The 44,258-nt window shown below is 39.7% G+C and carries 36 protein-coding genes (1 of these 36 only partly in view); 26 read left to right on the top strand and 10 right to left on the bottom strand.

Features of this window, described 5'->3' with window-relative positions; genetic code table 11:
• Positions 1-111: 111 nt before the first annotated feature.
• Positions 112-402 (bottom strand): DUF5677 domain-containing protein, encoded by a 291-nt coding sequence (locus tag J4E06_RS11195; protein WP_349523997.1) that lies wholly within the window; start codon positions 400-402, stop codon positions 112-114.
• 252 nt (positions 403-654) lie between these two features.
• Here J4E06_RS11195 and J4E06_RS11190 point away from each other — a divergent pair, with 252 nt between their 5' ends.
• From J4E06_RS11190 to J4E06_RS11145, 10 genes are all read left to right on the top strand, one after another.
• Positions 655-1,470 carry a hypothetical protein gene (locus tag J4E06_RS11190; RefSeq protein ID WP_349523996.1) on the top strand — a complete coding sequence of 272 codons (816 nt, stop codon included), beginning with the start codon at positions 655-657 and terminating at the stop codon, positions 1,468-1,470.
• The gene (locus J4E06_RS11185; RefSeq protein ID WP_349523995.1) at positions 1,458-1,943 is read left to right on the top strand and encodes a hypothetical protein; all 486 of its coding nucleotides are present in this window, start codon (positions 1,458-1,460) and stop codon (positions 1,941-1,943) included. Before J4E06_RS11190 ends, J4E06_RS11185 begins: the two co-directional genes overlap by 13 nt.
• Before the next feature lie 245 nt (positions 1,944-2,188).
• The gene (locus tag J4E06_RS11180; protein WP_349523994.1) at positions 2,189-5,665 is read left to right on the top strand and encodes an FIDD domain-containing protein; all 3,477 of its coding nucleotides are present in this window, start codon (positions 2,189-2,191) and stop codon (positions 5,663-5,665) included.
• Positions 5,666-5,736: 71 nt separating this feature from the next.
• A complete protein-coding gene (locus J4E06_RS11175) occupies positions 5,737-6,462 on the top strand; it encodes a hypothetical protein (RefSeq protein WP_349523993.1) in 726 nt (241 codons plus the stop codon).
• Positions 6,459-7,154: a fibronectin type III domain-containing protein gene (locus J4E06_RS11170; protein ID WP_349523992.1), complete on the top strand. Its 696-nt coding sequence runs from the start codon at positions 6,459-6,461 to the stop codon at positions 7,152-7,154. Before J4E06_RS11175 ends, J4E06_RS11170 begins: the two co-directional genes overlap by 4 nt.
• The gene (locus J4E06_RS11165; protein WP_349523991.1) at positions 7,151-7,606 is read left to right on the top strand and encodes a hypothetical protein; all 456 of its coding nucleotides are present in this window, start codon (positions 7,151-7,153) and stop codon (positions 7,604-7,606) included. Before J4E06_RS11170 ends, J4E06_RS11165 begins: the two co-directional genes overlap by 4 nt.
• Complete coding sequence (locus J4E06_RS11160) at positions 7,603-8,868, top strand: hypothetical protein (protein WP_349523990.1); 1,266 nt, start codon at positions 7,603-7,605, stop codon at positions 8,866-8,868. Before J4E06_RS11165 ends, J4E06_RS11160 begins: the two co-directional genes overlap by 4 nt.
• Entirely contained in the window at positions 8,856-9,182 is a 327-nt protein-coding gene (locus J4E06_RS11155; RefSeq protein ID WP_349523989.1) for a hypothetical protein, read from the top strand. Before J4E06_RS11160 ends, J4E06_RS11155 begins: the two co-directional genes overlap by 13 nt.
• Positions 9,179-9,646 carry a prepilin-type N-terminal cleavage/methylation domain-containing protein gene (locus J4E06_RS11150; RefSeq protein ID WP_349523988.1) on the top strand — a complete coding sequence of 156 codons (468 nt, stop codon included), beginning with the start codon at positions 9,179-9,181 and terminating at the stop codon, positions 9,644-9,646. Before J4E06_RS11155 ends, J4E06_RS11150 begins: the two co-directional genes overlap by 4 nt.
• A gap of 1 nt (position 9,647) precedes the next feature.
• Positions 9,648-10,787, top strand: a complete 1,140-nt coding sequence (locus J4E06_RS11145; RefSeq protein WP_349523987.1) for a type II secretion system F family protein — start codon at positions 9,648-9,650, stop codon at positions 10,785-10,787.
• A gap of 512 nt (positions 10,788-11,299) precedes the next feature.
• Here the strand turns inward: J4E06_RS11145 and J4E06_RS11140 are convergent.
• A complete protein-coding gene (locus J4E06_RS11140) occupies positions 11,300-12,046 on the bottom strand; it encodes a LytR/AlgR family response regulator transcription factor (RefSeq protein ID WP_349523986.1) in 747 nt (248 codons plus the stop codon).
• Positions 12,043-13,086 carry a sensor histidine kinase gene (locus tag J4E06_RS11135; protein WP_349523985.1) on the bottom strand — a complete coding sequence of 348 codons (1,044 nt, stop codon included), beginning with the start codon at positions 13,084-13,086 and terminating at the stop codon, positions 12,043-12,045. The genes J4E06_RS11140 and J4E06_RS11135 overlap by 4 nt, the downstream gene beginning before the upstream one ends.
• 223 nt (positions 13,087-13,309) lie before the next feature.
• On the opposite strand from J4E06_RS11135, the gene J4E06_RS11130 reads away from it, so the two are divergent.
• The 11 genes from J4E06_RS11130 (at position 13,310) to J4E06_RS11080 (ending at position 30,915) form a co-directional block, all read left to right on the top strand.
• Positions 13,310-15,106: a serine hydrolase domain-containing protein gene (locus tag J4E06_RS11130; protein WP_349523984.1), complete on the top strand. Its 1,797-nt coding sequence runs from the start codon at positions 13,310-13,312 to the stop codon at positions 15,104-15,106.
• A gap of 69 nt (positions 15,107-15,175) precedes the next feature.
• Positions 15,176-16,063 carry a hypothetical protein gene (locus J4E06_RS11125; RefSeq protein ID WP_349523983.1) on the top strand — a complete coding sequence of 296 codons (888 nt, stop codon included), beginning with the start codon at positions 15,176-15,178 and terminating at the stop codon, positions 16,061-16,063.
• A 530-nt stretch (positions 16,064-16,593) separates the two neighbouring features.
• Positions 16,594-17,148 (top strand): RNA polymerase sigma factor, encoded by a 555-nt coding sequence (locus J4E06_RS11120; RefSeq protein ID WP_349523982.1) that lies wholly within the window; start codon positions 16,594-16,596, stop codon positions 17,146-17,148.
• A 160-nt stretch (positions 17,149-17,308) separates the two neighbouring features.
• Complete coding sequence (locus J4E06_RS11115; protein WP_349523981.1) at positions 17,309-18,487, top strand: FecR family protein; 1,179 nt, start codon at positions 17,309-17,311, stop codon at positions 18,485-18,487.
• A 65-nt stretch (positions 18,488-18,552) separates the two neighbouring features.
• Entirely contained in the window at positions 18,553-22,077 is a 3,525-nt protein-coding gene (locus tag J4E06_RS11110) for a TonB-dependent receptor (protein WP_349523980.1), read from the top strand.
• Positions 22,078-22,095: 18 nt separating this feature from the next.
• Positions 22,096-23,475, top strand: a complete 1,380-nt coding sequence (locus J4E06_RS11105) for a RagB/SusD family nutrient uptake outer membrane protein (protein WP_349523979.1) — start codon at positions 22,096-22,098, stop codon at positions 23,473-23,475.
• 209 nt (positions 23,476-23,684) lie between these two features.
• Positions 23,685-24,572 carry a PIG-L deacetylase family protein gene (locus J4E06_RS11100; protein ID WP_349523978.1) on the top strand — a complete coding sequence of 296 codons (888 nt, stop codon included), beginning with the start codon at positions 23,685-23,687 and terminating at the stop codon, positions 24,570-24,572.
• A 49-nt stretch (positions 24,573-24,621) separates the two neighbouring features.
• Positions 24,622-25,878 (top strand): MFS transporter, encoded by a 1,257-nt coding sequence (locus J4E06_RS11095; protein WP_349523977.1) that lies wholly within the window; start codon positions 24,622-24,624, stop codon positions 25,876-25,878.
• The gene (locus J4E06_RS11090) at positions 25,827-26,723 is read left to right on the top strand and encodes an ROK family protein (protein WP_349523976.1); all 897 of its coding nucleotides are present in this window, start codon (positions 25,827-25,829) and stop codon (positions 26,721-26,723) included. Before J4E06_RS11095 ends, J4E06_RS11090 begins: the two co-directional genes overlap by 52 nt.
• 22 nt (positions 26,724-26,745) lie before the next feature.
• A complete protein-coding gene (locus J4E06_RS11085) occupies positions 26,746-29,400 on the top strand; it encodes an exo-rhamnogalacturonan lyase family protein (RefSeq protein WP_349523975.1) in 2,655 nt (884 codons plus the stop codon).
• A 78-nt stretch (positions 29,401-29,478) separates the two neighbouring features.
• The gene (locus J4E06_RS11080) at positions 29,479-30,915 is read left to right on the top strand and encodes an SLC13 family permease (protein ID WP_349523974.1); all 1,437 of its coding nucleotides are present in this window, start codon (positions 29,479-29,481) and stop codon (positions 30,913-30,915) included.
• Positions 30,916-31,084: 169 nt separating this feature from the next.
• Here J4E06_RS11080 and J4E06_RS11075 read toward each other — a convergent pair whose 3' ends face one another.
• From J4E06_RS11075 to J4E06_RS11045, 7 genes are all read right to left on the bottom strand, one after another.
• Entirely contained in the window at positions 31,085-34,246 is a 3,162-nt protein-coding gene (locus J4E06_RS11075; RefSeq protein WP_349523973.1) for an ABC transporter permease/M1 family aminopeptidase, read from the bottom strand.
• Entirely contained in the window at positions 34,243-35,118 is an 876-nt protein-coding gene (locus J4E06_RS11070; RefSeq protein WP_349523972.1) for an ABC transporter ATP-binding protein, read from the bottom strand. The genes J4E06_RS11075 and J4E06_RS11070 overlap by 4 nt, the downstream gene beginning before the upstream one ends.
• Before the next feature lie 21 nt (positions 35,119-35,139).
• The gene (locus J4E06_RS11065; RefSeq protein WP_014034008.1) at positions 35,140-35,343 is read right to left on the bottom strand and encodes a helix-turn-helix domain-containing protein; all 204 of its coding nucleotides are present in this window, start codon (positions 35,341-35,343) and stop codon (positions 35,140-35,142) included.
• Positions 35,344-35,346: 3 nt separating this feature from the next.
• A complete protein-coding gene (locus J4E06_RS11060) occupies positions 35,347-35,856 on the bottom strand; it encodes a DUF2975 domain-containing protein (protein WP_349523971.1) in 510 nt (169 codons plus the stop codon).
• 126 nt (positions 35,857-35,982) lie between these two features.
• Positions 35,983-37,461 (bottom strand): serine hydrolase domain-containing protein, encoded by a 1,479-nt coding sequence (locus J4E06_RS11055; protein WP_349523970.1) that lies wholly within the window; start codon positions 37,459-37,461, stop codon positions 35,983-35,985.
• Positions 37,462-37,562: 101 nt separating this feature from the next.
• Positions 37,563-38,192 (bottom strand): NAD(P)H-dependent oxidoreductase, encoded by a 630-nt coding sequence (locus tag J4E06_RS11050; RefSeq protein WP_349523969.1) that lies wholly within the window; start codon positions 38,190-38,192, stop codon positions 37,563-37,565.
• Between the two features lie 39 nt (positions 38,193-38,231).
• Entirely contained in the window at positions 38,232-38,681 is a 450-nt protein-coding gene (locus J4E06_RS11045; protein WP_349523968.1) for a DMT family transporter, read from the bottom strand.
• 176 nt (positions 38,682-38,857) lie between these two features.
• On the opposite strand from J4E06_RS11045, the gene J4E06_RS11040 reads away from it, so the two are divergent.
• From J4E06_RS11040 to J4E06_RS11020, 5 genes are all read left to right on the top strand, one after another.
• Complete coding sequence (locus tag J4E06_RS11040; protein ID WP_349523967.1) at positions 38,858-40,315, top strand: serine hydrolase domain-containing protein; 1,458 nt, start codon at positions 38,858-38,860, stop codon at positions 40,313-40,315.
• Between the two features lie 4 nt (positions 40,316-40,319).
• On the top strand, positions 40,320-41,651 hold the full coding sequence (locus J4E06_RS11035) for an amidohydrolase family protein (protein ID WP_349523966.1): 1,332 nt from the start codon (positions 40,320-40,322) through the stop codon (positions 41,649-41,651).
• Positions 41,652-41,668: 17 nt separating this feature from the next.
• Positions 41,669-42,013: a 5-carboxymethyl-2-hydroxymuconate Delta-isomerase gene (locus J4E06_RS11030; protein ID WP_349523965.1), complete on the top strand. Its 345-nt coding sequence runs from the start codon at positions 41,669-41,671 to the stop codon at positions 42,011-42,013.
• A 9-nt stretch (positions 42,014-42,022) separates the two neighbouring features.
• Positions 42,023-43,156, top strand: a complete 1,134-nt coding sequence (locus J4E06_RS11025) for an alpha/beta hydrolase (protein WP_349523964.1) — start codon at positions 42,023-42,025, stop codon at positions 43,154-43,156.
• A gap of 130 nt (positions 43,157-43,286) precedes the next feature.
• Positions 43,287-44,258: the 5' portion of an alpha/beta hydrolase-fold protein gene (locus J4E06_RS11020; RefSeq protein WP_349523963.1), read on the top strand. The gene runs 624 nt beyond the window's last position; 972 of the gene's 1,596 nt are visible here — the first part of the coding sequence; it begins with the start codon at positions 43,287-43,289; its stop codon lies beyond the right edge, outside the window.

Here is a 44,258-nt window from a genome sequence, read left to right as displayed (position 1 = left end):
CCGTTGTCGAACTCCTTTAAAATCTTTGCGATCTGTGTTGGTGAAAATTTGCTCTTCCTCATAATGCTGTTTAAAATTAAGATTATTATTCTACTTTTAAACAGTTCGGTTTTAAGGGGAGCTTACACACTCAATCATGCTTCTGATTAATGGTTTACATGAATCGATGCATGAGTTTCTCACTAACACAGAAATTGAATCTGCCAAATCAAGTATTTTTCTTAAGAACAATAACGGAGGTATATTCTCGTCTCCGTTAAGCTTTTTGTCAACATCCCATTTAATAAGGTTCGTTCCAAAATCAACCGCATTGTCAATTTTATTTGAGAGTCGTTCCAATTCTTTTGATAATTCTGGATTCAACTCCCGGGGTAACAAATCTTCAACAACTTCAAAATCCATTTTGCAGATATTATGATTTTATAATAGTCAAATAGATTTGATCTTTTCAATCAAATATGTTAAAGGAACATCCTTCGTTTCATTGTATTTATCAAAATCACTTTGTGAAATTCCTTCAAGTCGTCTTATGATGTAATTTTTCCATGCGTCAAAGAGAAAAGGATTGGGATAACTTCCTGGGTTAATGTAAATAGGGGAGTTTGTTCTTCCAATTGGGCTGATCCAAGTGGAACCGATTCGACCCAAGATATTGTGAATGCTGCTTATAATAACAGTGGCAGTGGATGGACCCAATACACCAATAATGGAGATGGGTCATTTAGTCGGACAGGAAGGGGGTCAGAATGTGAGAAATGTCCTAAAGAAGGACAACAAAAAAAGACTGAGGTCCCCATAGGTAATGGTTTGGACGGGGAACAAGGTACATATTCAATTACAGAGTTTTATCATGCAGGAGGAGTTTACGGATCTGAACCGGGTTGGTATGATGCAGAAAGATATGCTCAAATAATTGAACCGATTGCTGAAACCATTTCAAGATGGATTGGAGGCTGGGACAATGGAATGATGGAAATTCAAGGAAGTTATGATATGTACCTCAGTTTTATGGCTTCTAGGTCAACTGTAGACGGATATTACGATTTTTTATTGTCCTTTGGAAATGGCTTAAAGTTTGGTAATAACAGCCGTAAAGCATTTGCGAGGTCTGGATTTACAGAACCAATGTATGCGAGTTCTCCTATTTTTATGGGAGCACTTTCAATGAGTAGATTTGCTTTAGGTTCTGCTTTAACTCAACCTTCAAATTATTCAACTAACTTAGAATTACTTACACAAGGTTTTAGTCGTAGCAGAGGAGGTAATCTAACTTTTCAATTGGGTGTAAGACATAAGTCAAGCAATTTCATTTTGAGGCTTGAAAGAGGAGCACGCTCTCCTATCTATAATACAGGAGTAGGAAAATCTATTTTTGGCACACATTTGAATATTCAAAAAGTGGGAAGTTTTAATTATCACTTATATTTAAATCCCGGGAAATGGAAATATTTTTATAAATGGGCCCAATAAGAGAACAATTAATTGAAGAAACTTCAATATTAATCAAGGAAGATGCATTATCAACTAAATTTGATATTGCTCTGAAATGTTTGTGTAAAGAATATAGAAATCTGTCTATTGAAGTTGAGATTTTGGATTATCTAGTTTCTGAACAAAAACATGGTGTTAGTCTTAAGAAAGAAACAATTATTAATCTTTGGTTAGATTCAGAAAAATTTGAGTTTAACATTTATGGTTTTAGTTTTATTGTATTCCTCCAAGATTTGCGAAAGATAGAAATTCATAATATTCTAAGGAATCTTTTTTTGGGTGAATATAAAATTGTTAACTATAAATCCTTAAAGGGAACTACAATTTATAATGAAATCATTTGGAATGATGTCTTATTGGATAAGTTTAACATTAAAGAGAAAGTTGCTTTTTTTAAAAGAAAAATCAACGAGCATGAGGTTAATAATGGAATGAAACTGACGGTAATGTAGTAAAATAGTTGTTTTTTCAATTATTGAATTTAAACAATTAAAAGCCAGTATTTTGGATGATTTCCAGATACTGGTTTTTGGTTTTAGGTATTCCATTGTCTTTGCAGATTTAGTGGAATTCTTTGTTGGGAGTAATGAAAATAACCAATTTAGAGCCCTAACCTTAAAAACAAGTAATACGTAGAAAAACTTTGGGGTTATGAAAGAAAAATCTTATTTTCAATGCAAATACTAACCATCTAAACTTGAACCTACATCCCGCATCTTTTATCGTGCTCATATTATTGAGTATTCCTTTCTCTTCCCATGCTCAGTTGGAAGCTGCCAACTGGTATTTTGGTGGAAAAGCTGGTGTTGATTTTACAACTGGCAACCCAGTAGCGTTGATGGATGGAGAATTGGATACCGCAGAAGGCTCTGCTTCCATATCTGATGCATTGGGCAACCTACAGCTATATACCGACGGTATTACGGTTTGGAACCGGAATCATGAGATGATGCTCAATGGGACTGGGCTCAAGGGACACTCCAATAGCACTCAGACAGCCCTTATCGTTCCGAGACCAGAAGATTCCGATATCTATTACATTTTCACTACTGATTGGCAAGCCTATGACAATGGCATGAATTATTCCATTGTCGATATGTCCTTGGACGGAGGGCTTGGAGGAATAACTTCGGTAAAAAACGTTAACCTGATTCCAAGAAGTACGGAAAGGCTTACCGCTGTGGTCCACGCCAATGGAGAGGATATTTGGGTGCTTTCACAGCCATGGGACAGTAATAAATTCCATGCATATTTGGTAACGGCCGGTGGTCTGAATACCATCCCAGTGGAAAGTACCACACCATACGAAATGACATGGTTTCCACCAGGGTCAAATGGCACCAACCCTGCTGTTGGCCAAATGAAAGTATCCCCTAGAGGCGATAAATTAGCTGTGGCCAGTGATGTTTTGGGAGTGCACATCTTTGATTTTGATAATGCTACCGGTATGGTCAGCAATATGGTTGAAATTACAAACACGGATAGAATGTACGGCGTGGAATTTTCTCCTTCGGGAAAAATTCTGTATGTGTCACACCAACCTGCTTGGGTCACACATAAATTATATCAATATAATTTGGACGCCCCAGATATTGGAGCTTCTCAAGTCATATTGGCCGATCAAATAGGTGTAGGATATTCCCTTCAGTTAGCCATTGATGGTAAAATTTATGGTATTGATAGCAATCAACCCAATTTGTACCGCATCGAGAATCCGGATATCTTGGGTCCCGGATGTAACTATGTGCATGATGCAGTTGACTTGGGTCCTGGCCGTGGAATGGCTGGATTGCCACCGTTTATCCAGTCTTTTTTTACAGTAGAGCTCGATATCAGAGACCTTTGTTTTGGTGATATCACAGAGTTTTATACCGATAGCTCCGAGCCCGTCACAAGTGCTTATTGGGATTTTGGTGATGGTACTACATCCACTCAGGAAAATCCTACCCATGTATATTCAATGCCCGGTGAATATGAAGTGTCCCTTACGGTAACAACAGCATCGGGGTCGAACACCAAAGAAAGTGAAATTACCATTTCCGAAGTTCCGATAGCCCATGAGATAAATGATATAGAGACCTGTCAAACCAACTCTGCCTATAGTCTGGATCTTTCAACTTTGAATCCCGAGATACTGGGAACCCAAAATTCCAATCACTTTGATATTACATATTTTTCCACACAGGATGATGCAGATACCAACACTGTCCCCTTGGAATCGGTCGTTGATTTTGAATATGGGACCACTTCAATATATGCACGTATTTCCAATATAGGTGCTACGGACTGTTACGATATTACCGAATTTAAAGTAACCGTGATACAAGCTCCGGAATTATCAGAACCAGCAGACTGGATTGTCTGTGATAACGATTTGGATGGAACGCATTTTTTTGACTTGACATTAAAGGATGCAGAGGTTTTAAATGGACAGGATGGCAATGTTTTTGGTATTTCCTATTACGGGTCACAATTGGATGCAGAAAATAAAACCAATCCATTGGCAACCAATCATGGTGTTTCCATTATGAGCGAGAATGTATTTTATCACATTGAAAACAAGGCCTATCCCGAGTGTTTTGAAACTGGTAGTTTTGTGGTAGGGGTAATCGATAAAGTCGTGGCCAACCAACCCGATGATCTAGAAATATGTGATATGGACAATGATGGGTCAGCACAATTTGACCTATCTCTAAGGGAAGCCCAGATATTGGGAACACAAAGTGCAAGCAGCGTGGTAATAACTTATCATGAATCCCAAGCAGATGCCGATGGCAATACCAATCCATTACCTAACGTAATTACAAGCAATCAATATCAAAAAACGATATATGTCCGCGTGTCCAATGCTCAGGATATTTCTTGCTACGACACCAATTCGTTCCAACTGAACATTTATGATGTGCCAGAAGTGCCCGAGGTTTCCGATTGGCAGGTATGTGATGATGACAACGATGGCCGGTACACTTTTGATCTGGACGAAAAGGTTGATGAGATCATTGCAGATGTCAGTGGTGTATCTCTTGCTTTTTATGAATCCGAAGCCGATGCCACCTTGGAGCAAAACCCCATCTATGGCAATTACCAAAATGCGTCCAACCCACAAACCGTTTATTTTCGATTGAACAATTCCAACAACACTGCTTGTTATGCAGTGGGCAGTTTTGATCTAGAAGTGTTTGATGCACCCTTGGCATACGCGCCAACCGATTTTGTGGTATGTGATGAGGAAGGAACCGATAGCTACCCATTCAATTTGTCCCAAAAGGATGAAGAAGTGCTCAACGGACAGGACTCATCTTCCTACGAAGTCACTTACTATTCTACTGAACAGGATGCAATAATTGGGCAAGAAAAGCTTTCCGAGGAGGAATATTTCAACGTGGCCATGACGGAAACGATTTACGCAAGGGTGGAACATAAAAGTTTGTCCTCTTGTTATGACATTACCAATTTAAATCTTATTGTAAATCCCTTGCCCGGCCCTGATTTGCAGGAAGTGTACGTGATATGCCCCGATAGTCCCGATTTAGTATTGGATGCGGGAACATTTGAGAGTTATCGTTGGGAAGATGTAGATGGAAATATGATCGGAAATGACCAATTGCTCAATGTCACTGGATTGGGAACGTATTCCCTTACGGTGACCGAAGTGCAAAATGGAATCAGTTGTTCGAACACGGTTTCCTTTGAGGTCTTGTCATCTGGCGCTCCAGATAGTTTTGAAGTGACCACCGATGGATTGTCGGATAGAATCACACTTACAGTGGATGCTGTTGGTACAGGTGATTTCGAATATTCCATAGATGGTATGGTTTACCAAAGCTCCAACCAATTTGAGGTGTTCCCCGGGGAATATACGGTCTATGTGCGCGACCCCTTGGGATGTCGAACAATCAGCCAAGATGTCATTGCCATTGGCTATCAGAAGTTTTTTACTCCTAATGGCGATGGCATCAACGAGCATTGGAACATCATCGGTGGTGAGCTGTATTCGGATGCCCAATTGTTTTTGTACGATAGGTATGGCAAATTGCTTGTACAACTATCACCTAAAGGTTCGGGTTGGGATGGAACCATCTTGGGAAGGCCCATGCCTTCCACGGATTATTGGTTCAAATACGTCTACGATAATGGGAAGACTTATTCCGGTCATTTTTCTTTGCGTAGATAAGGGTGAATCCTAAACCTTTTCGTACAACAATCTAAGGAATACTACGTTTAGTTTATACCAGAATCTTATTTATGAGACCTACACTGACCATTATCCTATTGGTATTGATGCTACAGGCCTGCGGCCCCTTGCGCCAAATGCAAAAGGTACAATCACAAGTCCCGATACTGGGCTCCGTTGGGCATTACCAAACAACCCTTTTTGAGAAAGGTTTTCAAAAAGTGGGTGAACCGAAATTTGGGAGGCCCATAAGCGTATCCATAGAGTCCATTCCCTTTTCCGGTAATATAAGGACGAAATATGAAAAGTATCGCGAACATATTGGCAAAGCACCTTTGGCGAAAACCATAGACAGTGTTCAGCTGAAAACCCTTTCCTATTACCATGTGGAAATTACGGATGTGGTTGATTTGGTAAGCGAACTCAACCAAGAAAAAAATTCAAACCTTAAAACATACCTGCAAGAGGATATGGGGGTGGTGCTGTTGTCCGCTATGTCCTTTGTGGCCGACAAAGCACTGTCCCAAAAATTGGATGCCGCCGAGCGACTGTTCTTGACCACCGATATGTCCGGAGCATTGGTTCTTCGGATAGGAGGTGGGATGCATGATGGATTTGTCATAAAACAATCGACCTTGGAAGTTTTTGATTTTCAACGGGCCAATTTCTGTTGGGACAAGGATAAAAGAGGACGGATCAACATTGCCCAAATTGTATTGGATGGCGGTACCTGCCCAGGAAACACCAAGGCCAATCCAGAGAAGTTGAACAAAACACCGGATTACTTGAAGCTATGAAGACAAGAATCATCGTAATCGCCCTAATCGTTTCCTTTGGTCTATTGTCCTGTGAGGATATTTTGGAAGTTCCGGATATTTCAGAGCAGACAGTGAACCTGTTGGCTCCCTCCAATGGAACCGTTTTAGAGGATAATGCCGTCAATCTCAATTGGGAAGGAGTGGAGGAAGCCACAGGATACAATGTCCAAGTGGCATCGCCCAGTTTTGACAATGCCGCCCAGATATTATTGGACAGTATTATTGAAGTTGATACGTTGGGATATTTGCCCACACAAGTGCGGCAAAGTCTTTTCAACGGGACTTATGAGTGGCGTGTCCGAGCCTTCAACAGCGGTTTTGAGACATTATATTCAAGTAATTCCTTCCAAGTCAACGGAGATGAGGATTTGGATCTGACCCCTCCCAATACACCACAATTGTTATCCCCCGACAATGGGAGTGATAGTTCGAATACCGAAGTGGAATTTACTTGGAACAGGGAAGATGTTTCAGGAACTACGGAACGTGACAGCATATTCATTTATTCCGATGAAAGTCTACAGGACCTGGACACAAAGGCATTGGGAGCCAATAAAACACATTCTGCGAGTTTATCGGCCGGGACGTACTATTGGTTTGTGCAGGCTTTTGATACAGCTGGTAATGAAAGTGAAACCAGCAACACCTTTAATTTCACCATCAACAATTGAACAAGAATCTAAAAACATATCTGCTTTTGGGCGTGGTACTTTTAATTTGGAGCATCATTGGTTTTAAGTTAATCAACACTTTATCAAAGGAACCAGAGGTGCCAACAATCCAGCAACCGATATCCGCAGTACCAAAAAGCATCAAAACGAGGGATACTTTCGAGTTGATTGCCAATTACCGAGACCCTTTTTTGGGAACGCTTCCCGCAACGAAGAAGAAACCAAAGAAAAAAGTTGTGAGGAAAGAAAAGGTCGAGAAAAGAAACATTGTATATGCCGGCCTGGTCTCTCAATCGGAATCAGGTAGATCTATGTTTTTTGTTTCCATAGAAGGGCGACAACATATGATGTCAGAACGCCAAAAAATTGAAGGGGTCACGCTGGTCAAGGGGAACGGAAAAAGCATTACCGTGCGTTATGACGGGCACACTGAAACCATTTTGTTGCAATGATATTTCGTTCCAAAATAAAGGCAGGTGCATTGCAGTTTGTACTTTTTATAGGAACGATCATTGTCCTGTTGCTCATGGCTTTTGTCCTGATGCACCAAGGGCAATTGCTCTTTGACAAAAAAACTGACCTGCTGGTTGATCTTGTGCAAAAGGCTGACCACAGATTGATGGAGACCTTTGATGAACCTATGAAAATAGGGGAGGGACAACACAAACTGGACGATGCATCCGGGATCAACACCCGAGTCAACAAAGAGTATTGGGGCCTTTTGGAGAAACGAACAGTTACTTCAAAAAAAGGAAAATTACAGTTTGAAAAGACTGCCTTTGTGGGCTATGAAAACCCAAATCGTCCAGCCTTGTATTTAAGGGATGATAATCGTCCAATGGTCATCGTAGGGGATGCAAAAATATCAGGAGATGCCTATTTACCGGAGCGGGGCATAAAAATGGGCAACATCAAGGGATTTGGATATAACCGTTCTCAATTGATTTATGGAAGGGTATTTCGAAGTGCCGGACAATTGCCCAAGCTAAGTCCAGAGGTTGTCCAAAAGTTGGAATCGCTGACGTCTCAGCGCTATATGCCTGAGGGAAAAAAGACTTTATTGAAAAACGGAATGAGCTTGAAGAACAGTTTTGAAGAGGAGACCTTGATTGTTAAGGGCACTTTTATTGAACTTGACAACCAAGATTTGATAGGCAACATTGTGGTTTGGGCAACTGATAAAATTACGGTTGGTCCTACGGCTCGTTTGAGGGATGTGGTTCTGTTGGCACCGACCATTGAAATACAGCAAGGCACAAAAGGTGCTTTTCAGGCCATAGCGAGTAAAAAATTGGTCGTGGGCTCCCAATGTGAATTGACCTATCCCACCGTTTTGGCGGTTCAAAAGAAACGAGTATATCAAGGGCAGGAAAATCAATCTGTGGAGCCTGGAATATATATTGGTGCCGATACAAGCATATCAGGCGCCATTATCTATTGTGATAAAAATGAATCCAAGGGACGTCCCCATTTTCTTTCGGTGGATACTGGTGCCATAATTCATGGCGAGGTCTATTGTGAACAGTATCTTGAACTCAAAGGACAGGTCTTCGGCAGTGTGAGTACAAATGCTTTTGTTTCGTTTGAAAACGGAAATACCTATTTGAACCATTTATTCAATGGCCAGATCAGTGCCGAAATGCTGCCCAATGAATATGTAGGGCTTGCAAACAAAAACACAACCGCAAATGGTATCGTGAAATGGCTGTACTGAAAAAAATAAAGGCATCTACCCTGATGGAGACCTTGGTGGCCACGGTATTGATCGTGGTGGTGTTCATGATGGCAAGTATGACCTTGAACTCCTTGTTTGCCACTACCGTAAAAACCAATGATGATGGAATAAGACAAGAATTATTGTTTTTACAGTACCAGTATGGACACGGAAAATTATCCCTGCCCCATTACACCGAATTCGAAGGTTGGGATATCAGTGTGGAACAAACTAATTGGGAGGGCAAGCAACAATTGTTGTTCATGGCAACGAATAGATCCACCGGAAAGGAATTGAAATTAGAGGGTTTATGAGTACAAACATCAAAAAAATAAAGGGGTTCACCTTACAGGAGATGCTTGTGGTGCTATTGTTGACGGCCTTGGTCGTTGGGATGGCCTTCAGTGTTTTGCGATTGGTACAAGTGCAGATGAACGGTATTTCATCCAATTATACCAAAAGCACCGAGATGAGGTTGTTGAAACAAAGTCTCTGGGTTGATTTCAACCAACATGATCGAGTGTGGTACGATCAAGGTAACAAGGAACTACTGTTGGCCAACGAAATGGATGAGGCCAGATATCAATTCCAAAAGGATATGGTGGTAAAGGAGCGGGACACCTTTTTTGTGGAAATCAAGGAACTGCGTCCATATTTCAACGGCAATGGAATTCTGGGCGGGGAAATGGATGCTTTGGACCTTTATACAGGAGCAAGTCAATCTGGGCGCCTATTTGTTTTTAAAAGGAACTCGGCAACAAGCTATATCAATCGATAATATGGGATTCAAACTCGACCAAACTCTGGACAAAACGACCACGGAACAAACCCGAAAGGAGGGGGTGGACCATTGGTTAAAAAAAGAGATTACCATTCTTGGCTCGTTTTTCAATTCCAAAAAGAAGGAAGGGTACTACAGTGAATTGGCCATTTTGATCAAGGCCGGTTTGCAATTACGGGAAGCGTTGGAGTTATTGGCCGGCAATCAAAAAAAAGAAAAGCTCAAAGATTTCTACACACAAATGGTGATGGAATTGGACAAGGGCCTAGGTTTTTCGGAGGTGCTCAAAAAAAGAAAGGAATTTACGGAGTATGAATATTATTCGGTGGAAATTGGGGAGGAAAGCGGCAACTTGAGTGAAGTCCTCCAAGAGTTGGCAACCTTCTTTGCACAAAAGAACGATCAGCGTAGAAACCTTGTCAATGCACTGACTTATCCCTTGATCATTCTTTGTACGGCCATTTTGGTGGTTGTCTTTATGCTCCGTATGGTAGTGCCCATGTTCAAGGATATTTTTGAGCAGAACGGTGTGGAACTACCAGCCATTACACAATTGGTAATTGCCATTTCCAATATCATTGAGCGTTATGGTGTGCTCTTGCTCTTGGTGATTGCTATTTTGATTGTGTTAAGGAAATCATTGGTGCGAATGGAATCTTTTAAAAGAAAATGGGACTACCTGATTTTAAGGGTTCCCTATCTGGGCAATTTTATGCGATTGGTCTATATGGCCCAATTTACACAGGCCGTATCCCTTTTGACCATATCCAAAGTGCCGATGCTGAACAGCGTTCAGATGGCAAAGAAAATGTTGAGGTTCCATCCCATCCAAGATGCTCTTGAAACCATGGAGGGTAGAATTCTGAAAGGTGTCAGTCTGCACCAAAGTTTAATGGGCAACCATATTTTTGACCATAAAATGATCTCATTGGTAAAAGTGGCCGAGGAGACCAATCAGACCGAGTATATTTTTAGAAAATTGAACGAGCAATATGTCATCGAACTGCAGCAAAAGTCCAAAATGTTGTCCACTATAATGGAACCTGTGATCATTGTGGTCATCGGTTTTTTTGTGGGGGTCATATTGGTATCCATGTATTTGCCGATGTTCAGGTTGAGCAGTGTTCTTGGAGGTTAATTAATTCCTATTGATTCTTTTTATAATTTTATATTATGAAATGAGCGCAAATCTTATTTCAAAAGCTCTTTTTTGGTATTGTTGTGCAATCAGGTGTGCAAGATTTGAGAAATGAATATAAATAATTGAATAGCAGTGAGTTGTGGGTGGTTAGCTAAGTCTGCCACCCCGACTTTTAGATATATTAATCGATATTAAAACCCTGTAAATCATTTAATTTACAGGGTTTTTATTTGTCAAATTACTGAAAATTGCATCAAATCAGGGGTAGTTCCGGCAATGAACTTGTCCCACCTTGTGCTAGCGTTTTAAAAATATTTTAAATAAATAGCTTTAACATTTAGTCGTCGGTGAACGTAGATTCGAACAATTCACTTTAGTCTTTTAATTAATTACTTATCAAAAGTTTACTACTGTTAAAAAACTAATTAGCAATATTTTAAAAGAAATAGTTGATATTTTTTAGCTTATTTATCTATTTTTTTTGTAGCCACATAGTTCAGTAAAAGTCATTATTCACCCTTCGATTTTGCCCCTCCTTTTTTACTAATTTCATGGATTATGGCAAGAAATCCCTCTCTGTAATTGCTGCTAATAGGTATTTCTTTAGCGTCAATGACCACACAGTGTTTTTTGACCGTTTCTATATGTTTTAATGCTACGATATAGGATCGATGTATTCTAATAAAAAGCTCTTTTGGAAGTATCTCTAACACTTCGGATATTTTATAACGCGCCAAAACAGGCCCTTTACCGGTATGGAAAGTGACATAATTACCATCGCTTTCCACGTATTTTATATCCTGAACATACAATTGATGAAATTCAGCCCCGCTTTTTATAAAAATTGTTTGTTGTCCAACATCATTTGAAATTTCAGCACTTGAAGTTTTTATGCTGCTATTTTTTTCTAATAGCTGTTGTACCTTCATAACCGCTTGGAGCAGTCTATTGAATTCAATGGGTTTTAAAAGATAGTCCACTGCTTTCAATTCATAACTCTCCAAGGCATATTCGGAATAGGAGGTAGTAAATATAATAAGTGGCGGATTTTGCAAAAATTTGGGGAAGCTGATCCCCGATAATTTTGGCATGTTTATATCCAAGAAAATAACATCGACAGTATGCTTTTGAAGGTGTTCAAGCGCATCTAACGGATCTCTGAACGTTTTCTCCAAATCGATAAAAGGAATGCTGCTTAAATGGAATTTAAGTACATCAATAGCAGCTGGTTCGTCATCAATAATTATACAGATCATAAGGGTCGTTCATCGAGTTGCAGCATAAGTAAAGATATAAAATACCCCTTTTCTTCATTTGCTTCCAACGTATAGGTATTTGGATACAGAATGGAGAGTCTCTTTTTCAAATTATCAAGTCCAAAACCCGAAGACTCATCCTTTAAGCCAGAGATTCCTTGATGTATTGTATTGGTTACTTTAAAACATAATTTATTTTCTTCTACCTCGAGCGAAATATTGATCAGGGATTTTGTTTTGGGATCAATACCATGTTTGATTGCATTTTCAACAAAAGGGATGAGCAGCATGGGACTTATGTTTACATCTTTGACATCACCTTTGATCTTAAAATTAATATATACCTCGTCTTCGTCGGCGATACGTAGTTGATATACCTGAATAAAATTTTTAAGGTGATGAATTTCTTTTTCTAGTGGTACTTTATCTTCATTCGTTTCATAAACCATATAACGCATCAATTCTGCGAGTTTAGCAATTCCATCCGCTAATTCTGGTACATTATGCTTGAGTGATTTGGCATAAAAGCTATTTAAAACATTGAACAAAAAATGAGGGTTGATCTTAGATTTTAAAAAAGCCATTTCTGTGGAAAGCTTTTCTTCCAGTAATACGCGTTTAAGTTTTTCATTTTGTATCCAATATTTAATCAGGGCATAAGACAAGGCGACTAGTAAGATAAAAAAACTGACCACTGAATTATAAAGCAAATACACTAGAAAAGACTCATTTGCCGAAGAAAAGAAAACAGCTAAATACCTATAATCCACGATACTCTCAAATAGGTTGATGGCTATGAAACCACTTGACAAAGAAATTACCAAGGCCCTTATTTTTTTAAGGCGTAAAAATTTTGGAACCAAGAAAAATGCGGTAGTGTAAAAAACAGCAGTGTTCATAAGCATCCCGAAAAGTAAAGCAACCCAATAAGGTCCTTTGTCTTTCCTGAAGTCACCAATGGTAGATGTATAGTTTAGAATTAGAACATACCCTATTCCCCAAACTAAAACGTGAATTATGGGCTCTATATATTTTCTCATTATGAATAGCTTCGTACCAAAAGTAGCGTTTAAAGTAAATCAGATTCATAAAAGGGGCAAAAGGTATTATTGTAGGGACGAAATTGCCCTTTGCTGTGAAGTTCATCCTTTTTCACATATTTATAAGTTTCCACCACAGGAAAATAGGTGCCAATCACATTCTTTTTTTGGTATCATCCCGGCATTCTAATATTGCTTAACAATACTTAAAAATCAAAAGGAAATGAAACAAGTTACAGCAATTTTAATCGCCTTGTTCTTAGGGATCAATTCTTTTGGACAAAAACGTTCCAATAAAGAATTAAAAAAGGATATCGATGCACTATTTGAAAGTTATGCGCACTACAATCGCTTTGTAGGAAGCGTTTTAATAAGTGAGAACAATACCATCATCTATCAAAAAAGTTTTGGTTATGCCGACATAGCTGGTAAAAAAAAGAATACCAAAAACTCGATATTTAGTATTGCCTCGCTTACCAAATCATTAACGGCGGTTGGTATCATGAGATTGGTGGAAGATGGTAAATTGACATTGGAAACTCCTATTTCAATCTACTTCCCAGATTTTATGCCTAACAATTCAAAAGATATTACAATTCAACATTTACTCAATAACAGTTCTGGTATGGAGGCCAATATTGGTAGAAAAGATGATAGTGGAAACGGCCTTATGCCCGAAGTATCTTCAATTACTTTGGATGAACTTTTGGAAAAATTTAAGGCTTCAAAATTAAAATTTGAGCCAGGAACGGGGTATGAATACAATAATTTTGGCTACTTGCTCTTGGCACATATTATCAAAAAAGTGAGCGGTCAACCTTATGCCGACTATATGGAACAAGCTGTTTTTAAACCTGCAAATATGAAAAATACAGCGGTCGCAACATTTAAACCAAACCACCAGAAAGCAAAGCCGTATTTAGGTTTGGGAATGAATGAATTTCAAAACTTCAATTCCCCCTTCCATCCTTCTTGGCTTCAAGGAGCGGCCGATATAAATTCGACCACACTTGATTTATTCAAATTTATGCAAGCGCTGGAGAACGGTACCTTATTAAAGGTAGCATCAAAGAATATGCTATACAGCGCTACTCAAGCAATGGGCGTAAATAATATGTTATCTGGCCTAGGTTGGGTAATTGATGAAAAAGAAGGGGAGAAATGGATATATAACAACGGGTTGCTTCCCGGCTATGCTTCAGTGATGGGTTCATTGCCGGAAAAAAACATTAAAATAATCGTTTTATCCAATGCCACTTCTGTAAACCCAGTATTAGAGGAGTTTCAAGGTGAAGTTACTTTTGTGCCAGAAATTACCGATAAAATCATTTCACTGTTTCAAGGTAAACGTGTAGAAAACCTACCGTTACCAATTAAAAATAAAAGTATTACTGATTTTACCAATACTTATCAATTGGATGATAAACACGTACTTGTCTTAAAAAAGAAAGAAGGTACATATTCATTAGAAACGGCCGGTAAAGAGCCTTGGTCGGTTTTCACCTATACATTCTCGAGAGATTCAAATGAAAATGATGCTTATAGTAAAACAGCTCTGTTTTTTGCGAATGCAATGAGTACACAAAATTTTGAAGGACTTTCAGATTACAGTAACGAACAAATGAAAGGATTCTTGGGTACCCAACAAGGACAGGATCAATTAAAAGGAATGTGGGCAAATTTCATAAACCATGCCGGTGAATTTAAGGCGTACAATATCTACAAAATTGAGGGCAAAGAAGTTAAAAATATTCACATCAGGTTTCATTTCGAAACAGTTGATGTTGGAATGGTACTAAGTGTAAACGCTGTACATAAAATACAAGGAATGTTTATGGATGATGCTATTAAAACAAGTCATGTCACAACAGTTGCGCTTGTTCCTGTGGCTGAAAACAAATTCTTTATTGATGGACACAGAAATGGTGGTATGCAGGATTTAAAAATAACGTTGTCCAATAAGGGGTTAATTTTAACAGATGGTCCCATAAATTTTCCAGCGGGGATTATAAACCCTTAGCGGAATAATAAACGCCAACCGCTAAAAATGGATGATTAAACAGCAAATAACATATTTTAAATTTAACTAATGAAAACACCGATTTTCATATTGTCAATGTTTGTGATAGGAATGGTTACAAATGGGTGTAATTCCAAGAAAGAGAACTTTAAACAAGGTAAGTCAGTGTCACAAGAAGAGTTGTTTCTTGGTCAAAAACCACCAGGATTGATTCCTGAATTGTTTGCCCCAGGTATGGTTTCGACCAATCATTTAGAAATCGAAGCGGCCGTTTCACCAAACATGAAAGAGTTCTATTTTATCAGACAAAAAAAAGGGGAACGTACTAAATCTCATTTAACTCAATATAAAAATGGAAAGTGGGAAGACTCAGAAGATGGACGTCATTCATCTGGTGAAGTGTTTATTTCTACCGATAACAACAGAATGTATCTCGGGAATACATATAAAGAACGAACAAAAGATGGATGGACGGCCGAGAAAAGTGTAGGGGAAATGTTTGATAAATTTCCAATTATGCGTCTTACCGCATCATCGTCCAACACTTTCTTCTTTGATGAACGAGATTCAATCGGGACAATTAGATACGCTAAACTAGTTGATGGCAAACGTGAAACTCCGAAAGCTCTGGGCAAGCAAATTAACTCAGGCATATATACAGCGCATCCTTTCATTGCACCAGATGAAAGCTATTTGATTTGGGATAGCGAACGAGAAGGTGGGTACGGGGGCTCAGACTTATATATCAGTTTCCGGCTAGACGATGGTTCGTGGGGGCCTGCAATCAATATGGGTAAAGCGATAAACACCGAGGTAGACGATATTTATGGCAGCATCACATCAAATGGAAAATTCTTCTTCTTTAACAGCGTGTTTTTAGGAGATAGCTTTGAAGAAAGCAACGCTAATATTTATTGGGTAGATGCTAAGGTTATTGAAACTCTTAGACCGAAATAAAAAAATAACTACCGCCAATAATGGCTAAAACAGGCAAAGTTAAGTTGCTTTACCTTTGACCTCCTCCCAAAATTAGGTATCGGTCATAACTAGAGAACCCGGGCTGTCGATGTCACCCCTGATTTGAAACAAGTCAATACTTGAATTGAACTTTTGAGGATAATTGTAGGAATTCAGTGCAAATACAATTTAGCTACCCGTGTTGAATTGATTTATAAAAAAAAATCTCTTAAACGTTCTATTTAAAGATTTTTTTATAATTTGTTAACGTTTTTTGGTGTTATTTCAATTGGTTTTTTACTAAATCTAGGAATTGATAACAACTTTCCATCTTTTAGAGCTATTACTTTTAAGGAGTAGTTCAGCTCATTGGGCACTTTTTCGTTTAGCATGAAAGCAGTTTCGCAGGTCATCGTTGAAACGGCAATATGTTGAGAAATGAAGAGGTATATGGCTAAATTGACATAAAGCAGACTAATAATATGTTGATACCTTGTTATTTGCCACATACCTAAAAGAAAGGCGAAAAAATGGACCAGAAAAGTTTTACTAATGAACCTTACCTCATTCAGCAGTTAAAAAAGGGCTGTAAAGACGCTTATGGCTACCTTTTTAAGTTGTACCATAAAGAGCTTTGCAATTATATGACTGCGATTACCGGAAACCCAAAGTTGGCAGAGGATATTGCCCAACAAACTTTTATCAAGATTTGGGATAAGAGGGAAAAGCTTTTCGTTGCTAAGAACAAGTTAAAAGGGTATCTTTTCAAAGTCGCTTACAATCTATTTATTGACACCCAAAGAAAAAAGAAGAAGGAATTTGAATTGCTCGAAAAACTTAAACATGAGGCTTATTTGGACATGGCCGATACGGACACCTCCTTTTTTGAAGAAAGACTCAAGAAAGTTGAAAAGGAAATCGATAATCTGCCCGAACAATGCAAAAAGGTCTTTATCATGAGTAAAAGAGAAGGGCTCAAATACAAGGAGATTTCAGAACAACTTCATATTTCAATAAAAACGGTAGAGGTGCATATGTCCAAAGCCATGAAGCGTTTAAGAGCTCAATTGTCCATTTTTTTATAATACTTCCATCTAAATTAAAAACAACCTTTTGTAAGTATATCTACTTCAGTAATTCTTGGTTAAAGCAGCGTATTCCATATTTTAAATGTTAAAAAATTAGGACTATGTAAGGGTTTTTTGGAAAACCTACGTCTCTTCTAAAAGTGACAATATTTTTCAAATGACCAAAATTGATATTAGAAGGATAATTACCAGGTATATCAACCAAGAAGCTTCACAAGAAGAACTGGCCATATTATACGAGTGGGTGAAGAAGGGTAACAACAAAGATGTGTTCAAAAAATTGGTGCAAGCGGATTTTTTGGTCAATTATGAAGATAAATCCTGGGAAACCGAAGAAGCTTTTGAAAGTTTCTTACATACCATAAAAGAAAAGGAAACCAAAAGAGTAAGGCCGTTGTTTGCCGGAGATCATATCTGGAAGTATGCTGCGGTGATAGCGGTAACCCTTTGTTCGTCCCTCTACTTTTTACTCAACCAAAGTCCGTTTGTTGATGTTCCCATGGAGGTTGACAGAAATCAAATTACACTTCAATTGGAAAATGGGGAAATTTTGACCATTGACCCTAAATCTGATGCTACCGTACAAAGTAAAAATGGAAGTACGGTAGTTTCACTTGTCCAAGGGGTTTTGACCCAAAAGGAAGAGCAATTAAAAAGGGGAGAGGTGAGGAACAATACCATTAGAGTGCCTTATGGCAAAAACTTGACCATTACCCTACAGGATGGTACGGTTGTTATGCTGAACTCTGGATCCAGTATGACCTACCCGTCAAGCTTCGTTGACATGAATACCCGAGAGGTGCAATTAAAAGGTGAGGCATTTTTTGAAGTAACCAAGAATCCAGAAAAACCATTTATTGTTAAAACAGAAACCATGTACACCCAAGTTTTTGGTACTGTTTTTAATGTTTCTGCCTATGCAGAGGACGGTGCCAGTGAAGTGGTGTTGGTAGAGGGGTCTGTAGGTGTTGGCAAGCCGGACAACAAAAGAGGCGAAGATCTGCAAATGCTCAGGCCATCCCAAAAAGCAATTGATGCTTTGGACGGTGGTGAAGGTTTTGTGGTAGAAGACGTAGACGTTTCTTCGTACATCTCTTGGACACAAGGGATTTTGTCCTTTGAAAATGATTCCATGGGGCAAATTGTAAAAAGGTTACAGCGTCAGTACAATATAAAAATTGTTAACCAATACAAAGAATTGGACGAACGTAGGTTCACGGGAATGTTCGATGAAGAAAGCATTGACCATGTCCTAAGAACCATTCAGGCCCATACCCATTTTAGTTATGACAAAGAAGAAGACCTAATAATTATTAAAAAACCTGCTAAACAATAGTGCCTATGATGTAAAAAACCAATAACACCAAAAACCATTTATTAACTAACTAGACTTATTCAATTATGAAAAAAACCAAAACTATACGTGCTGTGGCACCAAGGCTGGGCAAAAGATTACTGTATGGATTTTTCCTGCTGTTTATGCTTGGTCAGGTAAATGCTGCATCTTGTGCGCAATATGATAAGGTTGAGAAGCGCTTCAACCAAACCAAGTTGGGTGATGTATTTGAAACCATTACCAAGTCGACCGGCTACAAATTTTTTTATGAAGCCACTGAGGTCGATATTGAAAGAAAGGTTACCGTTAACAGAGAAAATTTATGTATCCAAGATTTCTTAAAAGAGGTTTTTAAGGGTACCGATTTATCCTTTGAAATAATCGCACGACAAATAGTGGTCAAAAAGCGGCATGAATCTTTGCCAAGTTTGGTTCCACAAAAGAAAATCAATGCAGAGAACCCTCAATCCAATTTAACCGGGATTGTTTTGGATCAGGCGGGTATACCCCTTGCTGGTGCAACAATCATAGCCAAAGGAACCACTGAGGGTGCTACCACGGATTTTGATGGAAATTTTGAGATTACCTTGCCATCCGGTGTCACTGTTATCCAAGTTACCTATATCGGATATAAAGCCAAGGAGGTAAACGTAGCGGGACAGACTTCGGTTACCATTAACATGGAACAGGATGCTGCTGCCCTCGAAGAAGTTGTGGTCGTGGGGTACGGTACTTTGGCCAAGAAAAAGGTAACGGGCTCTGTGGTTTCAATTTCTCCAGAGACCATTACGGAAGTACCGTCATTATCTCCGGAAGGTGCACTTATCGGTCAAGTTGCCGGTGTTCAGGTACAAGAAGTATCAGGTGAGCCAGGAGCAGCTCCCAATATTCGAGTTAGGGGCTCTGGTTCAATCTCCGCCGGTAATGACCCCTTGTTTGTTGTTGATGGAATTCCAATTTCCCGAAACCTTACATCCTCCAACCAGTTGGGCGGTGTGGCTAACCGTCGCGGTACTTTTCAGCCACCAACAATTAACCCTTTGGCTACCTTGAATCCCAATGACATTGAGTCCATTCAGGTTTTAAAGGATGCAAGTGCAGCGGCCATATACGGTTCCCGTGGTGGTAACGGAGTTCTTTTGATCACCACAAAAAAAGGTTCGAATGGCGATGAAGGCGTTTTTTCCTTTGATTCTTTTGTAAGCATGCAATCTGTTGCGAATAAAATAGATTTGATGAATGCACAAGAATTGATCGATTTTACAACGGACGCCAGGAACAATAACTATTTGCAATCCGTTGATGGAGCTTCCATTGACGATCCAATAGGCCCAGGTGATAGAGGTGACACCAATTATGAAATTCCTGAGTCCTTTTTGAACTGGGATGGAACAGACACGGATTGGCAAGACCTTATTTTTAAGACAGGAATAGTACAGAGCTATAATTTTTCCTACGCATCACCAGTTCGAAACAAAACAAGCTTCTACGCATCCACGGGATATTTTTCTCAAACAGGTGTGATAGACAAAGCAAAGTTTGAGCGTTATTCGGTACTACTGAATTTAAATTCTCAATTGACCGAAAAATTGAACTTGGATCTAAGATTGGCTCCGACGGTTACGGAAAATCAAAGAGTGCCCGCATCGGCACCATATTTTGCAACCCCTCCGGGAATTGTGTATTCCGGTTTGGTGCACTCTCCAACAGTAAGTCCTTATAACCCCGATGGAACCATCAACCAGTTGAACAACCAATCCTATTTGGGTGGGGGTACCACTACAGCTAGTAACCCATTGGCGATTATCGAGGCAGTTGATGATCAAATTTTTCAATTCCAAACAAGGGGGAATCTTGCTTTGACCTATGACATTACCCCAGAATTGAGTTTCAAGACTTTTGGCGGTGTATACATCAATGTATACAATCAAGACTTCTATAGATCAAGTACACTGTTGTACAGAAACAATGCCGATGGTAATCCATATGGACAAGCATCCTCATCCACAGAAACCAACTGGCTTTGGGAAAATACCCTTAACTGGAAAAAAGAGTTTGGAGATCACTATATAGATGCAGTTTTAGGTTATATGGCACAGAAGGACAACCTTACGCTAAAGCAAGTATTGGCCAACAATTACCCGGATGACCTGGTACCAACGGTAAGCGGGGGTCAGGTGTTCGGGGGAACGTCCGTTAAAGAACAGTGGTCCCTGTTATCATCTCTATTAAGGGTAAACTATAGCTACAAAGATAAATACTTGTTTACGGGAACATTCCGTTCCGATAAATCCTCGCGATTTGGAAAGAATAATCAAACGGGATATTTCCCATCCTTTTCATTGGGATGGAGATTGAACGAAGAGAAGTTTTTGGTTGACTCAGAAACTATATCCGAGCTTAAACTACGGGTCAGCTGGGGTCAAACCGGTAACTTTGAAATTCCAAATTATGGAGCCGTAGGCTTATTGTCGCCACAGAATTATAACCTTGGAGGAAATCAAATCAACGGGCTTGTGCAAAGCACCATTCCAAATCCCAACCTTACTTGGGAAAAATCCGAAATGGTCGATGTAGGTATTGAGCTAGGGCTATTCAATAACAGGGTCTTCCTTTTGGCGGATTACTACGATACCAAAACAAAGGATTTATTGCTTAACGTAGCTATTTCTTCAGTCTCTGGGTTCGAAACCCAGCTAAGAAACCTTGGGGAAGTACAAAACAAAGGTTTTGAACTTGCTTTGAGCACCAAAAACTTTGTAGGGGAAGACTTTACCTGGAACACGGACATTAACTTTTCCACCAACAAAAATGAAGTACTTTCCTTAAATGAAAGCAATGAGCCTATTTTTTCCTCTGGTAGTGCTGGTGTTAGACATGTAACACGGGTCGGTGATCCCATAGGTAGCTACTATGGCTACGTTACGGACGGTATCTATCAATCCCAAGAGGAAATTGATAATGCTCCCTTTGATACTCAGGCTCCCGATCCAGCTCCTGGAGATATTAGGTTTAAGGATATTGACGGTGATGGTGAAATAACCCCGGATGACAGGACGGTTACAGGGAGTTACTTTCCAGACTTTAATTGGGGGATCAACAATAGGTTGACTTTTAAAAACATTGATTTCAGCTTTTTGATACAGGGAGTTGAAGGCAACGAGATACTTAACCTGACTTCTAGACATATGAAGAATGGAGAAGGTAACTTTAATTCTTATGCCATTTTCAACGAACGTTGGAGGTCACCTTCAGAACCGGGAAATGGATATATACCAAGAGCTGATAGGCAAACGGGAAACCATGGGAACAACAACAGGCCTTCTTCTTTTCAAGTTGAGGACGGTTCCTATGTAAGACTAAGAAATGTGACCTTGGGGTACACCTTGCCCACCGATAACTTTTTTGGAAGCAAAATTCAGAAACTTAGGTTCTATGTTACGGGAACAAACCTCTTTACCATTACCGATTATTTAGGTTATAATCCAGAGGTTAGTAGCATTACCACGAATAGTTTAACACCTGGGGAGGATTATGGAGCATTTCCATTGACCAAATCCTTCACCTTGGGGATAAACCTAAAATTCTAACCTAAAAAACGGAATAAAATGAAACGAATTCTATATACAATACTATGCACGGCCCTATTTGCCGGGTGTAGTGAAGACTTTACAGATCTCGCGCCTATTTCCAACAGAAACGAGGCAGATTTTTACAATGCTCCCGAAGATTTCGAAGTGGCCATAAATGCCAGTTATGCTGGACTGCAAAGTACTGGAGTTTACGGCCGTGGATACTGGACCATGTTCGAGATGAGGGGCGATAATACAGATCAAGGCCCCGATGCAACCGGATTGGCGCGACAATACACCGAAATCAACGCTTTTACCGAGGATGCTCTCAACGAGCAGGTTACCGCTGCTTGGAGCGAGTCCTACCGAGTTATTGCCAATTGCAATGTAATTTTGGATCGTATTCCAAATGTTGAAATGGAGGCGTCACTAAAGAATCAAGTAACTGGCGAAGCTTTGTTTATCCGTTCTTTGATGTACTACCATTTGGCAATCGGATTTGGGAATATCCCTTTACAGCTTACATCCTTTGATTCCGGAGACGAACTTGTGCAGGTTGACGAAAACACGGTATTGCAACAATTGGTTACCGATTTAACAACAGCAGAGGAAAACCTTCCGGTGTCATATTCGGGAAGTCAGGTTGGTAAGGCCACAAAAGGAGCAGCAGCTGCCTTATTGGCCAAGGTGTTGTTGACTTTGGATAACAATTCCGAAGCGGCAACTGTTCTTAGGCGAATCATAGCCAACTACGGTTATGAGCTGTTGCCCAATTATTCAGACCTATGGGGTGTTGCCAACGAGAACAATGCCGAGTCCATTTTTGAGGTTCAGTATATCAGTGGAGGTATAGGTCAAGGAAGCCTTTTTACCAATGACTTTTCACCAAGCACAGATTTGCAGACCGGTTCAGGTTTTGGAAGAAACCGACCAACAGTGTCCATGATGGAAGCCTACGAAGATGGGGATGAAAGATATGATGTGTCTATGGGAGACACCTATATGAACCTTGAAGGTGAAGTCGTTGAACAACGATATGTAAAAAAGTATCAATCCGATTTAGCAATTGAAAACGATTCCGATATCAACTTTGTGGTACTTCGTTACGCAGATGTACTGCTGATGTTGGCGGAGGCTTTAGGTGAGACACCCGAAAGTTATGACCTGATCAATGAAGTAAGGAACAGGGCTGGATTACCAGATATCGATGCTTCAACACCGGGTACTTTTGAAGACAAATTACTTCAGGAAAGAAGAGTTGAACTTGCTTTCGAAAACCACAGATGGCCAGACTTAAAGCGATTTGGCGCCGTTGGTAAAGTTATCGAGGCAGAAGACTTTATAACCAGTACCAAGGAGTATTTCTTTATCCCACAAAGGGAGATGGACATCAACCCGAACTTTGTTCAGAACTAGGAAGTTCAATTAATTTTTAACGAGATTCTGTTTTCATTCATTAAGTTAGTTCGATTGATCAGTTCCCAAACCATGGATTACCTACTTATCACTATGGATCAATAGCTCATAACAAATTGAATGAAGATAAAATTAAAATACTGTTGCTTCAATAGAGGTGACCAGAGATGGAATTGTAAAATTTTAATGAATTAAATATCAAATAGAAAATGAGAAAGTTAATTATGGCCGTTTGTTTATGTTTTGCATTTACAACAATTCAGGCCCAACAGAAAAAAGTCTTGAATATTTTGGCCATAGGGGCACATCCAGATGACTGTGATTCCAAGTTTGGGGGAACGGCTGCCTTGTTTGCCAAAATGGGTCACAACGTAAAATTCCTTGCATTGACCAATGGAGATGCTGGGCATCATGAAATGGGTGGTGGCGTATTGGCCAAAAAGCGTAGGCAAGAGGCCAAAGATGCTGCAAAAGCATTGGGTATAGCCGAATATGAAGTTTTGGATAATCACGATGGAGAATTGTTTCCGACCTTAAATGTCCGATTGGAAGTCATCCGACGCATACGGGATTGGGATGCTGATATTGTTTTGGGACTAAGACCTAACGATTATCACCCGGATCACAGAAATGCAGGTTCAGTGGTACAAGATGCAGCTTACATGAATATCGTGCCAAATGTGGCTCCAGATACTCCACCCTTGGAAAAGAATCCAGTGTTTCTATATATGAGCGATCATTTTAAGAAGCCATATCCCTTCCAAAAGGATATCGCTGTCATAGTTGATGATGTAATCGATACCAAAGTAAAAGGATTGGCGGCGCACGATTCACAAATGTTCGAATGGTTGCCATGGACCAGAGGGGTCGACCTTTCAACAATTCCTACCGGAGAAACGGAAAGATTGGCATGGTTAAAAGAAAGGTGGATGAACAGAAAACCTGATGCCAGCACTTTGGAAGCAGTTAAGAAATGGTATCCAAGTGTAGATGTTTCAAAAGTGAGTCAAGTTGAGTTCTTTGAAATATGTGAGTATGGTAAACAACCCACAGATGAGGAAATAAAAGAAATGTTTCCCATGTTGGGCGCTAAATAAAATAACCAACCCAGGTAGCATCCAAATTTAAATAACCAACCAATTAACTATGGAGACCAGCAAGCCCTCGACCAAAAGATACATTCACATTATCGGTTTGGTAATGATTGTATTTTTTGTGATATCCTTCATTACCAATATACTTAACTCCATTATAGTGGATATTAAGGATAGCTTTGACCTGAGCCTTACTTTAACAGGCCTATTGCCGTTCACTTTCTTTATAGCATATGGCATCATGTCCATACCGGCAGGCTTTTTATCTGAAAAGTATAGCGAAAAGACATTGCTATCAGTTTCATTCTTGGTCATGGCGCTTGCTTCCCTGGGTTTTGCATTATTGCCGCAATACGGTGTTTTTAGCATCACTTTGTTTGTATTGGGTTGCTGTATGGCCGTGCTTCAGGTAATTATTAACCCAATGTTGCGAGTTGCAGGGGGGGAAGAACATTTTGCGTTCAACTCCGTACTGGCGCAATTGGTTTTTGGGGCAGCCTCGTTCCTAAGTCCTTATTTGTACAAATATTTGGTCAGTAAGGATAACAGTAGGGATACATTTGCGGAAACGTTGCGCGGATGGGTGCCACAAGATTTACCTTGGGCTTCATTGTACATTGTGTTCGCAGCAATTTCTCTGATATTGTTTTTCTATGTTTTTTTGACCAAGTATCCCAAGTTTGAAAAAACCGAAGAAGAAAAAGCCGGTGATACCAGTTCGTATTGGGATTTATTAAAGAACAAATGGACTATTCTCTATTTCCTGGGCATCTTTTGTTATGTAGGTGCCGAGCAAGGTGTCGGAAACTGGATTTCACAGTTTTTGAGCCAATATCATGGGCTTGACCCACAAACCGTGGGAGCGGATACCGTATCCTATTTTTGGGCCATGTTGACCGTGGGGTGTCTGCTGGGATTATTGCTCTTAAAGTTTATGGATAGTCGAGGATTATTGATTTTCGCCACATCCATAACAATTGTTAGCCTCGTTCTGGCGCTTACCGGCTCGGCACAAATGGCGTTGATAGGTTTCCCAGCGGTAGGATTCTTCATTTCGGTGATGTACTCCATCATATTTTCTTTGGCCCTTAACTCTGTCAAAGAACATCATGGGTCATTGTCAGGTATACTTTGTACCGGTATTGCCGGAGGTGCTGTAATTCCATTTATAGTGGGAGGTTTGGGCGAATTGATGTCATTGAAATCAGGGATGTTCTTTTTGATTATACCCTTGATTTTCATCCTATCCATAGGATTTTGGGCCAAACCTTTGGTGAACAACAAGACCATAAGCTTAAAGAAGGACTAGTGGATAAAACAAGTAAAACGGTTTTAGGGGTTGATATAGGAGGTACCAAGATCAAAACGGGAAGGGTTTTGGGAAAGGATGTGGTGCAAAGCAGTCTTTCCAAAGTAAATCCGGATGATTCCGAGGAAACTTCCCTTTCGAAACTATGTAAGACCATTGACGAGGTAATGATGGACACCGTTGAAGCTATAGGGATAGGAGTTCCTGCCGTAGTTGACCCGGATTCCGGTGTTGTGTATGATGTACAAAACATCCCCTCATGGAAAAAAGTCCCATTAAAAGAGCTTGTGCAAAAACAATTCAATGTGCCCGTGTATTTAAACAATGATGCCAATTGTTTTGCGCTTGGCGAAAAGCATTTTGGAAAAGCAAAGCAATACACCAATTGTGTGGCACTTTCTTTAGGTACGGGACTCGGCATGGGAATTATAATAGACAATAAGTTGTACAATGGGGTTTTGTCCGGCGCAGGTGAAGTTGGAATGCTTCCCTACAAAAATGGAATTCTGGAACAATATGCGGGAAGCTTCTTTTTTGAAGAGGAATATGGAGAGTCTGCCAAAGTCCTTTATCAAAAAGCATTGGATAACAATGAAACTGCCTTGTCCGCCTTCAGACACTATGGGGTGCACTTGGGGGAAGCCTTAAAGGCCATTCTCTATTTATTTGCTCCAGAATCTATAATACTTGGTGGGTCCATAAGCAATGCCTATCCATTTTTTAAAGCCTCGTTGCAAGAGGCTATCGATTCGTTTGCTTATCAAAAACAATTGGAAAATTTTAAAATAGAAACATCAGATTTGGTGGATTCACCCATTTTGGGTGCAGCTGCACTATGTCTGTAAAATGAATAACCTTACTACACAAATGAGAATAATAATAACAGTGTTGCTAGCATGTTGTCTGCTCAAATCCTGTTCACGGCCCACGGAGACAGGGAAACAGATGAGCATTACCGTAGAGGACAATAAAAAGGGTGCCCCCATTACTTTAGGGATACCCTTTGCAAAGGGAGAATTATATTCCGTGGACCACCTACGTTTATTAACATCCGATGGTAGGGAAATCCCATGCCAAACCACGGAGGTAAGCAATTGGGGACCAACGGATGACAGCATCAAATGGGTTTGGGTATTCTTCTTTTCCGAAGATACCAAGGACTATGTACTGGAGTATGGTGATGGTGTTGTGCCCATTCTACCAGAAAAAAAGGTCGTTTCTACGAATAATATGAGACCCCAAGGTGGAATTGATGTTAATACCGGACCATTATCTTTTTCTATCCATAAAAAAGGAAATGGCTTTTTGGACGAGGTTTTCTTGGACTCAAATAAGGATGGAGAATTTACGGAGGAAGAACTCATTGGCTCCTCACCGGAAAAAAATAGAGGTTCTTTCTTTGATCTTTTGGACGATTCCGGCATTGATGCCTCCAAAGCTGTAATCAACGAGGTTTTTAGGGAAAAGGGATCTGGCCCTATGCATTCCATATTTCGCATAGAGGGAACGTATACCTATAGCAGGGAAGACAATAATTTATCGCCATTTACCATTTGGTTGCATGCCTATGCAGGTAAGAGCTATATAAAAGTATTGCATACCATGACATATACAGGCATACCGGACAAACATAAACGACAAGAAGGCCAACATGCCAATATTGCAACCCAGAACAAGAAAATCATTACGGAGAACACAGAGGACGATATGGGGTGGACACAACCCAATGATCAAATTGCAGGTATTGGCCTTCAATTAAAATATCATTTGGATGATAATGTGAACGTTTCAATGCCCCTTTATGAAGGCTCTTGGAAAAACGATCAGGCAAATACGGTAATGGAGGAAGTTGCCGCAAATGGTGAAACACCGATTCAATTATTGCAAAAGGGACCGGATAGACGCAAAACCACAAGTTTAAGAAGCCTTTACCTTAACAACTTCGATAAGAAAGGTGAAAACACCGAGTCCGAAAAGGATATGGATTTTAGGGCAACTGTATCTAAAGGTGAAGCCAATGTGGCCCAGACGCAAAGAGCCAAAGGTTGGGTCAACGTGACCGATGGAAAAAGAGGCGTGGGTCTTGGTATAAAGAATTTTATGAAAGAATACCCAAAAGGAATAGAGGTAGACCCCGCCAAAAATACGCTTTTAGGAAGTATATGGCCGAAAGAAAATGGCCCAATGAACTTTGCCAGGCACAATACCGAACCGGATGGAGGTATGCTTGACAATTTTGCACAAGGTATCACAAAGACCACGGAGTTTGTCTATTATTTCCATGATAATGATGCTACGGAATCCGTAGGAGAAAAAATGGAATACGTTATCGAAAGTCCGGTCGCACATGCCTCCCCAGAGTGGTACACCAACTCAAAAGTTTATGGGAACATGGCACCGGTCTCCAAAACCTACCCTGAGTTTGAAAATGCATTACAATACAGATACCAATGGTGGGCTTACAATCAAAAGAACGAGCCATGGTATGGCATGTTCGATTATGGCGACGGCAAAAGTTACTTTTTCGATGGCAGATGGGTGCAATGGACCAACAACGAGCCCACGGTCGATTTTATGCTATGGACCAACTTTATGCGCACGGGAGACCCGAAGTACTTTAAATTGGCCCAAGCAATGAGTAGGCATACCATGGATGTAGACAACATTCATTGGCCTAAAAAGCGAACCTATTATGGTGAGGTCAATGATGCTATCGATTTTTGGAACTATGAAGATGAACCCGAATCAACCCCTTACCTAGGTATTGGAAGAAGGCATGCCAATGAACACTGGTACGCACTTTTAAGTGCCCATGTTTGGATCCAAGGATGGATAGCCGATTATTATCTGTCTGCCGACCATAGGGCATTGGAAGTCGCCAAAATGACCGGTGACACCTATATTAAACGTATTTGGGGAGACCATGATTTAAGAGGCAGGAGGCTATATCTTTCTGTATTGAACTTGGTTGAGCTCTACGATGCCACGAAGCTTCAGAAGTACAAAGACGAATTGGATGAAAGGGTTAGTTTAATGTTGGAGTTCCAAGAACGCCAAGGTGGTAATTTATTGTTGGATAGATATGGATACAGTCAAACCTATGTGGCACAAGGGCTTTACAAATATCAGCAAATAACAGGCGATGAGGAAGTAAGAAAAGCATTGTTGAAGCATGCTAGATGGGTTAGGGAGGTTCCTCCATTAAACCATGAAATGGAATCTTATTTGGCCACCATTTATCCTTTGTTGTTGGGATATGAAATAAGTGGGGAAAAAGTGTATTTAAATGAAGCATTGGCTAGAGCGGAAATGCTAAAAATAGGTGAACTGCCAAAATCACCGGAAGCATATGAAAATGCAGAAACTTATAGTGAAGATCTATTGAGTATATCCAACTTACCGATGAGCAAGAAACGTTTTACCAATTGGCAAACCAACCAAGGACTACGTGTGTTTGGATGGACTCATGCATACAATATTCCTTATTTGCTCTACTGGATGGATAAAGAAAATAACGACTAAATCTAGGTTACTTACCATTAGGGACGGTGCGGCATTTGCTCACTGTCCCTTTTTTGTCTATAACTAAACAGCAACAATATGTCTTATAAGCGATTTGGTTTTGTACTAGGGCCTTTACTATTTATTTTGATTCATTTCTTTTTTAAAGGGGAAGGCCTTTCGGAAGAAGGTCGAGATATATTGGCGGCAACCAGTTGGATTGGAATTTGGTGGGTTTTTGAAGTACTTCCCATCGCCGTTACAGCACTGCTTCCAATACTGTTATTTCCTCTTTTGGATGCCGTTGCTCTGGGAGATACAACAGCTAGTTATGGACATAAATATGTTTTTCTTTATTTGGGAGGATTTATATTGGCCATAACCATAGAAAAATGGAATCTTCACAAAAGAATTGCGCTCCAAATCATTAAAACCATTGGAACAAATATGTATACCATAGTCCTTGGTTTTATGGTCGCCACAGCCTTTCTTTCCATGTGGATTTCCAATACGGCAACTACGGTAATGGTACTTCCCATGGCCATATCCATTGTAAAACAATTAAAGGATAATCCAGATACTCCGGAAGATGAGAACAAGGTTTTTAGTAAATTATTGATGTTGGCGATAGCCTATGCGGCTTCAATTGGAGGTATAGCCACTTTGATCGGTACACCTCCGAATTTGGTTTTTGCCGGATTTGTACAAAAAACATATGGTGTGGACATAAGCTTTTGGCAATGGATGAAATTCGGTTTGCCCGTCGCTTCGGTGCTTTTGGTGTTGGCCTGGCTGTACCTTACTAGGATTGCATACCCTTTGCGCAAGGCTAGATTTCCTGGTGGTAAAAAAGAAATCATTAGACTCTTGGCAGAGTTGGGACCTTTGGGAAAGGAAGAGAAAATGGTTTTGTTGGTTTTTGTGTTGACAGCTTTTTGCTGGATAACCCGATCTTTTTTGCTGCAGAAGTTCATTCCAAATATTGATGACACCATAATTGCGATTGCATCGGCCATTGTTCTTTTTATTATTCCTGCGAACAGGTCTGGTGAACCACTTATAAAATGGAACGAAGCAGTTCGGATCCCGTGGGGGATTATCCTCTTGTTTGGAGGAGGAATGGCCATAGCCAAAGGTTTTCAAGACACTGGTCTGGCAACCTATCTCGGAGGGCAAATGACATTTTTTGATGGACTGCCCCTTTTTGTATTGTTGTTGCTGGTCATTACCTGCGTCAATTTTTTAACTGAGGTAACATCCAATTTGGCCACAACCGCAATGATGCTTCCCGTGTTGGCACCATTGGCACTTACCTTGGGCATTAATCCATATTTATTGATGGTGGCATGTACCTCGGCAGCTTCGTGCGCTTTTATGTTGCCCGTGGCCACACCACCCAATGCGGTGGTTTTTGGCTCGGGATATTTACGCATACCGGATATGGTTCGCACTGGTTTCTTGATGAATATGTTATCGATTATAATAATGGCCTTAGCTGTTTATTTTTTTCTACCGATAATCATGGATTTTGTCTAAAGTGGAATACAGTTGATAATTAACAACTTCGATTTGTTGCATTTATACTAGGAAAGTCCAAAATTCACACGAAGATGTCCCATGGGATATCCTGTTTTTACGTGATGTATATTAACCGCCAACAATAGCGGGATATGGCATTTTGGTTCTGACCGCCCTTGGATTATTATTACTTGAACAATGATTTGATTTTTGAATGATTTGACTTATCACTTACTGTAAGTATCTCCTCTAATAAGTCTAAAGTTATTGGTCTTGCATTTGGATACCTGTTTTTTTGTAGAAAAGCTTTTAGGGCCCTGTTCAATTGGTGTTCCCCAATAAGCTCACTCAACTCAACAAACACCAAAGCGCCTTTTGAGTAGGCCAAATAGGTGTCGCCCGGAGCCACTTTAAGTAGGGATTTTTTTTCATGTAACCCTTTTTCTGCATCATAAATTTGTTGATGGATGGCCAAACGTTCCCTCATTTTTTCCTTTCCGTACATCTTTTTATAGATCATCATTTCGACGTACATGGCCAAACTTTCCGTCAGCATGGAATAACCTTCCCTATAGTGAGGCACAATTTGATTGGTACCCCACCAAAAATGGGCAACTTCATGTCCCGCAAGTTCGTTTACTACGTCCTGATTGTCTCCTGCATCGAGGTTGGCATTGAAGGTCATGTTCTCCGTCAGAAAAATGGTTCCAGGATAGGCAGTTCCCGCAAAGCCTTGTGTAAAGGAAGATACCTCAGAATAATTGATAGTCGTAAAGGGGTAGGGACCAAAATTCTCGGTGCAGTAGTCCAAGGTAAGTTTGGTATTTTCTATAAGGTGTTCAACATTGTTCTTGTGCAATGGATGATGATAGACCCGTATGTCAATATTATTATGTTCAAAACGTTTTACATGATATGTCGCGGAAGAAAGTGCAAAACGGAAGGGAATGGAATTGGCGGTGTATTCATAATAACTTCTTCCATCATGCTGCCACTGTTTTTTCAAATCTCCGGTACCTACCGCGATTTGATTTTCTGGTGTTGAAATTTGCATAGTAAGATCTATGGAATCATCTGTGTTTTCTTTTGTTGCCTCCAACCTTTGTAGTTCAGTGACTTTGCCCAAACCATTTTTTTCTCTTAGTGCTATGTCAGTTAGTTCCTTTCCTTCATCATACCCAAATTGCGGAAAGTATCGGCTGATTCGCATAAATGATCCATCCTCAACAATGGCATTAAAAGGATGGTGGCCATTTATGGCATGCCATTTATAAGAGATTTCAAAAATCAGTTTTGCAGAATCTTGTGGTTGAATAGGTTGTTTTAGAAGTAGCTCCGAAATTGCTTCTTCAACCTTAATGGTTTCATTTTTGTATTGATATGCGATTGATTTGATTTCAAAATCTTCCGGGATACTTATCAAAATAGAATCAATTGGTTCGGTTTGCATATTTTTTAGGACATATTCCCCTTTAATAGTATAGGATTGTTCACCCGGATATAGATCAATTTTGGTATTTACTTTTTTGATTGTCGGTTGATGTATGTTTTGATATTTTCTATACTTTTTTTCATATGACACCTGCTCTGTAACCAATTCCTCTTTTCCCTTTTTGGGAATATGATTTTCTAAGTACCAGAAGCCACTTATGACTGCAAGGAATGTACAAATGGCTATACCAAAAACGTTAAACAACCTTTTGGAAGGAAGCTTTATGAAGTTGTAGAGGATAAATACAGCCCCTATCAATGAAAAGCCAAAAGCCAATCGCCAAAGAAAGGGATATAGGTAAGCACCATAGCCTAAAAAGTCGCTGTAAGTTCCTCGATATCCAGAGAAAAAGCGAAACAACGAATTAGCTATTATGCTTTTGGCAATGGGGGTGGCGAGAAGCAAAAAACATACTATTGAAACACCCAATGCTATGGATTTGTTCTTGCTAACGGTATTTATAAAAAGTAAGAACAGCGCAAAGAGCAACAAGGGCAAGGTGTTAAAAACGAATACCCCAAAATAAGCTTCCCAATCAAAAACAGGGAACTGGAAGACCAACTGAAAAACAATGGCTTCAATCAGCATTATTGCCGTGAGGGAAAATAACAGGAGTGCAATGCTTCCCATATGTCCAATACTTTTTGAAGTCGCATAGTAGGTTGTTTTCTCAATTATGGAAAACCCGCTGGCCTTGCTTCGCCAAAAGATATCGTTAACAAAATAAACCATAACCAAAGCTCCCAAAGCGTAAAAGGAGCTATTTATAGTTTGTGCCAAAAGACCGGAGCTGGCATAAAGTTGGGGTAGACGGATTCCTTTGTTGATATCATCGAACATTTCTACACCTATATAAAACAGCAGCAATATGGATATGGCGACAAAAGCAATGCTTTTGAGCAAATAAGTTGAATCAACCTTGATGAACGATAGTATTGCTCGCCATTTTGATGTATTGTTGAATACTGTCGCCACCGTGGAATAAGGCTGCAGCGGATAGCTTCGTTTTAAGCCGCTCACCTGCTTTTTTGTTTTCCTTTTAAATCGAGGTAGAAATGAAAAGGAACGCATCCCAAAATATACCACGACCAAGGAGAAAAGTGTAAAAGCCGTCCTGTTGATGAGCAGTAGGTTGGAAAGTGGTACAACTTGATTGTTCCTTTGAAGGACATTGAGGTCCTTTGCTTCAAAAAAGTATCCAGATAGCCCAAACAAATCCACTAGGGCGGAAATACGCTGCACGCTTAAAGATTGTGGTAATGCCTGTGCCATAAAGGGTGCATTGGAGAACATAAGAGCAATCATATACAGCACATAAAGCAATAAACCCGAAATAGCGACCAATAATTTGTTCTTAAATCTTTGTGCAACAAAAAACAGGATGCTGCACACTACCAATGCATTTACAGCCCCGAATATCAAAAATGGATAAAGAAAATGCCAGAGGTCAAAACTTGGGTTCATCTGGGTACCTGGAGCTAAATGAAGCCCGATAGTATAACCGACAACCAAGATGGAAAAACCAAAAAGAGTAAATAGGTAAAACGAACAGAAACGCGCGAGAGCGAATACTTTCTTCTTGATAGGGGTGGAGAAAACGATCAGACCATAATTGGCATCTTGTTCTTTGAAAAGTAACGAAAAAGCTAAGATAGTTGCGATTAGGATGATGGTAAGGCTCAGTAGCCCGATCATAAACCCCACTGAATATGATGCATTGGCTGCAAGCTCATCACCCACCGAGATATTGAATTTAAAACCGGCGATGAATCCGACACCCACAAAAAGAAGCAGGGCAATGTATGTTGCTTTTTGCAGTACAATGGTCTCTAAATCGTTTAAGAAAATTGTTCTCACAGTGCAGTAGTGTTTAAATGGGCAAAATAGGCATGTTCCAAACTTGGGGCTGTGGGCGTAAAACCAGCAGGCCTGTCTTCGGCAAAAACGGTGACGTTCATCACCCGTTCAACCAATCGCTTGTTTATGATCTGATGATCGGATTCCACTTTCTCCAGCTCCTGTTGAGTAACCGCTTTGCTCCATAATTTACCAGATAGCTGATGGACATAGGCGCTGGGCGATCCTTTTGAAATCACCTGTCCTTTTTTAATAATGGCCATTTGTGAGCAAAGGTTCCGTACATCTTCCACCAAATGGGTGGATAAAATGATAATGATGTCCTCGCTGATATCACTCAGCAATGTATTGAACCGGTTTCGTTCTTCAGGATCCAATCCGGCGGTGGGTTCATCCACAATTATAATCTTAGGAGCTCCCAGCAATGCTTGTGCCACCCCAAAACGTTGTTTCATCCCACCGGAAAACGTATGTACCTCTTTGTTCCGAACATCGGTCAAATTCACTTTTTCCAAAAGACCCATGATTTGATCATGACGTTGTTTCTTGTCCTGTACCCCTTTCAACTTGGCCAAATGTTCCAAAAGGTCATAAGCGGACACTTTGGGGTAAACACCAAAGTATTGGGGCAAAAAACCCAAATATTTTTGAATTTCAAGCGGATTTTTTACTACGTCGATACCATTGAAACTAATGTTTCCTTCCGTTGGTTTTTGCAGTCCAACAATGGTTTTCATTAAAGAGGATTTACCAGCACCATTAGGCCCCAAGAGTCCAAATATTCCGTTTTGTATTTCTAGATTTACGGCAGTAAGCGCCTTGTACCCATTGCTGTATACAAGGGATACATCATCAATTTTTAATGTATTCATGGTTTAAATATGTTGGAAGAACTATGCTACATAGTCAATAATATCTCCTGGTTTACAGTCCAAGGCCTTACAAATGGCCTCGAGGGTTTCAAAACGCACACCTTTTGCTTTTCCATTTTTAAGTATGGATAAATTAGCTGGGGTTATGCCAATCTCTTCAGCTAGGTCCTTGCTCTTGATCTTTCGTTTGGCGAGCATCACATCAATATTTATAATAATCGGCATAGCTTAGATGTATAGATCTTGTTCGTTCTGTAATGACAGCCCTTGATGGAATATTTCTGAAATAATGAAAATAAAAACCCCCAAAACAAGGTGTAACGCTACAATGATGAATATTCCTTTTTCAATGGCAATGAAGAATGATGAAAAGGCAACAAGCACTATAGGTAAAGTGATATTGGCTAAATAAAAACGCTTTAAATGTCCAATATTGGGATTCGTAAAAAGCTTATCCTGATAGAACACCTTAAATACGTTGGAAAGCAGCCAAAAAAACAGCGTATAGGATAAAACAGGCAGCAAAAAGGCAAACAGAAAATACGACTGATCGTTATCCAATATTAGAAAAGAAATATCGGTAAAAGGATAATTTATGATCGTTGTGGTATCCGCGATTTGGATGTTGGTTTTGGTGATCCAAGCGAAAGTACCGTAAAGCCCAATTGCCAAGTAAATCCAAGAAAGACTTCTGGTTAAGGCATATAATATCTTAGATATTATTTTTGTTTTTTTCATTATTGAAATAACTAAAATGTTTCTGCAAACATATAATAAATTATTGTAAAACAATAATAAAATATCTTTTTATTAAATATTTTTAAAAAAAATATGATTGTGTGGAGTTACTTTCCCAGACCTATTTCATTTCTTGTAAATCAATGAGCCGGTTAATAGGGAATCTTTTTTTATTTGAAAATTTCTTGACAAAACTCCCAGGTTGCTCCTGTAACCGCCCTTATCGCTTCTAAATATTTTACCCTTTAATACCCCCCAATTAAAAATGTAGTGGCCGCCTTCTTTGTAAATTTTGATGATGGGCCAGTTTTCAGTGTTTTTGTAGGTGCCAATGATCTTATCGTTCCCATTGTTGGCGGCTAAAACTTCTGAATCATCAGGATACTGGATGTCATTTTCTCTTTTAACACTTTTATCGAATGAAGTTTTTTCAATCTTTAAAATACTGTCCGCAGGTTGCTCATTGATGATGTTGTAGGCATAATTTGCCATCAAGTGCGGTAGCAAGTATGCTCTGTTATCATTTGAAAAAGCAATCACTCCTATATTTTTATCGGGCATGAATGAAATATGGAAACTTATCCCTGCCAATCCTCCAAAGCGAGTCAATATCTTATTGTTTTTATATTTCGCAATGTCCCATCCCAAGCTATAACCAGATCGTTGGTACGTGTAGTATTTCTTGTCCTGTGTTGCGGTTGAGGTATGGAGCTCCTCCCATGAATCATCATCTAAAAGCGTTTTATCTTGATTAATGTTTGCAGCTAACCATTTTGACATATCATTTATGGTTGAAATAATTCCTCCAGAGGCATGCATGGTGATATCTGATTTATAAAAACCTTTCTCAACAATGCCTCTTTCTTTAGTAACGGTTAATGATGGACGGATGTCCTTAAAATCAAAATCACTGACATGGGCACTGGTATTTTTCATGTTTAAAGGAGAGAAGATGTGCTCCTCCATAAGTTTTTTCCAGTTCTTTCCCGTCACTTTTTCCGCAACCATTCCAGCAACAATAGGTCCTACGTTAGAATACCGATACCTGCCGGAGGGGTCAAATAGAAAATCAGTGTTCATATCATTGATCAACTCCTTATTCCCTCCGCTGTACCCTAAAAATGCGGTTTTCCAGGTCATAGGGGTACTGAATGTACCGTGGGTATGGTTTAAAAGATTTTTAATAGTGATGTTCTTGGTATCAATACTATCTTTAAAATCCAATTCAGGGAGATATTCATGAAGGGATTTGTTCAAATCCAATACGTTGTCCTCTTCCAAAATTTTGAGCAACGTCCCAGTAAACGACTTTGTGCTGGATGCAATATAAATAGGTGCATCATTATTCAAAGAGGATTCTTTTCCTTGTAGGATTTCTCGATTCAACGCAAAAGAATATGCCAATCCATTTTCATCGACTACAGCAAATATGAAATCCCCGTACATCTCTTTTTCAAGGTAAATGTCCTTTACGTTGTTTTCAAATTGTGTCGAAAACGTAGGGTTTTCTTCCCTGAATTTGCTCATGTTTTCCGTGGTTACGCCTTTGCTTGTTCCACAGGAATCGGTGATAAGTAATAGTGTCAATAATAATAACAGTCTCATAAATTGATTTGTTTTTTTGATTTGAAGGTTTTGACGAACAAACTCCATGATGGGTTACAATTTTGTTTTTACCCTAGGTTCCATAAAGGGTAAACGGAATATTAAATTTCCTCGAACAAGATTTCTTTTGGTTTACGAACTTTCGTTCTGAATTGTGTGTGGTCTTCTGTTGATCGATACCCGACCGGAGCGATTACTGCAGCATTCAGCCCTTTTTCATCAAGACCCAAGATGGTGTTGAACTTCTCTTGCTCAAACCCTTCCATGGGACAGGAATCTATTTTAAGTGCTGCACATGCGGTCAACAGATTGGAAAGTGCCAAGTAGGTTTGCTTTTCCGACCAGTTTTGCCAATCTTCATCTGATTTAGCCGACAGGCTTTCCTTGATTAAATCACCATAACCCGCTAGCTTTTCTAATGGGGTATTCTGAATCTTGGAAGTTGCTTCAATATATTCGTCTATATGTTCATTCTTTCTTTCCGTATAGTTGCAAAACACGAAAATATGGGAGGCATCGGTCAACTGGGCTTGGTTCCATGCCGCTTCCCTTAGTTGACTCTTCAATTCCTTGTTTTGAATAATCAAAACTTTGTACAGTTGTAGCCCGTAAGACGATACCGATAGCTGTACGGCCTCCTTTAGTTTCTGCAAATCATCCTTTTGAATTTCTTTGGATGCATCAAATTTTTTAGTGGCGTAGCGCCATTTCAAATCTTGTAATAAATTCATTGTCTTTTGTTTTTAATTGATCTTATCTGTTGTTTTACACTAGCTCTTATTTATTAATAGGATGCCGATGGTCATCGCCAGCAACCCAAATATCTTTTTTATGACCATGGGTTCTTGGGGCAATCCAAACCATCCATAATGTCCCGCTACCGCCGAAAAAATCAGTTGTCCAAAAAGGCCCAAGGAGATCATGGTGGATATCCCTAGTTTGGGAATGGTGTAGTAGTAAAGTCCTATTCCGATAACACTGAAAAATGCTCCTGTAAACCATAAATGTTTTGGAATACTTAGCAGGAGTGCTGTTTTTGGAACGTTTTTGACACTAAGGACGACGGCCAGCAACGCAAACAACATACTGAAAAAGAAAGCTGTCAGCGATGCCAACAAAGGATTTTTGAGCTGAACACCAAGTTGTGCATTCAATCCTCCTTGCATAGCCAAAAAAACGCCACCGATAAAAGCTAATAAAATGTTGATATACTGGTTCATGACTTCATTTTTTGGATGTCACAAAACTAGCGGGAAGCTTTATGGGAAATCTTAAGGTAGATTAAGAAACAAGATTTAGTGTAGAGCTAGTTTTGATTTCTGGTTAATGGCCAATAACTGCTTTCTTAACCAAAGTCAATGAAAAAGATGCTGCCACAAAATAGCTTTGTTTAATTATGAAGGATGTAACTAGTAAACATAAAGTCACTGGATTTCCAAGGATTCAAATCCTGATTATTTGGTTGATGTTGGTTTGTCCAATCGTGAGTTTTGGTCAACCATCCAATAGGTTCAAGAATCAGATCGATGCATTGTTCATGGATTGGGATTTGGAAAACCATCCCGGTGGAGTGGTGGGGGTTATGCAATCAGATGAAGTTATTTATTTGAATTCCTTTGGAAACGCTAGCTTGGAATATAATGTTCCCAATACCGAGGCTACTTTGTTCAATATTGGGTCCATATCCAAACAATTTACGGCAATGGGCATTGTACTTCTTGAGAAACGAGGATTATTGTCCATAGATGACCCTGTTCAAAAGTACTTCCCAGAGTTTCCGATTTTTGATGAATCCATCACCATAAAACATGTACTGCAACATACGAGTGGTTTAAGGGATTTTCACGATTTGATGGCCCTTGCCGGTTGGCGGGGCGATGATTACAGGGCCAATGCCGATGTTTTACGACTACTTCAAAAGCAAACTGATTTGAATTTTAAGCCCGGTGAACAATTTATGTATTCCAACTCGGGATATGTTGTTTTGGTCGAAATCATTGAAAAAGTGACAGGAGAGGATTTCAAAATTTGGATGCAAAACAATCTTTTTGAGCCATTACAGATGCACAATACCTATGTGGAGGACAATTATCAGCGTATTGTCCCCAATAGGGCTACATCGTACTACCATAGCCACGATAGGGTGTTTGAAACAGCCCAAGGGTATTGGGCATATACTGGCGCTGGGAATATGTATTCTACCGTTAAGGACCTGTTGAAATGGTCCAATAATTTTTTTAATCCTCAAAAAGGATGGAAGGGTTCATTTGAAATGCTTCAAACTATGGGACAGTTGAACAATGGCACTTCAGTTGATTATGGTTATGGAATATATGTGGATGAAAAGTTCGAAAAAAAGCGTGTTCAGCATGCAGGAGTAGTTGGGGGCTATCGAACCTTCCTCAGTATCTATCCCGAAGAGGAATTGAGCATTGTTGTATTGACCAATTTTTCGAACGCACCATTTGGGGAAAAGGCGGATGATATTGCCGGAATCTTATTTTCGAAAACCAGAAAAAAGAACAATCCATTTTCTAATTCCAAAGTAGGGGAGAAGAAAAAAAATCAATCCAGTCCATTATCGGATTTAACGGATTACACGGGCACATTTTATAGCCCTGAAATAGACACTCATTATACATTTTACCTAGAGGGTGATACTCTAAAATGTTCCCATGCCAGACATGGTGAACTTAAAATGGAAGTGGTTGGCCTTGATGTGTTCAAAAGTTCTTGGCCTTTGGAAACCAATAAAATGTCACGTAATCAAAAAGGAGAAATCATCGGTCTCTATATATCCACGGGAAGGGTAAAAAACCTGTGGTTCAAAAAAATCAATTCATCAATCAATTAATATTATGAGAACAACAATCATCAAATGTTTGCTATGCATTCTTTGCTATACCATTGGGTATGGTCAAAACGATACCGTCATCATTCAAAATGTAAATGTTATCCCAATGCATCAAGAAGTGGTATGGGAAAATCAAACCGTAGTAATTGCTAATGGGAAAATCCTGAAAGTTGGCCCTTTAAGCGATACATTGGTTCGCGAATCGGCCAAAATAATTGACGGTACGGGAAAATATCTGATTCCGGGATTAAGTGAAATGCATTATCACTGGCGTAACAAAGAAGGAGGAATAGCCCGTGACTTCAAATTGTTACTGGTCAATGGAGTTACCACAGTACGAAACATGGCGGAGTACGATTGGCAGGACCATATTGCAATACGGGATAGCATAAACAACGGACAATTAGTGGGACCCAATTACTACACGGCTGGTCCCTACCTTCAATCGGGGGACCTAAAAACCAGTGCAGATCTGGAAAGGGTCATACAACAGCACCACAAAAAGGGTTATGACTTTATAAAGATTGCTGATAATCTGCCCAAGGATATCTATCTAGAAGTTTTGGAAAAGGCGGCTCAATACAAAATCCCAGTAATGGGTCATGCCCAGCGGGAGCTAGACTTAGAGTTTTCACTCCGAATGAAATCCATTGAACACGTAGAGGAGTTTGTGTATTTGTTCAGTGATGAGCAGAGAAAGGATAGTCTGTTCCTGAAAAAGGCCGTGCAACAAATTAAAAACAGCGGAATTACCATTGCACCGACTTTGGTGGTCTTTGATATGATCGTAAAGTGTTTGGACGATAATTTCTTTGAGGAGCTTAAAGAAAAAGAAGCAGCAACATATATGTTGAAAGGAGATTATAGGTATTGGTCATCCGACGAGAATCCGTATCGCCAAAATTTAAAGGGAAAGGTAATCAACGGAATGGATGCTTTGCCTTTGCTGGAAAGCTACTTTGAATGGATGAAAAAGTTTACCAAAATGTTGGCAGATGCCGATGTACCTATAATGACAGGAAGCGATACTTTTGGGTTTGTAGTTCCGGGATTTTCCTTGCACGAAGAATTTCAATTTCTCCAAGAGGCAGGTTTATCTCCTTATGAAATTTTGAAAGCCAGCACATTGACACCTGCCCGATACTTGGGCTCGATTGCCATGGAAGGGATCATTACCGAAGGTAAAAATGCCAATTTGGTGTTGTTGAACAAGAATCCGTTGGAAAATATAGAAAATACCAAGGCCATTGAAGGTGTGTTATTGAAAGGGGTGTGGTTGGATAGGAATCAATTGGATGAGCTTCTCAAGGAAGTGGAATTAGTAAATCATAAATAACTAAATAAGAATGACACATGCCACATTTTGTATTGGACTGTTCCAACACGGTCATTAAATCGCAATCACCGGAATCTATAATGCAATTGGTCTACGATACCGCCGAATCCACAGGTTTGTTCGACCCACAGGATATCAAGGTGCGGATCAATCCATTTGAACACTATATGGTCGGGAATGGAAAGGTTGACTTTATTCACATTTTTGGAAGCATCATGGAAGGAAGAACTACCGAACAAAAGGCTAATTTATCAAAACAAATTGTTTCGGAACTCAAGGCAATGTTTCCAGAAGTTCCAATTATTTCAATAAATATCAGGGATTTTGAGCAAGCGACCTATTGTAACAAAATCATGGCATAACCGTCTACTATGAAAATGAAAGCAATAACGGCGACCATTGCGATAGTTTTGATGTTTTTTGGTGTACAAGCTCAATCGGAGGGTATTCCGAATGTGGTGGGGTTCAATCACCTCTTGGTTTCTGAAGTTTTGGGGGAAGAGCGGGGAGTTCAGATATATCTGCCCCCAAGCTATCAAGATTCAGATAAAACATACCCTGTGGTTTATGTGCTCGATGCTCAACGCTTCTTTTTACACGTGGTCAGCCTAAGTCGATCGTTCCAGCAATTTCAACTGGCGCCAGAGTTTATCATTGTGGGAATCAAGAATTCGTATCCTGGTAGATTTCAACATTTCGGAGAAGGAAAGGAAAACTTTAAAGGCTTCTTACAAGATGAATTGAGTGCTTATGTAAACCAAAACTTTAGGACCAATGGTGAAAATCTGCTATTCGGTTGGGAATATGGAGGAAGCTTTGCTTTTCACATGATGAAGGACCAACCAACCCTTTTTAATGCTTATTTGATAGCCAGCCCTTATCCCATTTTTGATGCCATTGATGAATTGGATACTTCTGCCCGCATGGACACCCAACTGTATTTTGCGGTAAGCCCGGATGAATATGATGTGCGGAACAGTACTGAAAAATTGAACGAGAAACTGGCATCAAACCCTATTGAGGGGCTTGAATGGAAGTATTTTGAATTTGGACTGGAAGAACATCGCTCCACGGGATATCCAACTTTGTATCATGGCCTCCGCGACTACTTCAAATATTATCAGGAGTTTGAAACGAACAACCTGCAAAAGTTCATCAATGCAGGAGGTATGGAGTATGCCCTGAATCATGCTCAAGAAAGGGCAAAGCGCTATGGATTTGAACCTGAACTCTCGTTATGGTCGCGTTTTACCATTGTTCGCAGCGCCATGCGGGCCGATGATTTTGATCAGTTTGAAACTTTGTTGAATGCCTTGGACAAAAACGCTTTTATACAAGAGCTAATAGAAAATAGGGATTATGCCGTATCCCAATTTGTTGTATTTTATGAAAAGAACAATCGGTTTCAGGAAGCCGTTGAATTGTACGATATTTTGTTAAAAAAATATCCGGATTCGGAAAGGCTATTGAATAAAAAACGGAGCGCACAATCAAAACGTCAATAGATAGTCAAAGAATATAGGTGAAGGATAAATTAAATAAAGGCCGAAGAGACATTTAACAAGTGCTATGCCCCTGCATTGTCACAAAAAAGCCGTGGAGAGGTAAATCAATAAAAAAGTAACAGGAAAACATATGAAACTAAAATGTACAGTGATTATTGCGACCTTGTTTGGCAGTTTGTTCTCGGCAGAAGCCCAGCAAAACAGTTTTACATTTTCAAAATCATTGGTTTTTGCCCAACAAGAGGTGTTTCATTCAGAGATTTTGGAAGAGGATAGGACGATTAATATTTTCCTGCCGGAAAGTTTCCATGAGTCCTCAGAAGAACATACTTACCCGGTATTGCTCCTTTTGGAGGATGAGTTTTTTTTGATGACCTCAGGGGTTGTCAAGCACTTAAGTTCTGTAGAACGAATGCCCGAGACAATTGTAGTAAGCTTGGTGGATGGATCTACAATACCCAAACTTTATACCAATGGCAGTGATTTCTGGCCCAAGGACTGGAAACAATTACCGTTTGGAAAAAATCCAGACCCATTCACTGCACATCTAAAACAAGAACTCTTTCCTTATTTGAAGAAAAATTTTAGGGCAAACGATTTTAATATGATCATGGGCCTTTCGGGGACAGCGGTGTATGCTTTGCATGCCTTTGCCAAGGAGCCAAATTTATTTGATGCCCATATTGCCATTGCTGCAGGGGATATCCTTGGAATGGGATATGAGGAAGGAGAAAGTTTAATCGATTATGTGATAAATGATTTTGAAAATGGGACGAACAGAACAGCTTATCTATATGTGACCTCCGCGGATTCTGATGGTAATGGCAATTCTCCAATGATCAAGGCCAATTTGGAAGAATTGGAAAAACGACTCTCCCCGTATCGCTCTGAAGATTTTCATTTTATCTCAAAAATATTTCCAAACGAAGGGCACTATGATGTGGCCTTACCAGCATTGGAGGAGGCACTTGGACTCATCTTTCCAAAGGAAAAGTGGTTTGCAAAATATAGGGATATCATAAATGAGCCGGGTAATGCCTTGAAGAATATCGATGATCATTTTCAAAAACTTTCGGAGGAATATGGGTTTGAACTATTACCA

It is taken from the genome of Allomuricauda sp. NFXS6 (assembly GCF_040148835.1).
In the GTDB taxonomy this organism is placed as follows: Bacteria; Bacteroidota; Bacteroidia; order Flavobacteriales; family Flavobacteriaceae; genus Flagellimonas.
This window is presented reverse-complemented; position numbering and strand designations above follow the sequence as displayed.

Excerpts from the sequence above, each read along its gene's own strand:
- J4E06_RS11195 (WP_349523997.1), bottom strand. The coding sequence starts at position 402 with ATGGATTTTGAAGTTGTTGAAGATTTGTTACCCCGGGAGTTGAATCCA.
- J4E06_RS11185 (WP_349523995.1), top strand. The coding sequence starts at position 1,458 with ATGGGCCCAATAAGAGAACAATTAATTGAAGAAACTTCAATATTAATC.
- J4E06_RS11175 (WP_349523993.1), top strand. The coding sequence starts at position 5,737 with ATGAGACCTACACTGACCATTATCCTATTGGTATTGATGCTACAGGCC.
- J4E06_RS11170 (WP_349523992.1), top strand. The coding sequence starts at position 6,459 with ATGAAGACAAGAATCATCGTAATCGCCCTAATCGTTTCCTTTGGTCTA.
- J4E06_RS11160 (WP_349523990.1), top strand. The coding sequence starts at position 7,603 with ATGATATTTCGTTCCAAAATAAAGGCAGGTGCATTGCAGTTTGTACTT.
- J4E06_RS11155 (WP_349523989.1), top strand. The coding sequence starts at position 8,856 with ATGGCTGTACTGAAAAAAATAAAGGCATCTACCCTGATGGAGACCTTG.
- J4E06_RS11150 (WP_349523988.1), top strand. The coding sequence starts at position 9,179 with ATGAGTACAAACATCAAAAAAATAAAGGGGTTCACCTTACAGGAGATG.
- J4E06_RS11145 (WP_349523987.1), top strand. The coding sequence starts at position 9,648 with ATGGGATTCAAACTCGACCAAACTCTGGACAAAACGACCACGGAACAA.
- J4E06_RS11140 (WP_349523986.1), bottom strand. The coding sequence starts at position 12,046 with ATGATCTGTATAATTATTGATGACGAACCAGCTGCTATTGATGTACTT.
- J4E06_RS11135 (WP_349523985.1), bottom strand. The coding sequence starts at position 13,086 with ATGAGAAAATATATAGAGCCCATAATTCACGTTTTAGTTTGGGGAATA.
- J4E06_RS11130 (WP_349523984.1), top strand. The coding sequence starts at position 13,310 with ATGAAACAAGTTACAGCAATTTTAATCGCCTTGTTCTTAGGGATCAAT.
- J4E06_RS11125 (WP_349523983.1), top strand. The coding sequence starts at position 15,176 with ATGAAAACACCGATTTTCATATTGTCAATGTTTGTGATAGGAATGGTT.
- J4E06_RS11120 (WP_349523982.1), top strand. The coding sequence starts at position 16,594 with ATGGACCAGAAAAGTTTTACTAATGAACCTTACCTCATTCAGCAGTTA.
- J4E06_RS11115 (WP_349523981.1), top strand. The coding sequence starts at position 17,309 with ATGACCAAAATTGATATTAGAAGGATAATTACCAGGTATATCAACCAA.
- J4E06_RS11110 (WP_349523980.1), top strand. The coding sequence starts at position 18,553 with ATGAAAAAAACCAAAACTATACGTGCTGTGGCACCAAGGCTGGGCAAA.
- J4E06_RS11105 (WP_349523979.1), top strand. The coding sequence starts at position 22,096 with ATGAAACGAATTCTATATACAATACTATGCACGGCCCTATTTGCCGGG.
- J4E06_RS11100 (WP_349523978.1), top strand. The coding sequence starts at position 23,685 with ATGAGAAAGTTAATTATGGCCGTTTGTTTATGTTTTGCATTTACAACA.
- J4E06_RS11095 (WP_349523977.1), top strand. The coding sequence starts at position 24,622 with ATGGAGACCAGCAAGCCCTCGACCAAAAGATACATTCACATTATCGGT.
- J4E06_RS11085 (WP_349523975.1), top strand. The coding sequence starts at position 26,746 with ATGAGAATAATAATAACAGTGTTGCTAGCATGTTGTCTGCTCAAATCC.
- J4E06_RS11080 (WP_349523974.1), top strand. The coding sequence starts at position 29,479 with ATGTCTTATAAGCGATTTGGTTTTGTACTAGGGCCTTTACTATTTATT.
- J4E06_RS11070 (WP_349523972.1), bottom strand. The coding sequence starts at position 35,118 with ATGAATACATTAAAAATTGATGATGTATCCCTTGTATACAGCAATGGG.
- J4E06_RS11065 (WP_014034008.1), bottom strand. The coding sequence starts at position 35,343 with ATGCCGATTATTATAAATATTGATGTGATGCTCGCCAAACGAAAGATC.
- J4E06_RS11060 (WP_349523971.1), bottom strand. The coding sequence starts at position 35,856 with ATGAAAAAAACAAAAATAATATCTAAGATATTATATGCCTTAACCAGA.
- J4E06_RS11055 (WP_349523970.1), bottom strand. The coding sequence starts at position 37,461 with ATGAGACTGTTATTATTATTGACACTATTACTTATCACCGATTCCTGT.
- J4E06_RS11050 (WP_349523969.1), bottom strand. The coding sequence starts at position 38,192 with ATGAATTTATTACAAGATTTGAAATGGCGCTACGCCACTAAAAAATTT.
- J4E06_RS11045 (WP_349523968.1), bottom strand. The coding sequence starts at position 38,681 with ATGAACCAGTATATCAACATTTTATTAGCTTTTATCGGTGGCGTTTTT.
- J4E06_RS11040 (WP_349523967.1), top strand. The coding sequence starts at position 38,858 with ATGAAGGATGTAACTAGTAAACATAAAGTCACTGGATTTCCAAGGATT.
- J4E06_RS11035 (WP_349523966.1), top strand. The coding sequence starts at position 40,320 with ATGAGAACAACAATCATCAAATGTTTGCTATGCATTCTTTGCTATACC.
- J4E06_RS11030 (WP_349523965.1), top strand. The coding sequence starts at position 41,669 with ATGCCACATTTTGTATTGGACTGTTCCAACACGGTCATTAAATCGCAA.
- J4E06_RS11025 (WP_349523964.1), top strand. The coding sequence starts at position 42,023 with ATGAAAATGAAAGCAATAACGGCGACCATTGCGATAGTTTTGATGTTT.